57 protein-coding genes and 1 tRNA gene (1 of these 58 cut by a window edge) are annotated in these 57671 nt (G+C 46.9%); 29 read left to right on the top strand and 29 right to left on the bottom strand.

The features are described from left to right. Positions 1–25: 25 nt before the first annotated feature. Both H6A12_RS00610 and H6A12_RS00605 read right to left on the bottom strand, forming a co-directional pair. Positions 26–1186, bottom strand: coding sequence for a tyrosine-type recombinase/integrase (locus tag H6A12_RS00610; RefSeq protein ID WP_204443660.1), 1161 nt, complete (start codon positions 1184–1186; stop codon positions 26–28). Between the two features lie 24 nt (positions 1187–1210). Then, positions 1211–1741: a helix-turn-helix domain-containing protein gene (locus H6A12_RS00605; protein WP_204443658.1), complete on the bottom strand. Its 531-nt coding sequence runs from the start codon at positions 1739–1741 to the stop codon at positions 1211–1213. Between the two features lie 126 nt (positions 1742–1867). Between H6A12_RS00605 and H6A12_RS00600 the strand changes: the two genes are divergently transcribed. The 7 genes from H6A12_RS00600 to H6A12_RS00575 all read left to right on the top strand — a co-directional run bounded on the left by H6A12_RS00600 (position 1868) and on the right by H6A12_RS00575 (position 4135). Continuing rightward, positions 1868–2065, top strand: coding sequence for a helix-turn-helix domain-containing protein (locus H6A12_RS00600; protein WP_204443656.1), 198 nt, complete (start codon positions 1868–1870; stop codon positions 2063–2065). A gap of 20 nt (positions 2066–2085) precedes the next feature. Next, on the top strand, positions 2086–2220 hold the full coding sequence (locus H6A12_RS13545; protein WP_275955270.1) for a hypothetical protein: 135 nt from the start codon (positions 2086–2088) through the stop codon (positions 2218–2220). Then, the gene (locus H6A12_RS00595) at positions 2217–2387 is read left to right on the top strand and encodes a hypothetical protein (RefSeq protein WP_204443653.1); all 171 of its coding nucleotides are present in this window, start codon (positions 2217–2219) and stop codon (positions 2385–2387) included. The genes H6A12_RS13545 and H6A12_RS00595 overlap by 4 nt, the downstream gene beginning before the upstream one ends. A 3-nt stretch (positions 2388–2390) precedes the next feature. After that, positions 2391–2654, top strand: a complete 264-nt coding sequence (locus tag H6A12_RS00590; RefSeq protein ID WP_204443651.1) for a hypothetical protein — start codon at positions 2391–2393, stop codon at positions 2652–2654. A 52-nt stretch (positions 2655–2706) separates the two neighbouring features. Next, positions 2707–2919: a hypothetical protein gene (locus tag H6A12_RS00585; RefSeq protein ID WP_204443649.1), complete on the top strand. Its 213-nt coding sequence runs from the start codon at positions 2707–2709 to the stop codon at positions 2917–2919. A gap of 17 nt (positions 2920–2936) precedes the next feature. Continuing rightward, the gene (locus tag H6A12_RS00580; RefSeq protein ID WP_204443647.1) at positions 2937–3143 is read left to right on the top strand and encodes a hypothetical protein; all 207 of its coding nucleotides are present in this window, start codon (positions 2937–2939) and stop codon (positions 3141–3143) included. A gap of 236 nt (positions 3144–3379) precedes the next feature. Further along, the gene (locus H6A12_RS00575; RefSeq protein ID WP_204443645.1) at positions 3380–4135 is read left to right on the top strand and encodes a rolling circle replication-associated protein; all 756 of its coding nucleotides are present in this window, start codon (positions 3380–3382) and stop codon (positions 4133–4135) included. Positions 4136–4335: 200 nt separating this feature from the next. Here the strand turns inward: H6A12_RS00575 and H6A12_RS00570 are convergent. From H6A12_RS00570 to H6A12_RS00530, 9 genes are all read right to left on the bottom strand, one after another. Beyond that, positions 4336–4409, bottom strand: a tRNA-Gly gene (locus tag H6A12_RS00570). Between the two features lie 406 nt (positions 4410–4815). Further along, positions 4816–6336, bottom strand: a complete 1521-nt coding sequence (locus H6A12_RS00565; protein ID WP_204443643.1) for a DUF4127 family protein — start codon at positions 6334–6336, stop codon at positions 4816–4818. Positions 6337–6352: 16 nt separating this feature from the next. Next, entirely contained in the window at positions 6353–6943 is a 591-nt protein-coding gene (locus tag H6A12_RS00560) for an HD domain-containing protein (protein ID WP_204443641.1), read from the bottom strand. Between the two features lie 24 nt (positions 6944–6967). Further along, positions 6968–7654 (bottom strand): N-acetylmannosamine-6-phosphate 2-epimerase, encoded by a 687-nt coding sequence (locus H6A12_RS00555; RefSeq protein WP_204443639.1) that lies wholly within the window; start codon positions 7652–7654, stop codon positions 6968–6970. 144 nt (positions 7655–7798) lie between these two features. Then, positions 7799–8857, bottom strand: a complete 1059-nt coding sequence (locus H6A12_RS00550; protein ID WP_204443637.1) for an NAD-dependent epimerase/dehydratase family protein — start codon at positions 8855–8857, stop codon at positions 7799–7801. 155 nt (positions 8858–9012) lie between these two features. Further along, the gene (locus tag H6A12_RS00545) at positions 9013–10503 is read right to left on the bottom strand and encodes an ABC transporter permease (RefSeq protein WP_204443635.1); all 1491 of its coding nucleotides are present in this window, start codon (positions 10501–10503) and stop codon (positions 9013–9015) included. A 36-nt stretch (positions 10504–10539) separates the two neighbouring features. Further along, positions 10540–11202, bottom strand: coding sequence for an ATP-binding cassette domain-containing protein (locus H6A12_RS00540; protein WP_204443632.1), 663 nt, complete (start codon positions 11200–11202; stop codon positions 10540–10542). Positions 11203–11217: 15 nt separating this feature from the next. Further along, complete coding sequence (locus H6A12_RS00535; RefSeq protein ID WP_204443624.1) at positions 11218–12708, bottom strand: ABC transporter permease; 1491 nt, start codon at positions 12706–12708, stop codon at positions 11218–11220. Positions 12709–12827: 119 nt separating this feature from the next. Beyond that, a complete protein-coding gene (locus H6A12_RS00530) occupies positions 12828–14321 on the bottom strand; it encodes an ABC transporter permease (RefSeq protein ID WP_204443622.1) in 1494 nt (497 codons plus the stop codon). Between the two features lie 243 nt (positions 14322–14564). Here H6A12_RS00530 and H6A12_RS00525 point away from each other — a divergent pair, with 243 nt between their 5' ends. After that, entirely contained in the window at positions 14565–16118 is a 1554-nt protein-coding gene (locus H6A12_RS00525; RefSeq protein ID WP_204443620.1) for a sulfatase-like hydrolase/transferase, read from the top strand. A gap of 60 nt (positions 16119–16178) precedes the next feature. Here the strand turns inward: H6A12_RS00525 and H6A12_RS00520 are convergent, their stop codons facing one another. From H6A12_RS00520 to H6A12_RS00495, 6 genes are all read right to left on the bottom strand, one after another. Next, positions 16179–17024 (bottom strand): DUF3737 family protein, encoded by an 846-nt coding sequence (locus tag H6A12_RS00520; protein ID WP_204443617.1) that lies wholly within the window; start codon positions 17022–17024, stop codon positions 16179–16181. Between the two features lie 71 nt (positions 17025–17095). Beyond that, positions 17096–17632: an ATPase gene (locus tag H6A12_RS00515; protein ID WP_204443615.1), complete on the bottom strand. Its 537-nt coding sequence runs from the start codon at positions 17630–17632 to the stop codon at positions 17096–17098. After that, positions 17619–18137 carry a pantetheine-phosphate adenylyltransferase gene (gene coaD, locus H6A12_RS00510; protein ID WP_204443613.1) on the bottom strand — a complete coding sequence of 173 codons (519 nt, stop codon included), beginning with the start codon at positions 18135–18137 and terminating at the stop codon, positions 17619–17621. Before coaD ends, H6A12_RS00515 begins: the two co-directional genes overlap by 14 nt. Further along, positions 18134–18694: a 16S rRNA (guanine(966)-N(2))-methyltransferase RsmD gene (gene rsmD, locus H6A12_RS00505; RefSeq protein WP_204443610.1), complete on the bottom strand. Its 561-nt coding sequence runs from the start codon at positions 18692–18694 to the stop codon at positions 18134–18136. Before rsmD ends, coaD begins: the two co-directional genes overlap by 4 nt. An 18-nt stretch (positions 18695–18712) precedes the next feature. Further along, on the bottom strand, positions 18713–19933 hold the full coding sequence (locus H6A12_RS00500) for an FtsW/RodA/SpoVE family cell cycle protein (protein WP_204443608.1): 1221 nt from the start codon (positions 19931–19933) through the stop codon (positions 18713–18715). Between the two features lie 242 nt (positions 19934–20175). Further along, on the bottom strand, positions 20176–21852 hold the full coding sequence (locus tag H6A12_RS00495; RefSeq protein ID WP_204443606.1) for a formate--tetrahydrofolate ligase: 1677 nt from the start codon (positions 21850–21852) through the stop codon (positions 20176–20178). 202 nt (positions 21853–22054) lie between these two features. On the opposite strand from H6A12_RS00495, the gene tsaE reads away from it, so the two are divergent. The 6 genes from tsaE to H6A12_RS00465 all read left to right on the top strand — a co-directional run bounded on the left by tsaE (position 22055) and on the right by H6A12_RS00465 (position 26258). Continuing rightward, on the top strand, positions 22055–22483 hold the full coding sequence (gene tsaE, locus H6A12_RS00490; RefSeq protein ID WP_204443604.1) for a tRNA (adenosine(37)-N6)-threonylcarbamoyltransferase complex ATPase subunit type 1 TsaE: 429 nt from the start codon (positions 22055–22057) through the stop codon (positions 22481–22483). Beyond that, positions 22480–23196: a tRNA (adenosine(37)-N6)-threonylcarbamoyltransferase complex dimerization subunit type 1 TsaB gene (gene tsaB / locus H6A12_RS00485; protein WP_207753171.1), complete on the top strand. Its 717-nt coding sequence runs from the start codon at positions 22480–22482 to the stop codon at positions 23194–23196. The genes tsaE and tsaB overlap by 4 nt, the downstream gene beginning before the upstream one ends. Further along, positions 23193–23654, top strand: a complete 462-nt coding sequence (rpiB, locus tag H6A12_RS00480) for a ribose 5-phosphate isomerase B (RefSeq protein WP_204443595.1) — start codon at positions 23193–23195, stop codon at positions 23652–23654. Before tsaB ends, rpiB begins: the two co-directional genes overlap by 4 nt. A 21-nt stretch (positions 23655–23675) precedes the next feature. Beyond that, positions 23676–24305 carry a uracil phosphoribosyltransferase gene (upp, locus tag H6A12_RS00475; RefSeq protein ID WP_204443593.1) on the top strand — a complete coding sequence of 210 codons (630 nt, stop codon included), beginning with the start codon at positions 23676–23678 and terminating at the stop codon, positions 24303–24305. Between the two features lie 383 nt (positions 24306–24688). Continuing rightward, a complete protein-coding gene (dinB, locus tag H6A12_RS00470; protein WP_204443590.1) occupies positions 24689–25897 on the top strand; it encodes a DNA polymerase IV in 1209 nt (402 codons plus the stop codon). A gap of 43 nt (positions 25898–25940) precedes the next feature. Beyond that, entirely contained in the window at positions 25941–26258 is a 318-nt protein-coding gene (locus H6A12_RS00465; RefSeq protein WP_204443580.1) for a TfoX/Sxy family protein, read from the top strand. 33 nt (positions 26259–26291) lie between these two features. Here H6A12_RS00465 and mscL read toward each other — a convergent pair whose 3' ends face one another. Continuing rightward, a complete protein-coding gene (gene mscL / locus H6A12_RS00460) occupies positions 26292–26825 on the bottom strand; it encodes a large-conductance mechanosensitive channel protein MscL (RefSeq protein WP_345941203.1) in 534 nt (177 codons plus the stop codon). 215 nt (positions 26826–27040) lie between these two features. Between mscL and H6A12_RS00455 the strand changes: the two genes are divergently transcribed. Together H6A12_RS00455 and H6A12_RS00450 are read left to right on the top strand one after the other, a co-directional pair. After that, entirely contained in the window at positions 27041–28420 is a 1380-nt protein-coding gene (locus H6A12_RS00455; RefSeq protein WP_204443578.1) for a TldD/PmbA family protein, read from the top strand. A gap of 12 nt (positions 28421–28432) precedes the next feature. Then, positions 28433–29782: a TldD/PmbA family protein gene (locus H6A12_RS00450; RefSeq protein WP_204443576.1), complete on the top strand. Its 1350-nt coding sequence runs from the start codon at positions 28433–28435 to the stop codon at positions 29780–29782. A 66-nt stretch (positions 29783–29848) separates the two neighbouring features. Here H6A12_RS00450 and clpB read toward each other — a convergent pair whose 3' ends face one another. Together clpB and H6A12_RS00440 are read right to left on the bottom strand one after the other, a co-directional pair. After that, positions 29849–32461, bottom strand: a complete 2613-nt coding sequence (gene clpB / locus H6A12_RS00445) for an ATP-dependent chaperone ClpB (protein ID WP_204443992.1) — start codon at positions 32459–32461, stop codon at positions 29849–29851. Between the two features lie 157 nt (positions 32462–32618). Further along, a complete protein-coding gene (locus H6A12_RS00440; RefSeq protein ID WP_204443574.1) occupies positions 32619–33818 on the bottom strand; it encodes a glycosyltransferase 87 family protein in 1200 nt (399 codons plus the stop codon). A gap of 285 nt (positions 33819–34103) precedes the next feature. Between H6A12_RS00440 and H6A12_RS00435 the strand changes: the two genes are divergently transcribed. The 9 genes from H6A12_RS00435 (at position 34104) to H6A12_RS00395 (ending at position 43719) form a co-directional block, all read left to right on the top strand. Then, positions 34104–34808, top strand: a complete 705-nt coding sequence (locus H6A12_RS00435; RefSeq protein ID WP_204443572.1) for an ABC transporter ATP-binding protein — start codon at positions 34104–34106, stop codon at positions 34806–34808. Positions 34809–34811: 3 nt separating this feature from the next. Further along, entirely contained in the window at positions 34812–38168 is a 3357-nt protein-coding gene (locus H6A12_RS00430; protein WP_204443569.1) for an FtsX-like permease family protein, read from the top strand. A 23-nt stretch (positions 38169–38191) separates the two neighbouring features. Continuing rightward, a complete protein-coding gene (locus H6A12_RS00425) occupies positions 38192–38770 on the top strand; it encodes a TetR/AcrR family transcriptional regulator (RefSeq protein WP_204443567.1) in 579 nt (192 codons plus the stop codon). A 41-nt stretch (positions 38771–38811) separates the two neighbouring features. Then, positions 38812–38982, top strand: a complete 171-nt coding sequence (locus H6A12_RS00420) for a hypothetical protein (protein WP_204443565.1) — start codon at positions 38812–38814, stop codon at positions 38980–38982. A 139-nt stretch (positions 38983–39121) separates the two neighbouring features. Next, on the top strand, positions 39122–40396 hold the full coding sequence (locus H6A12_RS00415; protein WP_204443563.1) for a dihydroorotase: 1275 nt from the start codon (positions 39122–39124) through the stop codon (positions 40394–40396). Between the two features lie 20 nt (positions 40397–40416). After that, on the top strand, positions 40417–41340 hold the full coding sequence (gene pyrF / locus H6A12_RS00410) for an orotidine-5'-phosphate decarboxylase (protein WP_204443562.1): 924 nt from the start codon (positions 40417–40419) through the stop codon (positions 41338–41340). Between the two features lie 308 nt (positions 41341–41648). Beyond that, the gene (locus H6A12_RS00405) at positions 41649–42773 is read left to right on the top strand and encodes a sodium ion-translocating decarboxylase subunit beta (protein WP_204443559.1); all 1125 of its coding nucleotides are present in this window, start codon (positions 41649–41651) and stop codon (positions 42771–42773) included. A 13-nt stretch (positions 42774–42786) separates the two neighbouring features. Further along, on the top strand, positions 42787–42930 hold the full coding sequence (locus H6A12_RS00400) for a hypothetical protein (RefSeq protein ID WP_204443557.1): 144 nt from the start codon (positions 42787–42789) through the stop codon (positions 42928–42930). A gap of 21 nt (positions 42931–42951) precedes the next feature. Next, positions 42952–43719 carry an SDR family NAD(P)-dependent oxidoreductase gene (locus tag H6A12_RS00395; protein WP_204443555.1) on the top strand — a complete coding sequence of 256 codons (768 nt, stop codon included), beginning with the start codon at positions 42952–42954 and terminating at the stop codon, positions 43717–43719. A gap of 62 nt (positions 43720–43781) precedes the next feature. Here H6A12_RS00395 and H6A12_RS00390 read toward each other — a convergent pair whose 3' ends face one another. Together H6A12_RS00390 and H6A12_RS00385 are read right to left on the bottom strand one after the other, a co-directional pair. Beyond that, entirely contained in the window at positions 43782–44312 is a 531-nt protein-coding gene (locus tag H6A12_RS00390; RefSeq protein WP_204443552.1) for a hypothetical protein, read from the bottom strand. A gap of 142 nt (positions 44313–44454) precedes the next feature. After that, positions 44455–46308 carry an MGH1-like glycoside hydrolase domain-containing protein gene (locus H6A12_RS00385; protein ID WP_204443550.1) on the bottom strand — a complete coding sequence of 618 codons (1854 nt, stop codon included), beginning with the start codon at positions 46306–46308 and terminating at the stop codon, positions 44455–44457. Positions 46309–46510: 202 nt separating this feature from the next. On the opposite strand from H6A12_RS00385, the gene H6A12_RS00380 reads away from it, so the two are divergent. Then, complete coding sequence (locus H6A12_RS00380) at positions 46511–48901, top strand: glycosyl hydrolase-related protein (protein WP_204443548.1); 2391 nt, start codon at positions 46511–46513, stop codon at positions 48899–48901. A 60-nt stretch (positions 48902–48961) separates the two neighbouring features. Here the strand turns inward: H6A12_RS00380 and H6A12_RS00375 are convergent, their stop codons facing one another. From H6A12_RS00375 to H6A12_RS00350, 5 genes are all read right to left on the bottom strand, one after another. Then, positions 48962–49447: a DUF2798 domain-containing protein gene (locus H6A12_RS00375; RefSeq protein ID WP_204443545.1), complete on the bottom strand. Its 486-nt coding sequence runs from the start codon at positions 49445–49447 to the stop codon at positions 48962–48964. 288 nt (positions 49448–49735) lie between these two features. Beyond that, on the bottom strand, positions 49736–50506 hold the full coding sequence (locus tag H6A12_RS13320) for a peptidoglycan recognition protein family protein (protein WP_243415240.1): 771 nt from the start codon (positions 50504–50506) through the stop codon (positions 49736–49738). Positions 50507–50815: 309 nt separating this feature from the next. Continuing rightward, positions 50816–51418 carry a manganese catalase family protein gene (locus tag H6A12_RS00360; protein WP_204443543.1) on the bottom strand — a complete coding sequence of 201 codons (603 nt, stop codon included), beginning with the start codon at positions 51416–51418 and terminating at the stop codon, positions 50816–50818. 34 nt (positions 51419–51452) lie between these two features. Next, a complete protein-coding gene (locus H6A12_RS00355) occupies positions 51453–51713 on the bottom strand; it encodes a spore coat protein CotJB (protein WP_204443541.1) in 261 nt (86 codons plus the stop codon). Next, the gene (locus H6A12_RS00350; RefSeq protein WP_204443538.1) at positions 51700–51888 is read right to left on the bottom strand and encodes a spore coat associated protein CotJA; all 189 of its coding nucleotides are present in this window, start codon (positions 51886–51888) and stop codon (positions 51700–51702) included. Before H6A12_RS00350 ends, H6A12_RS00355 begins: the two co-directional genes overlap by 14 nt. Before the next feature lie 191 nt (positions 51889–52079). On the opposite strand from H6A12_RS00350, the gene H6A12_RS00345 reads away from it, so the two are divergent. Genes H6A12_RS00345 through H6A12_RS00335 form a run of 3 tightly spaced genes read left to right on the top strand, consistent with a single transcriptional unit; the run spans position 52080 to position 56010 of the window. Beyond that, positions 52080–54914, top strand: coding sequence for a glycoside hydrolase family 38 C-terminal domain-containing protein (locus tag H6A12_RS00345; RefSeq protein ID WP_204443536.1), 2835 nt, complete (start codon positions 52080–52082; stop codon positions 54912–54914). A 30-nt stretch (positions 54915–54944) separates the two neighbouring features. Further along, complete coding sequence (locus H6A12_RS00340; protein ID WP_204443534.1) at positions 54945–55826, top strand: hypothetical protein; 882 nt, start codon at positions 54945–54947, stop codon at positions 55824–55826. A gap of 13 nt (positions 55827–55839) precedes the next feature. After that, positions 55840–56010: a hypothetical protein gene (locus tag H6A12_RS00335; protein WP_204443531.1), complete on the top strand. Its 171-nt coding sequence runs from the start codon at positions 55840–55842 to the stop codon at positions 56008–56010. Between the two features lie 82 nt (positions 56011–56092). On the opposite strand, the gene ispD is transcribed toward H6A12_RS00335, so the two are convergent. Further along, on the bottom strand, positions 56093–56782 hold the full coding sequence (ispD, locus tag H6A12_RS00330; RefSeq protein ID WP_204443529.1) for a 2-C-methyl-D-erythritol 4-phosphate cytidylyltransferase: 690 nt from the start codon (positions 56780–56782) through the stop codon (positions 56093–56095). Positions 56783–56786: 4 nt separating this feature from the next. Then, positions 56787–57671 carry the 3' portion of a glutamine synthetase III gene (locus H6A12_RS00325; RefSeq protein WP_204443527.1) on the bottom strand. Its footprint extends 1200 nt past the window's final position, so 885 of the gene's 2085 nt are visible here — the last part of the coding sequence; its start codon lies off the right edge, out of view; it ends in the stop codon at positions 56787–56789.

Genomic DNA, 57671 nt, shown 5'->3' with positions numbered 1-57671 from the left:
CCGCTCTTTTCTTTTTGTCCTGTAATTATGAAAGCTTGTGCCCGAGTTCCTTAGCAAATTGGCTTGACACCATCTGAGCGCGAGAAAATGCGTGTGCGTAAATGTTCATTGTCGTGCTCACCTGTGAATGCCCGAGCTGAAGCGAGATCGTTTTTGGATCGATGCCGGCCATAGCCAAAACCGTTGCGTGAAAATGCCGGAACATATGCACGCCGTAATACGGGAGATCATACCGCTCACAGAACCGTTTCAGCCAGTTGTTAATAGCTGTTGCCTGAAGCGGCTCACCCAGATCGTTGACGAATACCAGACCGGCTTCACGCGTGCCTTTTCTCTCCTGTTCCGCTTCCAGTACGGAGAGAACCGTGAAAACATCCTCACTGCACATGACGGTTCGTTTTGACTGATCTGTTTTCGGATCATCAAAGAATTTTCCTGTTTCCGGCGTGTAGGAAAGCGCCTGTTCAACCGAGATCAGATGCCGGGCATAGTCAACGTCACACCACCGAAGCCCGAGCATTTCCCCGCTGCGGAATCCGGTGTAAACCGCAACATAGAAAAACGCGCGGTATTTTGCGGAAACTTTCGGATCAGTGTCGAGTGCCGAAAGAAACCGTTGCATTTCATCCTGTGTATAGATTTTCTTTTCTGACTGTTTGATTTTCGGCTTTATCACGCTGTCACACGGGTTTGACTGTATGATTCCCTGCTGAACGGCATAGGAAAGCACCTCAGACAAAAACGAAATATAGTTGCGGATGGTTTTGTTTGTGAACGCTTCCCCGGTTCGCGGATTCGCCCCCGGCTGTGCCATAGCTGTGACAAACTGCTGAATCTTCCGCGCCGTCAGCTTCCCAAGCGGCACATGGCCGAGCGCCGGAAAAATGCGTTTTGTGAAGTCGCGGTAACTCTTGACCGTCCTCGTTTTCAGCTTGATGGGCGCGATTTCGTGTAAATAGGTTTCGCAGAACGCTTGAAACTTGACGTTTTTTACCGGTGTTTTGCCTTTACACTGGGATTCAAACAAAACCTTTTCCCTCTGCAGATCCTTTTCGTTCTGGGCTTTGGTCTTGTTCGGGTCAGGATGCCATGTTTTGGCGTGTACAATCTGCTTGCCGTTCGCGTCCAGACCGTCAGAAACACAAATGCGCACATTCCCGTTCTTATAAGGTTTAGTCCATGCCATTACAAGCACCCCGCTTTTTTAGTTTTAATCACGCGAAAAATATCTTTCTATCAAGTCACCGTTAAAACAATCATTAGAAAGTTTGAAGCTGTCTATATTCTCTAAAAACCAGTCGCAGCGGTTCATACATCGTTTGACCTCATGCAATATATAATCTTTTGCATATGGATGAAGCGGCGATAAATCTTCACTAAACATATCGAAATAAATCCCTTTTTGCTCCGCTTTCATTGAGATTGCATTTAACTGCTTTGAAAAATCTCTTATCATAAATGAAATTTCGGGAAATGATAAATATTTTTCATCGGGAGCAGGTTCAGAAGCGCGTTCCATTCGATTCGATATACCCAAAAGCCAATCAAGAGAAATATTAAAATATGATGCAATAGAAACTAACGTGCGGATGTCCGGTTCTCTCGTTCCTGTTTCATATCCGCTGACTGTGCGAGTAGAAATGTTCACACCCGTTATTTCAGATAATTTATGCGCAAGCTGTTCTTGCGTCATAGATGAATTTTGTCGAAGCTCTCGAAGTCTTGTTCCTACAACATTCATAATATCACCACCAAATTTATAATAGCGGAATGGAACAAAATGCGCAATAGATATTGACAAATAGAGCGAAATGAGCTATACTCCAATTAAACAATAGCTCATTTTGAGCCAAAAGGAGCGAAAAGCATGAAACTTGATGTATTAAAGTTTGAGTTGTTCCTTGCGAAAAGAGGAAAAACACAAAAGGAATTAGAGAAAAACATTTCAATGTCCTCATTGCGTAAAGCAAAGCGCGGAAATGACGTGACACCAAAAACAATCGGAAAGATTGCGGCCGCTCTGGGAGTTGAGCCGGAAGAAATCATAAAACCCGCCGTATCATAACCGGAAAGCGAGGGAGCACAATGAACAGCAGTATGAGCAGTATTCTTGTATGGATCGGCATTGCCGCCGCAGTCCTGCTTGAAACCTATCTTGCAAACGAGATCAGACACGAACTCAGACGCAGGAAGAAACAGAAAGGAGCGAAAGCACGATGAACGAAGCGGAAATTTCGGTGAAGCCGCGCCGGACACACCGGCACGCGCTGACCGAGCAGGAAAAAGCGTACATAAAAAGCTTTGCAGACCCGGAAACCGGCACAATCCCGTTTTTCCTCTATCTCAAGGCGTTAACCGATATCGCAAACCAGAAAGCCGAGGTGTAAAACATGATTATGCAGACAGCCCCCAAAATTCGCGGAATCAAAGAAGCAATTCAGGAATTGCGGATCATCGACCCGCACACAGCCGTAACGGAACATTCTTTGCGGATGGCCGTGAAGTCCGGCGCGCTTCCCTGCCGCTATGCAGGAAGAAAGGTTCTCATTTCCATGGAAACGCTGTTCGCCTACCTAAACGGCGTGGACAACCGCGCCGATCTGGAAGAAACCGACCGGCAAACGATCATACATCACATCAGAAATGCACGATAAAAAAACAAACCCGCATTCGAGCGGGTTCGTCAAAATAGAAAGGATGAAATACATGAAAAGAACGGAATGTAAATGTGTAGGAATCGAAAAGCTGTTCACACCGTTGGAGCAGCTGCGCTTCATTGCGGCGGCGCTGTCCGGCACGGCCGCGAACATTCAAGCGGGAAACATGCAGGGACGAGAAGCGGCCGACAGCGTCAGAATTTTGGTGCACATGCTTTCGCAGCAGTCGGAAATCCTTGAAGAATTACTTTTGCCATACTGAGAAAAGAGGTGCTTTTCATGCTATATAGAATCTGTCCAAACTGCGGCGCTGCGCTCGATCCGGGCGAAACGTGCGACTGCACAAAAGAAAAACAGCAATCAAGGCCGCAGACAAGCAACATTGAAAAGCTTGTCCACACGCTGAACAACAAGCAGCTTGATACACTATACCAAGTTGCAAAGGCGTTGTGCGAAGAACAAAGACGCTATCAAAAATACACTTGAAACATAGCCCCTTGCTTTCCGGAGCAAGGAAACGACCGGGCGGGTGACCGCCCTTTTTTGCACCTTTTTTTCTGCGCTTCCCGCCCGCAGGGCTTAAACGTGTTGAAAAATGTTAATATTCCCGCGCGCGCGTAAGGAGCGCAGCCGTCATATATTTTTGATTTTTCAAGGCTTCACGGCCTTTTGTGGTCTTGATAAATCAATTAAAACAAGAACGAAACGGAAGTGAAAAAGCTATGCCGCTGTATAAAAAAATAATCAAAGCCGGTGACGTTTTAGAACATGAAACATATTTTTCTGTTCGGGAACGTGGAAAGACAGTGCCCAGAGAGCCACGCAGAGCACCCACAACAGAAGCGCAAGCAAAGCTGAATGAAATAAACCGCATCAAACACTTTCGCCGCAAAATCAATGCGAATTTTGTTCCCGGCGATCTGTATTTGACGTTACCATATGCAGACGAACCGACCCCGGAAGAAGCAATGCGGTATCTGTCAAACTTCATTCGCCGAATCAATTACAGCAGGAAAAAAGCCAATCTTGAAAACGTGAAGTTTATAGCCGTCACGGAATACCAGGGAAAACGGCTGCATCATCATGTTATCATGTCGCGGATCAGCGCGGAAGAAGTAATAGCACAATGGGAAAAGACACCCGGAGCGGGTAACGTGGAAATTCAGACGCTTTACTCTCATGACACGGACTACAGCAATCTGGCCGACTATCTCATGAAAGAAACGCGCAGCCGCACCGGCAAACGATGGACGGAAAGCCGGAATCTTAAACAGCCGACTATTATTTATACGAACGCAAGCAAGCAGGACAAAAAAGCACTGCAAGGAGGCAAGCCATATATACCGAAAGGCTATACCCTCATCGAAGAAAACCGGGTTGCTAACGATATAACGGGCATTTCGTGCTATTTCAAGTACATAAAAAATGCCCGACTGTCAAACAGCCGGACACAAAATAAAAAGGGTAAAATACGATAAATATTATACCATGCTGAACCTGTTTTGTAAATAGACAAAATCCGAAAGGCATGATATAATATTTACAACGATAACGGTTTACAATGTGCCTTTACACTGAAAATGCAAAAACTACGGTAAAACTACGGTAAATCCGGAAAAACGGCAAAAACAAAGAACCGAAAAAGCCCGTATTTACTGGGTTTTCCGGCTCTAAATGATGGAGCGAATAGCGGGAATCGAACCCGTAACGCCAGCTTGGGAAGCTGGAGTTTTACCGTTAAACTATATTCGCAGGTACTGTGATATAATATAGCACAGCACCTTTGTTTTGTCAAGAAGTGGGAGAAACTCTCCTGCATATGCGATAAGGATATCGCAATGAATGTTACAATGAAATGATACCAAACGTGTTCAACACGGAGAAAATCAAAATTGCAACAATACACAGCGGTGCAACATATTTGATAATGACAACAAACATTAAAGATTGAAATGACTGTTTCAAACAATGATGATCGGAATAATCGAAGAAAGAACACCGACAAAAGAATACTTCCAGATATTTCTGAGTCCACCTGCGCTTCCGGCTGCCGCCAAAACGAACCCGGCGCGACCTGAAAATGTACTTCTCTTTGATAAAGATGCCTTAAGCATCCTCCTTTTAAAAATATCAATACTGACAGATCGTCGGTATTTTCTTACTCAAAACACACGTGGATCTCTGTTTCAAACATGCGGTTCCATGGCATTCTGCACGTCTTAAGCACCACATGATGTGTATCATCGCACAGCATTTGATCTGCAAATGCCTGCAATTTCTCTTTGACGATAGATGCAATCTGCCCTTCCTCGCCGTCCACCAAGAAATAATTAAGTCCTCGCTTTTGGAGTTCTTCTGTACAGACTTCACGCCGTACAAATGCCATATATCCGATATCCTCGAGATACCGTGCCGCAAGAAATTCTTCGTGCGCACGGCGCGGACCGTAGATGCAAAAAATCATTGCCATCGGAATCGTGGTTCCAAGCGTATTGGATGAGGTATTCCAACCTGCATACCCTGCAACAGAATAAAGAATTCCTTTTTCTTTCAGCAGTGAAAGCAGTTCCGGATCGCCGCCGTTTCCATATGCCACATCCGCAAAGCACACCGGTTTATGCAGTGTTTCCATTGCATATGCTGCATATTCCACCTGCTCGATCTGATTGCGGTATGCATCATATTCAATGCTGGGCGGAATCGGCTTGTCAATTCCGTGTTCTTTCGGATTACCGCCCGGCGTGTTGATCATCAGCACCAGATCTGCTTCCTGCACACTGGATGCAACCAGTCCGCCGGCTGCAAGAATCTGATATTTGATTGTTTCATTCACAAGCCGGTCTTCATAAAGCGGAATTACACTGCTGCCGAGCGCACTTGCATATTTGACATATACAAGCGGACGCACACCGTTTGCTTCATTGATCATACGCGCAATCAATGTATTCTCTACCGCGTCTGCATCCGGATACATGTAAACCGAAAGCTGTGTATGCGTGCTTCGAATATAGCTGCGCACAACCTGCTGATCTTTCGCTGTCAATCCATAAGGACTCGAATCATCCTGCGGCACAATCATAAAATCCAAAATGCCGTCCCGCACAAGATCAATCGCCATTTTGTTGATCTCGATGTTCTTTTCACGCCGGGAAAGATAGTCGTTTAAGTATTCCTGCGGCAAGCGGCGGCAAATATCGTCATACTCTTCCCGCTCTTCCTGCGTTTCAATCGAAAGCTCCATTTTGTGGCGGATCACGCCGTACCGATGAATTTCACGACCCCAATATTCATAGTAATCAGGCTCTTCATCGCCGCTTGAATAGCGCGGATTCCGCATAATCAGTGTAAAGCCAAACAGCTTTAATGACGGAAACGCTGCTTTTAAATCACGCAGACGTGCAATGCGGGCAGAAAGCACCGAAAGCGGGTCTTGATGAAGTCTGGACGCCAGAATACTCGAATAAACAAGCGCGTCAATCGAAATGACTGCACCATCGCAATCTGCCGCATTTTCATACAGCCAGTCAAAAATCCGATCAGGATCGCCGGGTGTCTTTTTCTTTCCGAGAATCGAAAGCGGCGGCAGTTTTACGGTGAAGTCCGTATCTTTCACCATCAAGGACTGATACTGATAATTACATGGACGCTCGTCCAGCGGAACAAGCAGAATCGTTTTCATTTGTCGTGCGCTCCTTTCATTCTTCTAAGGCGCCGATTTCAATACCATGCGCAACAATACGTTCTACAAGCGGCCAAAGTTCAGGGGTGGCTTGCTTCACCGGCGCCATTCGTTCATACACCTGTACGCTTTTTACATGCCCTTTGCGCCAGGTATGGCCGTTTGTCAAATGATTGTTGATGATTGGCTGCAATCGATCCAATGCAGCAGCAAAGCGTGAATCCGGTGTATCCATACGGTCAAATTCTTCAAACAATCCGCGGATTTCGTCCCGCTGATCGTCCGGAAGCATAGAAAACAGCCGGTCAGCCGCTTCCTGCTCACGTTTTTGCTTGTCGAGATTTCCCTGCACATCATAACAAAATGTATCGCCGGCATATACCTCAACCAAGTCGTGCACAAGCAGCATACGAACCACACGATCGACATCAATCGTTTCTGCTGCATATTCTTTTAATAACAGCGCCATCACTGCAATATGCCAGGAATGTTCTGCATCTGTTTCCCGGCGGGAACCATCTGCAATCAGTGTCTGCCGCTCAATGTTTTTCATTTTGTCGATCAAAATCAGGAAGTCAAGCTGTTTTTCAAATCGTTCCTGCGCCATCAAACTCTTTCCTTTCATCAAGCATTATTTGAGCGCTTCCACATACCGTTTTGTAATATCCATCGGACGGGTGATTGCCGTTCCGACAACAGCAGCCAGTACGCCGCAGTCAATCGCTCTGCGAAGCTGTTCAGGCGACCAGATTCCGCCTTCTGCGATAATACCGACATGAAGTTCAGCTGTCAATTTTTTGAGCAGATCAAAGTCGGGAATCTGCATACCTTTTGTGTTTTCCGTATATCCGCGAAGCGTTGTGCCCACCAAGTCAAACCCGATTTCCTGTGCATGAAGCGCTTCTTCAAACGTTGCACAGTCTGCCATAAACAGCTGATCCGGATATTTTTCCCGAACTTCTTTGAAAAACGCGTCAAGTGTTACGCCTTTTGTGCGAATTCGATCGGTTGCATCAGTTGCAATAATATCAACGCCGCATGCCACAAGTGCATCCACTTGTTCGATTGTCGGCGTAATCCGCACAGGGCTGTCGTCACAATCGTGCTTGATGATACCGATAATCGGAAGATCCACAAGCTTTTTCATCTCCGTGATATCTTCAACGGAATTTGCACGAATGCCAACAGCACCGCCCAGCATTGCCGCATATGCCATTCTTCCCATGATAAACGAACTGTGAAGCGGCTCTTCCGGAAGCGCCTGGCACGAAACGATCAATCCACCGCGAATTTTGTCAAATACTTCTGTCTTTTTCATTACACACACCCTTTAATGTATTAAAGAATTCAGATAACTATAGAATATCATGTTTTTTCATCGAATACAATCAATTTGGAAACTTTTTTTCCTAAGAAAAAACCACGCGAAGAATCACCTTTTTTCTCCGCGCGGTGGGTTTGTTTATCGCTGATATTGGAGTTTCTTTTGTTTTCGCTTGACAAGTGCTTTTTCTTTGATTCGATCCGTTTGCTTTAAAAATGAGGTCATGTCACGCAATGTATTTTCGAGCGGCCTTGGATGATAAAACAATGCATCATCTGCCTTCTTATGAGAAAACAGGCCGTTGCTTTCGAGTGTTTTCAAGGAATAAAGCGTATAGAGCGGCGGTTGTTTTAAACGGCGGTAGTACCATTCAGAAAGCGGTGCGGTCGCTTTTGCAAGCCACATCGGCAAAACTGTTTTGATTTTTTTGCCCTGTGACACCGATTGCAGCACATCCAAAAACGAACGGATTTCATAAAACCGATTCGACAGAATATAAGAACCGCCGTTTTCTCCGCGGTCAACGCACGAGATGATTCCTTTGGCTACATCACGCACATCGACAAAATCATAACCGCCTTTCACACAGGCATACAGCCTTCCGCTCAAATAATCAATCACAAGCTGTGTCAAATGCGCGTTTCCGTGATCTCCCGGACCAATGATTCCGGACGGATGCACAACGGAAACGGAAAATCCCGTTCCGCTTTGGCTCAGCACATATTTGGTTGCGATTGCTTTTGATTTTGCATACTGTCCGCGTACCAGATCAGGATCAAACACGTCAGATTCCGTGATTACTTCTCCGCGTTTTTTCTCGGGAATTGCATGAACAGAACTGACATAAATCATGCGCGGAACCTGATACTGCTTGCACATATGGACAATGTTCTGTGTTCCTTCTACATTCACCCGAAACAGCGCCGCATTGCTCTTAGACGAAATCGACACAATGCCGGCGGCATGAATCAGCACAGGAATTTGTGTTTGCGGATCATATGCAAAAAACGGAATCAGTGTACGCGGAATACAGACATCCCCTTCAATCAACTCAATATCTGTATGCAAAAAACGCGCATTTTGATCATTCGGCAGCACAAGTCCGCGAACCCGCTCGCCTTTTTGTGCAAGCATATTTGCAATTACACTGCCAAGGTGCCCTGCTGCTCCAGTAATCAGCCAAACACGTTCTTTCATTTTTGGCACCTCCAATCTTTCTGTCTTTATTATAGACTTCGATTGTGATGAAAACATCGTTTTCTTTAAAACAAAATGTAACGAATCCGCTCTCTTTTGATGTACAAAACACAAAGGCTGCATGCAACATGCAGCCTTTGTATCAAACAAAACAATCAACTCATTTTTGATAAGATCTCTCGCGGCTTCAGCCTAAACAGTGACACGGATGCCGCTATAACAGCAACCCAGGATAACAGCAGCCCTGCACCATACAAAATGAAAATATGGATGGGTTCCATTGTCACCGAAATCTCAGTGAGCGATTTCTCTTGCTGTGTATTTCCGACAATCGTTGGTGCAGCAGGTGTATTTATTGTATTATCCGGCTGTATAACAGTGGATGTTTCCTGTTGTTGCTGCTGTATTGTCGTTGTGAGTGTGCTATGCAGAAAATCTTCTGTCATATTGGAAATCAGCATATTGCTGAATATCGCCACCGTACATGCAAGCAGTGTCACCACTGTGATTTCCACGAGATACTGTGCAAGAATATTCACTTTTCGCAGTCCGACAGAAAGGAGAATGCCGGTTTCATGAATCCGATCTTTAATCCGCGATGAAAGCACCAGCCATAGTATGATCACGCCGATTGCAAACACCAGCAAAATTAAAAAATCAACCAGACGATTGATGCTCGAAAGCGGTCCTTCCACCGCAATAACACGTTCATTATTGGCATACGCGATAAAATCAATCGTTCGATAAAAATCATCACGTCGTTCAACAATTTTCATCATCGATTCAATATCAGCCGGGTCTTCTGCAAAAAAGTGAATCTGATCGTATTTTTCAAGTTCTTCATCCGATGCAACAGTAAAGGATTTCACTGTATTCTGTGTAGTAATAATCAGATTTTCCGCAGAAGTATATCCCGATTCCGATTCGGATGTTCCGTTAATCGAAAACAACCCGGCAATGGTTGCGGACGCATATGTCGGCTGTTCTATTTTATTTTCTTTCAGCACACTGTTTTGATCTCGCAAATAAACGGTATCGCCCACTGCTAATCCATTTTTTTGCGCCAAATCTTCACTGATTAAAATAAAACCGTTATCTTCTTCCGTTATATGGCGGCCTTGCGACAGTAAAATCGATTGATTCATAAAAAACGGATGAAACGCAGAATCAGTGCAAATGTCAACACCAAGCGTAATATAAATATCAGTCTGACTATCCTCCTGCTTGGCCTGTTCCTGCATCAGCAGATCGAGCGGGCCCGCAGTTCCCGGAACCAAATCAACATCTTTTCCGCCCTCTTCCTTGCTCATCCGCGCACGCCAAGTACGCGTTAAACAATAACCAGACAAACCGTCCAACTGACTCGAGATGGATTCTGCCAGTTCCTTTGTCGGCATCTTTCCAACAAAAATACGTTTTCCGGCTTCTTCATCGTAGTCGTATTTGTTATAGTTTTTCGTATTGGCTTCCACATAAAAGCTGCCGCCCAATGATTCCCGCACATTCAGCTGCGCAGTCTGAACGGCACCTTTTAATGAAATAGCGGAAAGTGCCAGCGTGGCAATCACCAAAATAATCAAAAACAACAGGATTGTTTTCCCGCGCTTTCGTGTGAGATATAAAAATGCTCTATGCAGCGGTGACATGTGCGTCACATCCTTTCTTGACCGACACCCATTCGATCAATTTGATTCTGTTTCAAGTTCAGCCGGGCGCTGCTTTTGAAGAACACCGTTTTTCAAGACCAAAACAGTATCCGCTTCTTTAGCCAGATCAATCGAATGCGTAACAATAATGACGCATTTGCCGGTTTCCTTCGCGCTTTCTTTTAAAATGTTTGTAATCTCAACAGACATTGCATCATCGACGTTTCCGGTCGGTTCATCTGCTAAAATAACCCGTGTATTTGCAACAAGTGCTCTCGCAATGGCAACACGCTGCTGCTGGCCGCCTGATAGTTTTAACACATTTCGCTTGATCTCACTTTCCGTCAGTCCCAAACGTTTCAGCGCTGCCATTGCAGTTTCTTTCGTTGCAGACAGCGCCGCATTTTCAAGCGGTGTCATATAGTCAATTAAATTGTAATTTTGAAAAATAAACGATACATGTTCACTTCTGTGTGCTCCTAAACCCGTTTGCCGGATATCTGTTCCATCAAACAAAATGGTCCCTTTTGTCGGCACATCCAGTCCGCCGAGCAAAGACAGCAATGTCGTTTTTCCACATCCGGACGGACCTAAAATTGCATATACTTTTCCTTCCTCAAATGAAACGGAAATATCATCCAACACATTCTTTGTTCCGTCATAGGAATATGTAACAGAGCGAACTTCCATAATTGACATAACAGATCTCTCCTTCTAACTCATTTTCGAAAGAATTTCCCGCGGCTTTAACCGGAACAGCGAAACAGACGCGGCGATGACCGCAATCCACGCCATCAGCAAACCGCCAACATACAAAATAACAATCTCTCCGGCTTGAATGGAAACAGTGAGTTTTGTCAGATTTTGTGTTTCTTCTGCTTCTACATTCTCATTGTTTATCCGCTCTTCCACTTCAAGCTGTTGGGTATAGCTTTCGATTCCACTGTTAACAGTGTCCCGAAGCATTGCTGTTCCGACATTTTGGGCAATCAGTCTGCTGGTAAAAATCGATAGCGTACACGCAAGAAGCACAATTACTGTCGTTTCCGCAAGATACTGCATCAAAATATTTGCCTTTTTCACACCCATAGAGAGCAAAATGCCGGTTTCACGCACACGCTCTTTGATCCGTGCAGAGAGCACAAGGCCCAAAATAATCACGCCCACAATCAGTATCAGCACGATCAAAACGGTAACAATCTGTGTGATGCTTTGAAGCGGCCCTTTGATCGCATGAAGTGCTTCGTTGCGAACTGTCACCACATAGTCGCTGTCTTCTTCAAATGCAGGAAGCGACTGTACCTGCCTGATCATATGATCAAGACTGTCGGGACGATTCGCATAAAAGTGAATGTGCGTAAACGGACTTGCGATTTGGCTGTATTTGACATCATAGATCGCACGTGTGCCTTCTGTGATAAACATCATGTTTTCAAGTGCATCGCAGGAAAACTCAACAGTCTCTTCTTTGATCACCTCAAACAAACCGACAATTTCTACCGGTGCAAAAACAGCCTCGGTCTTCCCTTCTTCATACAGATCAAGGTTTCTGTCTCGAATATAAATCATATCCCCGATTTGCAGACCGTTAAATTCAGCGAGTTCCTCATTGATGATCACAACGCCTGTTTCACTGTCGTTGATATGGCGGCCTTTCACAAGCCGCACGTCGTTTTCCATAAAGCGATAATCCAGCGAGGAATCGGTGCAGACATGCACGTTAAAGGATGTAAGAGTATCGGTATGTACAAACCCGCTCGCTTTTGCTTCGGCCATAAGCTTTGCATCATACGAATTAATTCCCACTGCAATGTGAGAAAGATCATAGCCATTCTGCGGATTACCGTCCAGCGCCTTGAACACGCGCACACGATCATCGCCCGACAGATTGTATCCGCGCAGATCGTCAAACTCCTGCGCCATCGTTTCTGCCAACTCTTTCGTGGGACCGTCGCCAATAAACCGTGTGTACATCCCCGCTTCATTGGATATCACTGTCCAGTTGCTTATTTTATCATAATTTGATGTTACGATCAGACACCCGTTCAACGCTTCCTGTACATTGAGCTGTGCGATTTCCAGCGCACTATTCAGTGCAACCGACGAAAGTGCCAGTGTTGCAATCACTAAAACAATGAAAAATAAGCTGATTGTCTTCACACGTTTCCGTGTAAGGTACAAAAAAGTTCTGTGAAACAACGACATAATCCCACATCCTTCTGCTTGTTTGATTCAATCGTATCAAAAACATACAGAAAAATCAAGTATAATTATAGTAATTATATATATATTTTTATCACTGCAGTATTAAAGTAATTGTATAGTCAGCTCATTTTTGAAAGAATTTCCCTCGGCTTTAACCGGAACAGCGAAACAGACGCGGCAATGACCGCAATCCATGCAAGCAGCAAACCGCCAACGTACAAAATAACAATCTCTCCGGCTTGAATGGAAACGGTGAGTTTTGTCAGGTTTTGCGTTTCTTCTGCTTCTACATTCTCATTGTTTATCCGCTCTTCCTCATCAAGCTGCTGCGTATAACTTTCGATTCCACTGTTGACCGTGTCCTGCAGCATTGCTGTTCCGACATTCTTTGCAACGAGCATACTGCTGAAAATCGAAACTGTGCATGCAAGAAGTACAACCACTGTCGTTTCCACAAGATACTGCATCAAAATATTCGTTTTATTCGTGCCTACGGAAAGCAAGATACCCGTTTCACGCACACGTTCTTTGATACGCGCCGAGAGTACAAGACTTAAAATAATCATACCGACAATCAAAATCAGCACAATTAGAATGGTGATGATCTGATCGATATTCTGAAGCGGCCCTTTGATTGCACGAAGTGCTTCGTTGCGAACCGTCACCACAAAGTCGCTGTTCTCTTCGAAGCCGGGAAGTGCCTGCACCTGCTCGATCATACGCTCCAGATTATCGGGTTCTTGTGCATAAAAGTAAATACGGTTAAACGGACTTGTTGTTTCTTCATATCTGACATCATAGATCTCACGCGTACCCGCCGTGATAAATATCATGTTTTCCGGCGCTATGTAAGAAAACTCAACAGGATATTCCTTGACAATTTCAAACAAGCCCACAATCTCAACCGGTGCAAAAACAGCCTCGGTCATTCCTTTTTCACGCAAATACATGTTGGAATCGCGCATATAGATCGTATCGCCAACTTGCAGATCATTAAATTCCGCAAGTTCTTCACTGATTATCGCAACGCCTGTTTCGTCCTCATTGATATGACGTCCTTCCACAAGCCGCACTTCGTTATTCATAAAGTAATAGTCAAGGGAAGAATCCGTGCAGACACTCACATTATAGGTAGCGGCGTAATCTAAATGTGCAAATCCGCTTTCTTTGGCTTCCACTATATTTTCTGCATCATACGTGTTGGTTCCGACTGCAATATGAGAAAGATCATACCCATTTTGCGGGTTACCGTCCGGCGCCTTGAACACGCGCGCAAAATCACGACCGGATAAGTTATATCCCTGCAAGCCGCCAAGCTCCTGCGCAATCGTTTCCGCCAAATCTTTGGTAGGAAGTGTGCCGGTAAAATGCATTCCTAACACCACTCCATCCACTGTAACAGCTTCCCAGTTGCTCGATTGATCATAATTTGGCTCTACAATCAGGCATCCGCCCAGCGACTGCCGCACATTCAGCTGTGCTGTTTGCAGTGCTCCTTTTAACGAAACAGCCGAAAGCGCCAGTGTTGCAATCACCAAAATGATAAAAAACAAGCTGATTGTTTTCACATATTTTCTCGTAAGATACAAAAAGGCTCTGCGAAGCAACGACATAATCTCACATCCTTTTATTTCTTTGATTTAATTATATCAAAGAATACACAAAAGTCAAGTATAATTACAATTATTTTATATATATTTGTCTTTTAATTCTTTGAAAATCAGAAAACAGAAAGATGAAAGGCGATTGTATATATCACTGCAAACAATTTCATTTTCTTCATTGCACTCAATTTTGTATTGTGATATAATAAATATGTTATTACAAATCAAAATCCAACGAGGGGATTTTTTACAATGAAACGGAAGAATATCATTTTCATCTGCACAGACCAACATCGCAAAGATACGCTGTCTGCATATCGGAGCAATACCATCTGCAAAACGCCTGTGCTCGACCAATTGGCAAAAGAGAGTGTTGTATTCGACAATACATACACCACCTGTCCGGTTTGTACGCCTGCACGCGGTTCCATGCAGACAGGACTGTATCCGTCCAAAACCGGTATGGAAACGAACTCGTTCCAGACAGGCTGCCGTACACACGAGCTGTCCGATGTACCGTTTTTATTAAACCGCCGCTTAGAATCGGTCGGTTACCGCTGTGGGTACACCGGCAAGTGGCATTTAGGTGTCGGAAAAGACAAAACCGCAACCGGAGAAGGAAAAGCATTGCTCGGTATTTTGGAAAAAGGCTTTTTGGAGGTTGCGCCATATATCGGACGCGGCTGTGTTCCGACTGAAATCGGCTATATCGGCGATGACTTCCCCGGCCACGGAAACGGCGGCTGGCGTTTTCCGCAGTTTGAGCAATATTTAAAAGATAACAATCTTTCCCTTTCGATCATCAATCAGACCACCGGAAAACTGCCGGGTGACCATTCGACAGTCGGCGAGGTCACTTCTCCGATTGAGTCGACGATCGAATATTACTTGGTTGAGCGTGCAAAAGCGATTGTTGACGAGCTGTCGCAGGATGATCAGCCGTTTTACTTCCAGCTGAATTTCTGGGGACCGCATGAACCGTTCTTTGCACCGACAAAATATCTTGACATGTATCGTGACGTCGAGATTCCGGAAAATCCCTCCTTCTCCGAGGACGTATCCGACGGACCGCGTATTTACAACCTGATTCGCCGTCCGGAAGTGTCGTGGGACTTCTTTCAGGATACACTGCGCCATTATTATGCTTGTACCACTCATATTGACGCACAGATCGGCCGTTTCCTTGATTATTTGAAAGAAAAAGGACTGTATGAGGATACCATGATTATTTTCTCGGCGGACCACGGCGACAACCAAGGATGCCATGGCGGACTGGAAAACAAATCGTACAGCATGTATGACGATACCACGCAAATTCCGCTGTTTATCAAGCCGGCACGTGCACAATACGAAGGCTATCATCAGGATGCTTTTGTCGGAACCTGTGACATCTATGCAACGATTTTAAAAGAAGCCGGTTATGAGCCGACTGATGCGTTTGGATATGGTGACGGACGTCCGCTCAATGATTTTATCGATCAGCCTGACCTTCCTTGGAGCGACGAAATCATGTGCGAAGGCATGGGTGCATTCTCCGTGATTGTGACACAGCGCATGTTCCGAAAAGGAAGATACAAATATGTATTCAACGGTGCTGACAAAGATCAGTTCTTTGACATGGAAGCCGATCCGAATGAGATGCACAACTTGATTGACGATCCATCCTATGCGGATGATTTGTATCGTGTAAAAAATGTATGTGCAGATTGGATGCAGGAACACGGCGATATTATTCGCGATGCGTTCTGCAAACTCAATCACTTAAAAGAATGGGAAACACTTTATAAAGAGATAGACACAAAATAATCACAAAAGCCGGCGCTTCCAATGAAGCGCCGGCGTTTTCGTTTCCGGATTTTTTCACTTTTATTGATGCGTGCATGTAATCACACATGTTGAACCGTTCGCAGACTCATCCATGATGATTTCACCGATATTGTCTGCTGTAACATATCCGCTCATCGGATTTTTTACGCTGACAATTTCGCCGCGCACCGTTGCCTGAACATCACTTCTTTCAAACGAAAGATCCGTTTCTTCCATTTCGCAATCTTCAAGAACAAGCCCTTTTGCATAACAAAGCGGCTGTGTACCGATGATTTTGCACCGGATCAAATGCAGATTTTCCGAATACCATCCAAGATATTCTCCGCGCACAATACTGTCTTTTACCGTGACATTTTTACTGTGCCAAAATGCATCTTTTGTATTGAGCACGCTGTTTTCAATCAGCACATCTTCCGTATACTGAAACGAGTATTTCCCGTTCAGTGTAAAATCAGAAAGCTTCATCTTCGATGTTTTCAAAAAAGCATATTCAGCAGTCAGCGACGTATGTACCAATGTGAGGTCCTGCGAAAACCAGCCGAATTCCGGCGAAACAATCTCTGAATCAGAAATCGAAACACGTTTGCATTCACGTACTGCTTTAATGCCGTTCAGCTTCGAATTTAAAATCGAAATATCCTCATCATACCAAAGTGCTGCACGACAAGTATCTGTCATTGTGCAGCGTTCAATGGTAGCATGGTGTGTATGCCAAAACGGATAACGCAAACGAAAATCGCAGTCTGAAACAACCAGATCGCTTGTTTCCTTTAATGCAGATTCCCCGTCCGCTGGTCCGTCAAACAGACAGTTTGAAACCGTCGCGTGGCTGATGCCGTACAGCGCGCGTTCCTCATCTAATGTTAAATGTTCATAGACGGTCATTTTCAAAAATCCCCTCTCTGCTATAATCACCTGCAGAATATCTGCAGGTGATCTTTTTCATCTTTTGTTTTTTATTTTGTTTTTTCGGTGTGTTCCGAATCCCTAACATCGTGTTTTGTCTCAGGAGATTTAATCTCAGGAGACGGGACAGCAGGTGCAGCTGCAGGTTTCCGTACTGCCTGACGGGTTGTCTTAATCTCCTGCAGCGAATTGATCAAAAGCTCTTCCGCATTCTTCAAAATATTCTCGACATATTCATTTGCGGCACGTTTGATCTCGCGGCTCTGCGTATTCGCCTGTGCCAGAATCTCTTTTGCACGCTGTTGGCTTTGTTTGACGATCTCGCTGGTATCCACAAGTTTTTTGGCACGTTCTTCTGCAATTTTAAGCTTTGATTCCGCTTCTTTCCGTGCATCGTCAATGATGATTTTACGATCATCCACAATCGTGCGCGCCTGTTTTAATTCGCTCGGCATATTCAAACGGATATCATCAAGTGCTTCACGGATTTTTTCAATATCAACCACGCATCGGCCGCCGGACAGCGGTACAGTCCATGCCGCATCCAAGATATCATCAATTAAATCGAGATTTTCACGTATTGTCATAGTGGATTTCCTCCTTCATTTGTCTTTGACGAAGCAGTCTTGCTTTCACAATGTCATGAATCTCAGGCGGAACACAGTCGCTGATATCACCGCCGAACCAAGCAATTTGTTTGACAAGACTTGAGCTTAAATACATGTTTTGATGACGGGTTGTTAAAAAGACGGTTTCCGCCTGCGGATATAGTTTTTTATTTGCAAGCGCCATCTGAAATTCATATTCAAAATCGGAAACTGCGCGAAGACCTTTGACAATCGCACAAGCGCCTACGCGTTTTACATAGTTCGCCAAAAGCTCATCCATCACATCCACCTGCACATTATGCAGATCGGAAATGCATTTTTCAATGAGTTCCACACGCTCAGAAAGCGAAAAACAAGGCGATTTTTCCGCATTCACACTGACCGTTACAATCACTTTGTCAAATAACCCTGCAGCACGTGTGATAATATCCAAATGGCCTCTTGTCACCGGGTCAAAGCTACCCGGACACACTGCAATTCTCATTCCTGCGCCTCCTCTTTTTGATCCTGTCTGCGAAACGCCGAAATCGAAATTCTGCCATAACGATATTCCTTTGTCCGAACAAAACCACCAAACGACAGCGGCGGCTGATCACTGCGCTCGTGCTCACACAGAATAACGCCGTTCGCAGAAACAAGCGGTGCGATCAGCGGCAGTGCTTCCTGCACAAATCCTTTTGAATACGGCGGATCCAAAAACACAAGATCAAACGTATCTTTTGAGGATTTTAAAAACATCTGATAATCCATCGCGGCAACACGCGCCTGTTTCATCAGACCTGTTGTTGTGAGATTTTTTTTCGTCACATCCTGAGACGCACGCGAAGAATCCACAAACACACAGGATTGTGCGCCGCGGGACAGTGCTTCGATTCCCATTTGACCGGAGCCGCAGAACAGATCAAGCACTCGCGCGCCCTCCACTTCAAATTGAATCGCACTGAACACGGCTTCTTTCACTTTATCGGTTGTCGGACGGACATCCATTCCGGCAACCGGCAAAAGCACACGTCCGCGTGCGCTTCCGGTAATCACTCGCATAGCGTTCTCCTTTCTATATTAAAATACAGTCGTTGTCTTTTTATTTTTTCGGTACACACTCAATACCAATCCGATCGCCATATAGTTGACGACAGCGGATGTGCCGCCGGCGCTGAAAAACGGAAGCGTTACGCCGACAACCGGAACAATACACAATACCATGCCGATGTTCACGACAATCTGGAAAAACAGCATTGCAAACACGCCGCAGCAAATGAGTGTTCCCTCTGTATCTTTTGATGCACGTGCTGTCAGCAATATTTTAACACATAATGCCGTCAGAAGCAACAGCGCAGCGAGACAGCCGATAAATCCCATTGTTTGCCCGATATAAGAAAAGATAAAATCGTTGTGTGCCTCGGGTACATAGTAGAGGCTGTCCTGTTTAAACAATCCGCGGCCTGAAAGCTGTCCCGAACCAAGCGCAATTCGTCCAAGATATTGCTGCCATCCTTTTCCGTCGCCGGACAGATAGAGTTCCGGATTCTGTGCCGCCAAAAAGCGCGATTTTAAAAAGTCGGGCAGATACATCCATGCAACCGGCACAACCGCAGCAGCGCCGATGAGTCCCACGGCAATCAGCCGCCAGGAAAGTCCTGCTGTAAACATCATAACGACAAAAATCATCATAAATACCATCGCGGTACCGATATCACTTTGCAGGACAATCAATCCAAACGGTGCCATCGCATGCAGACACAGCAAAAGAAAATTCTTCGGCCGGTTGATTTCGCCGCCCACATGTGACAAATGAAGCGAAAACGTTAAAATGAATGACAGCTTTAAAAGCTCCGACGGCTGAAATGTCGTGACGCCAAGATCGAGCCACGCTTTATCGGTCGGTGCATTTGGGTTTGGTGCAACACCGATCACAAATGTGAGCAATACAAGCCCAACGGCAAGCGGCGCATGCATTTTCCAAAGCTTTGTCATGATATTATAATCGATCTTTGACAGAAACAGCGCAACGACCAATCCGATCAGAATTGCCGCCGCCTGTACAATGACAACTTTCGCGGTTCGCTGTCCATATGAATAAAATGAGAGCAGACACGCCATGCTGATTCCGGAACAAGCAAGGCATATAAAAACAGTAATCAAATCGAGTGTTTTTAAAAATTCACCCACCCGATTCAAAATTCCTTTCATAAATTCCTCCCCCGCTAAGCGGTATTGATTCGCCGCGCCTTGCGGCGTTCCTTCGCATTGGGCGGGCTCCGCCTGTTTCTTGCTGCCCAATGCGGAAGTGCTCCTTAAGAAAGCATCCATGCAAAGATATAGCAAACACTTCCCGGAAACTGTGCGAAGCGACTGCCGCGCCTTGCGGCGTTCCTTCGCATTGGGCAGGCTCTGCCTGTTTCTTGCTGCCCAATGCGGAAGCGCTCTTCAAGAAAGCACCTATAACAAAGGCTTTTCTCTCGATAGAATCCACGCCGTTAGGCGTGAACTGCCGCACTGCAAGTGCCCGCACCGCAGGTGCCTTAGAAGAGGCCTTCGATGACGCCGTCCTCAGTGACATCAATACGCTCTGCCGCCGGAACTTTCGGCAAACCGGGCATTGTCACAATCGTTCCGGTATATGCCACAATAAAGCGCGCACCTGCGTTGACGCGGACGTCGCGTACATTCAGTGTAAAGCCTTCCGGTGCACCGAGCAGCGTCGGATCATCCGACAGTGAATACTGTGTCTTTGCAACGCAGACCGGATAATTGCCCATTCCAAGCGACTCAATCTCACGGATCGCACGTTTTGCCGCCGGTGTATAAGAAACATCACCCGCATGATAAATCTTTTTCGCAATCGCATCCATTTTCTCATAGACGGTGGTGTCATCTTCGTAAATCGGTGCAAAGTGTGTTGTTTCCGCATTTTCTTCAATAACACGGCAAACGGTCTCAGCAAGTTCGATGCCGCCCTCTCCGCCTTTTGCAAACACTTCGGAATATGCACATTCCACCTGTTTTTCTGCACAGTACGAAGAAACAAACCGGACTTCCTCGTCGGTATCGGTCAAGAAACGGTTGATCGCCACCACAACCGGCACGCCGTACAGCCGCATATTGTCGATATGCGCACCGAGATTTTTGATGCCTGCTTTGAGCGCATCCATGTTTTCCTCTGCTACATGCGCTTTGTCCACACCGCCGTTGTATTTCAGTGCACGAATTGTCGCAACAACAACGATGCAGTCCGGATGCAGATTGCCGAACCGGCATTTGATATCCAGGAATTTCTCCGCACCAAGGTCAGAGCCGAAGCCCGCTTCGGTAATTGTGTAATCTGCGAGTTTCAATGCAAGCTTTGTTGCGGTGATCGAGTTGCATCCGTGCGCAATGTTTGCAAACGGGCCGCCGTGCATAATCGCCGGCGTGTTCTCGAGCGTCTGCACAAGGTTTGGCTTGAGCGCGTCTTTTAACAGTGCAGTCATTGCACCCTCTGCTTTGAAATCGCGCGCAAACAGCGGACGATTATCGTACGTATAGCCCACAAGAATCGATGCAAGCCGCTCTTTTAAATCCGCAAGATCGGTTGCAAGGCACAAAATTGCCATAATCTCGCTTGCAACTGTGATCTGGAAGCCGTCTTCACGCGGAATACCATTGAGTTTTCCGCCCAGACCAATCGTGACATTACGCAGTGCACGGTCATTCATATCAAGACAGCGTTTAAACAAAATGCGTCTTGGATCGAGCGAAAGTGCATTGCCCTGCTGCAAATGGTTGTCAACCAGTGCGGAAAGCAGGTTGTTTGCCGCGGTAATCGCGTGCATATCGCCGGTAAAATGCAGGTTGATATCCTCCATCGGTACAACCTGCGCATAGCCGCCGCCAGCCGCGCCGCCTTTGATGCCGAACACCGGTCCTAAGGACGGCTCACGCAGCGCAATGATTGCATTTTTGCCGATCTTCTTCATTGCCTGACCAAGACCTACTGTTGTTGTGGTTTTTCCCTCACCGGCAGGCGTTGGGTTAATTGCCGTCACCAAAATAAGCTTTCCGTCCGCCTTGTCTTTGAGCGAATCAAACAGCGCATGATCGAGTTTGCATTTATACCGTCCGTACGGCTCAACATACTGCTCGTTAATCTGCAAGTCCTCTGCAATTTGCATGATCGGCTTCATTTTTGCCTGTTGTGCGATTTTGATGTCCGAAAGCATAGATCGTTTCTCCTTTAACATGATTTCAAGAATTGGTTTTAGTATACCATACCTTTTTCTTTTTTTCTACAGAATACTTGAATTTGTCTTTGTGAAATACTATAATAGAAGCGAAAAAACTGTCGGTTTGCGCTTTTTTCAGAAAAAACGCATGGTCGCCGACAGTTGTTTTGTGAGGAAAACCCTTTTTATAGGAGGAATTATGCAACAATACACTTCGCATTCTGTAAACGAAACAGAATCGATTGCAAAAGAAATTGCCGCAAAGCTTTCTCCGGGCGATGTGATTGCTTTTTTAGGTGGTCTTGGCGCGGGAAAAACAGCATTTGTCCGCGGACTGTTTGAAGGGCTTGGCTGTAAAGGCGAAGCGGCTAGTCCCACCTTTGCGATTGTGCATGAATATCCGGGTCCCATCCCGTTATATCATTTTGACATGTACCGGGTACACACACTTGACGATCTTTACTCCACCGGCTTTTTCGACTACATGGAGCAAGGCGGCATTTTAGCGATTGAATGGAGCGAAAACATCGCCGGTGTGCTTGACGAGGAACAAACCATTTTTATTGATATTGAGAAAACCGATGAAACCACGCGGTCAATTCGAATTTACGGAGGCGGAAAATTTTGAAAATTCTTGCGCTTGACACTTCTGCAAAAACCACATCGGTCAGCTTTTGTGATGACACTCATGTCATTGCGGAATTTTCCGTGAATACGATGCGCACACATTCACAGACATTGATGCCAATGATCGAATCGGCACTCTCCTGCTGCGGCGCTGCACTCTCCGAAACCGAGCTGTTTGCAGTCAGCAGCGGTCCCGGTTCGTTTACAGGACTTCGCATCGGCATCGGTGCGGTCAAAGGCTTGGCACTCGGACTTTCAAAGCCGTGCATCGGTGTTTCGACACTGGAAGCACTCGCGTATAATATGATCGATCAAAACGGTATCATCCTAGCGGCAATGGACGCGCGCTGCAAACAGGTATATTGTGCGCTGTTTGAAGCAGAAAACCAAACAATGACACGTCTGACACCGGATACAGCATGTTCGATTGCATCACTCAGGGAAACGATTGCATCCTTTGCGGATGCACCGATTACACTCGTCGGAGACGGTGCACATCTGTGCTTTAAAGAACTTTCCGATGAATTTCCGACACTCGTTTTGGCATCCGAACCAAACCGGATGCAGCGCGCATCAAGCGTTGCACGCTGTGCACTCAGCCATTTCCCGCAAGACTGTACCGATGCCGCTGATTTAATGCCATTTTATTTACGTTTGCCGCAGGCACAGCGTGAACTGCTGCGTAAACAATCAACAGGAGGACAATCTTTATGACAAACGAATTTGTATTTTCCCGCATTGCCGTTGGCAGCGACCACGCTGGTTTCCAGCTTAAAAATCAGCTGATTCAGTGGCTTTCCGACCAGGGACTCACACCGATCGACTGCGGTTGCTACTCGGAGGAAAGCGTTGACTACCCGAATATTGCAGAGGCGACCTGCGAAAAGGTTCTTTCAAAAGAAGCAGACTGCGCGCTTTTAATCTGCGGTACCGGTATCGGTATTTCGATCGCAGCAAACAAGATTGACGGTATTCGTGCTGCACTTTGCACCGACTGTTTCTCCACAAAATACACCCGTCTGCACAATGATGCAAACGTGATCTGCTTCGGCGCACGTGTCATTGCGGGCGGTTTGGCAGAAGAATTGCTGTCTATTTTCTTGAAAACACCGTTCGAAGGCGGCAGACATCAGCGCCGCGTTGATTTAATCACTGCACTGGAACAAAAATAATCATAAAAAAGGAGTCATGTTATGAAACAGCCGTTTATCATGAATCATCCGCTCATCGACCACAAAGTCACGCTCCTTCGCGACAAACGGACAGGCTCGAAAGAATTCCGGGCGCTGATTTCCGAAATTGCGATGTTTATGTGCTACGAGGCAACCCGCAATTTGTCTACCACAGAAATCGAAGTTGAAACACCGATCTGCAAAACAACGGCAAAGACGCTTGCTGGCAAAAAGCTCGCATTTGTTCCGATTCTGCGTGCCGGACTTGGCATGGTGGACGGTGTGCTGAACATGATTCCGGCGGCAAAAGTCGGACACATCGGTTTATATCGTGATCCGGTGACGAAAGAGCCGCACGAATATTACTGCAAGCTGCCGGCAGACGTTGAAAACCGCGATGTCATTCTGCTTGATCCGATGCTGGCAACCGGTGGTTCGGCGGTGGATGCTGTTCGTCTGCTCAAAAACCATGGTGTCAAATCAATCAAATTCATGTGCATCATTGCGGCACCGGAAGGTCTGGACGCACTGACAAAAGCACATCCGGACGTCGAGGTATACTGCGCAGCGCTTGACGAGAAGTTAAACGATCACGCATACATTGTACCGGGACTGGGTGACGCAGGCGACCGCATTTTCGGCACCCTCTAACCGGGCTAAGCCCGGCGTTAATCGTTGCGGCTGAGGCCGCAACGGTGGGGGCAGTCGCATTGGACAGGATTGCCTAATGCGGAATTTCTTCCACGAAAAATATCAATATTAAAAGAAACAAAAGCAGGGTCTTTCCCTGCTTTTTCCTTTTAAAAAACCAGTGCAAAGGCTTCGCACCCGCTCCCTATAGAGTGTGCGAAGCGACCGCCGCACCGCAGGTGCCCGCTAAGCGGGATTGATTCGCCTGCGGCAAGCACTGGCGGAAAGATATAGCATCCACTCCCTATAGAGTGCGCGAAGCGATTGCTCGCCGCAGGCGTGAACGATTGTTCTTGAATAAAATATGCGGGTGTGGTATACTGAAAAAAAGGCAGGTGAACCATATGGACCGCGTGATTCTGCACAGCGACTGCAACAATTTTTATGCGTCGGTAGAGTGCATTCTTCGTCCTGAATATAAAGAGATTCCGATGGCAGTCTGCGGCAATCCGGACAGCCGTCATGGCATTATTTTAGCGAAAAACGAGCTTGCCAAAGCATGCGGCGTCAAAACAGCGGAAACAATCTGGCAGGCAAAGCAAAAATGCCCCGATCTGTTCTTAACACCGCCGCATCACAAGCTTTATCATGAATATTCCAAACGACTAAACGCGATCTACTGTTCGTTTACCGATTTGGTCGAGCCGTTCGGGATCGATGAAAGCTGGCTTGACGTCACAGGCAGCCGGATGCTGTTCGGAACGGGCGAAGAAATCGCAGAAGCCATTCATGAGCGCGTCAAAAACGAATTGGGACTCACCGTATCGGTCGGCGTTTCATTTAATAAGATTTTTGCAAAGCTTGGCAGTGACTATAAAAAGCCGGACGCTACAACCGTCATCACGCGTGAAAATTTCCGCTCACTGCTCTACCCTCTCCCCGTTTCTGACCTGCTCTTTGTGGGCAAACGCACCACTGCTTTTTTTGAAAAATATGCGATTCATACAATCGGCGATTTAGCCGCTTGCGATCGTGATTTTCTAAACCGCCATCTGCAAAAAGCAGGCGAAATGCTCTGGCTGTATGCAAACGGTATGGAACATGCACCTGTTTCACGCTATGAGGATGCAGTCAATCGCTTCCCGAAATCGGTGAGCAATCAGATTACCTACCCCGCCGACCTGTGCGGCACAGCGGAAATTTTGCCTGCCGCGCTCGCGCTGTGTGATCAGGTAGCTGCCCGGCTGCGGCAGGCAGGTGCAAAATGCCAGACGGTTCAGCTGCAAATCAAAACGCCTGCATTTACGTCCATTCAGCGGCAGTGCACGCTTGCGGCACCGACACACTCCGCTAAAACAATGTATCGCTGTGCACGGGAGCTGATCGAAAGCTGCACCAATGATTCCACACGTGTGCGAATGCTCGGTATTGGCGGTGCAAATCTCGTACCCGATTCACTCGGCACGCAAACCTCATTTTTCTCTTTTGACGATACAAGCCGGGAAGAGAAAAACCAAAAAATCGATGCGGCTATGGATCGTGTACGCCAAAAATTCGGCACAGACGCCATTTCGTTTGCTTCATTGATTGAACACACGGATTCCAAACCATAACCGATCTCTTTCTGATGACAACGATTTAAAAGGAGGTTATCTTGTGTCAACGAGCAAAGACTATATGGATTTTTTATTAGATCAGCTATCCTCTCTTGATGGGATCACCTGTCGCAGAATGATGGGCGAATATTTACTGTACTATCGCGGAAAAGTTGCAGCATACATTTGTGATGATCGTTTTTTAGTAAGACCTGTACCGTCTGCAATCAGATTGCTCCCCGATGCGCCCTATGATTCCATCAATACAGACGGCAGAAAAAAATATCTGCGTGTCGACTGCGTTGATGATCGCGATTTTTTAACACAGCTGCTCGAGGAAATGTACGATGAACTGCCGTTTCCAAAATCGAAACAATAAAAAAGCTGCTCTTTTAAGAGCAGCTTTTTTATTTTATTCCGGATTATGTACAGAAGCAGCATCATACTCATCCGATTCTGACACGGCGGACGCGTCCGCTGCGGGCGTGTTCTCCCGCTTTAACAAATCGCGGATTTCCGTGAGCAGCAGCACCTCATCCGACGGCTTCGGCGGCTCTTTTTTCTCTTCTTGTTTCGTGCGTTTTCTGCGCAGCATGTTGAGCACCTTTACAAGGATGAAAACCGACAGTGAGATGATTAAAAATTCGACAATTTTTTGAATGAACATCCCGTAGTTGAGCGAAACTGCCGCTGTTTCCTCTGTCGCAGGAGCAATCACCCATTTTAAATCCTCAAAATTGACACCACCCATCAAAAATCCGACGACCGGCGTCAAAATATCTTTTACCATCGAATTGACAATCGCAGTAAACGCAGTACCGACAATGATACCGACGGCCATATCAATTACGTTTCCGCGCGAAATAAACTCACGAAATTCTTTTACAACCTTGACTTCCTTTACTTTTGAAAGCTTCAGCTGTTCTTTGTCAAGCTTTTTCATCATACGACCTCCCGTTTTCATTTTCTTTATTATACTACAAATTCGTACGATTTTCAAATTTCATGTTTGTATGTCCTGTCTGTAAATACGATGCGATACAGTTGAATTTATTATCAAAATGGTATACAATAAACACCAAAGCGGTTTGTTTTGCAAGTACATGTACAGCAAAGCATGCCGAAACATTCCCTGCACCTTGTGTGCGGAAAGGAGATTTTATGATCCAGAGAGAACTTTTAACGGAAGCACTTCATACCGCAATGTCTTCCGGTGCGGATTTCGCTGAAATCTATGCGGAGCGCACAAAAACCAATCAGGTTTCCATGATCGACCGCCGTGTCGAGCAGGTCACTGACGCGCTGTTGAGCGGTGTCGGCATCCGTGTCTTTAAAGGACTGCGCTGCGTCAATGCGTCAACGACCGATTTAACCCGCAGCGGTCTGATCGCCTGCGCAAAACGTGTGGCAGACGCACTCGGCGAAGGAAAAGAAGAGGTTTCCATCCACTTAAATGAGCGCCGGTTCGGTGATATCCATCCGATTCGCATTGTTCCGGCAACCGCGTTAAAGCAAGTGAAAATTGACCTTGTCAAAGAGGCGTCCGACGCAGCGTTTGCACAGGGTGACCGCATTTCTCAGGTAGCAGCAACACTGCTTGACGTCGACCACGAAATCCTTATCGCAAACAGCGACGGACTTTTGACCTCCGACCGGCAGATCCGCACCCGCATGGCGGTACAGGCTGTCGCAAGCAAACCGGGCGAAAACCAGACCGGTTCCTGCTCACCGGGCAGACGGATGGGTCTTGAATTGTTCGAGATGATCCCGCCGCGCTCGATCGGTGAGAAGGCTGCGTGTCAGGCGCTTACAATGCTCGATGCCGAATACTGCAAAGCAGGCACAAAAACAGTTGCGATTGAAAATGGCTTCGGCGGCGTTATTTTCCACGAGGCGTGCGGCCATTCTCTCGAGGCAACATCCGTGGCGATCAACGCATCACAGTTTGCCGGCAAACTCGGTCAGCAGATCGCAAATGAAAAGGTCACCGCAGTCGATGACGGTACGATCCCGAATGCTTGGGGTTCCATCAATATCGACGACGAAGGCACCCCGTCTGCACGCAACGTGCTGATTGAAAACGGTATTTTGAAATCGTATATGATCGACAAATTAAACGGCAGACGTATGGGCATGGCGCCGACCGGCAACAGCCGCCGCCAGGGCTATTCGTTTGCACCGACCTCTCGTATGACGAACACATTTATCGAAAACGGTCCCGACAAAAACGAGGACATCATCGCTTCGATCGAAGACGGCTTATATGCAAAACAGATGGGTGGCGGCTCAGTCAACCCGCTCACCGGTGCGTTTAACTTTGCCGTCACCGAGGGTTATATCATCAGAAACGGTAAAATCTGCGAGCCGGTCCGCGGCGCAAGCCTCGTCGGAAACGGCAAAGAGATTCTCATGAACATCGACATGGTTGGACAAAACCTTGAAACGGCACAGGGTATGTGCGGCTCCTCGAGCGGCAGCATCCCGACAGACGTTGGTCAGCCGCTCATCCGCGTTTCGTCCATCACCGTCGGCGGCAGATAAGGAGGATGCGTTATGAATCAAAATGAAATGAAACAGATCATCTCGGATGCCGCAGCCAAAGCAGGAATCAACGAGTACGAGCTCTATTTTGAAGAGGCACAGGGCACCGACGTCACAATCTTTGAACGCGAAGTCAAAGAATTCAGCAGTGAAGAAGTCGCAGGCGTTTGCTTTCGGTGTTTAACCGGCAATAACATCGGCTATGCGTCGACCGAACTGTTTACGGAAGATGAACTTGCCGCGCTCCCCGCACGTGCACTCGAAAATGCAAAACTCATCGAAAGCGGCGACGCACAGCCGTTTTACAAGGCAGGCGATACCTATCGCCCGGTGGTGCTGCAGAGCCGTTCCCCGCTTGCTTCGAGCAGTGATTATATCCACACGGCAATGGAGGCACAGGAAGCGGCATATGCGGCAGATGACCGCATCACGACCGGCACAGAAACCTCCTGCGGCGGCGTGCGTAAAAAAATCTGGCTGTTTAACTCAAACGGACTTGATTTTTCCGCTGACTATGGCTACGATGTATTGGTAAGTGGTCCGGTTGCACGCGACGGCGAAGAATCGACCGACGGCATGACGTTCGCTTATGGCAAGCTGTCCGAGCTTGATGCGAAAAACATTGCAAAAACCGCAGTTTCTCGTGCAGTTTCAAAACTCCATGCAAAACAGCAGACATCCGGACAGATGCCGGTTGTATTCAGCGGCGAGCAGATGTGCACGATTCTGTCGGCGTTTTTATCGGTATTCTCGGCAGACGCGGCACAGAAAGGTCTTTCGCTGTTGTCCGGCAAAGAGAATGAAACGATTGCATCACCGTGTGTCACACTCATCGATGATCCGTTTTACAAGGACAGTCCGGTACAGATGTCGTTTGACGCGGAAGGTGTCGCGACCTTCACAAAGCCAGTCATTGAAAACGGTGTACTGAAAACACTCTTGCACAACCGCAAAACAGCGCAGAAAGCAGGCGTTGCTTCCACCGCAAACGGTGCAAAACACAGCTATGCAGATGCAGTTTCGATCAGTCCATACTGCTTCTATTTACAGCCGGGCGATGCTTCGTTCGACACACTCATCGACGGTATCGAATCGGGTGTTTATATCACGGCGCTCAAAGGTTTGCACGCAGGCGCAAACGCGATCACCGGCGACTTTTCAATTGACAGCGAAGGCTTTACGATTGAAAACGGCAAGCTTGGCGGCGCGGTTCGTTCGTTTACGGTAGCAGGCAACTTCTTTGACCTGTTAAAAAACATCCGCGGCTTTGACAACGCATTTTACCTCGACTACCCGTCGGGCGTAACAGTGCTCGGCAGTGCAGATGCACTGGTAGACGGCTTAACAATTGCGGGTAAATAACCCCGAACAAATAAAAAAATCCTGACCAACTGGTCAGGATTTTTTTCATATCAGGCATATTGCCTTTTATTCCGGTTTAGAAACCGATACAGTCAGTTCCCCGTTTTGCAGTCCGACAGTCAGTACGCTGTTCATCTGCATATCCTGTGACAAAATCGCCTTTGCAATCAGCGTTTCGACATTCCGCTGGATAAACCGGCGAAGCGGACGTGCACCATACATCGGATCATATCCGTTTTCGATGATATATGCCTTTGCCTCCGGTGTGACGACACACGAAAGCTGCTGTGCTTCCAGGCGGCGGTTGACATCTTTGAGCATCAAATCGATGATCTTTGTCATATCGTCGCGTGTGAGCGGTTTGTACATGACAATCTCATCTAAACGGTTTAAGAATTCCGGACGGAACGAACGCTTGAGCAACGCTTCCACCTGCTCCTCAGCTTCCGGTGTGATTTCACCCGACGCATCAATACCGTCAAGCAGGAAGTTGGAACCAAGGTTCGAAGTCAAAATCAGAATTGTGTTCTTAAAGTCAACCGTTCTGCCCTGCGAATCGGTAATCCGGCCGTCATCCAGCACTTGAAGCAGGACGTTAAACACATCCGGATGCGCTTTCTCAACCTCATCGAACAAAACAACCGAATAAGGTTTGCGGCGAACCGCTTCAGTCAGCTGACCGCCCTCCTCATAGCCGACATATCCGGGAGGAGCACCGATCAAACGGGACACAGAGTATTTCTCCATGTATTCGCTCATATCGATTCGCACAATGTTGTGTTCATCGTCAAACAACAGTTCTGCAAGTGCTTTTGCAAGCTCTGTCTTGCCGACACCGGTCGGACCTAAGAACAAAAACGAACCGATCGGGCGGTTCGGCGCCTGAATGCCTGCACGCGAACGAAGAATTGCTTCGCTGACTTTGGTGACAGCCTCATTCTGGCCGACCACACGCTCGTGTAGTTTCTCATCCAAATGCAGAAGCTTCTCGCGCTCACCTTCCATCAGTTTTGCAACCGGAATACCCGTCCACCGCTCGATAATCCGTGCGATTTCCTCTTCCGTAACCTTATCACGCAGAAGCGACTGATTGCCCGGAAGCTCTTCCGCTTTTTTCTCCTCTGCTTCGAGCTCTTTGGTCAGTGCAGGCAGTTTGCCGTATTTTAACTCAGCTGCTTTGTTTAAGTCATACTCCTGCTCGGCACGCTCGATCTGTTTGTTCAAATCTTCAATCTGCGCACGGAGTGTCTGCACCTTGCCGATTGCCGATTTCTCATTTTCCCATTTTGCCTTCATTTCATTGAATTGGCTGCGCATTTCGGCAAGTTCTTTGCGAATTTCCTCCAAATGCTCTTTCGAAAGCGTATCGTTTTCTTTCGACAGTGCAGCTTCTTCAATCTCATGCTGAATGATGCGGCGCTGGATGACATCGAGTTCTGTCGGCATCGAGTCGATCTCGGTACGAATCATTGCACATGCTTCATCGATCAGGTCGATTGCTTTATCCGGCAAGAACCGGTCGGAAATATAACGGTTCGACAGCGTTGCCGCCGCAATGATTGCCTGGTCTTGAATTTTTACGCCGTGGTAAACCTCATAGCGTTCTTTCAAGCCACGCAGAATTGCGATTGTATCCTCGACGGTCGGCTCATTGACCAAAACCGGTTGGAATCGGCGTTCAAGTGCCGCGTCTTTTTCGATGTACTGCCGGTATTCATCGAGCGTTGTTGCACCAATACAGTGCAGCTCACCGCGTGCAAGCATCGGTTTTAACAGGTTGCCGGCATCCATTGCGCCGTCTGTTTTGCCTGCGCCGACAATTGTGTGCAGCTCGTCGATGAACAGAATGATCTGTCCGTCTGACTTTTTGACTTCAGCGAGTACGGCTTTTAACCGCTCTTCAAACTCGCCGCGGAATTTTGCACCGGCAATGAGCGAACCCATATCAAGTGAGAAAATCGTCTTATTCTGCAAGCTGTTCGGCACATCACCGCGGACAATACGCTGTGCAAGTCCTTCTGCGATTGCCGTTTTACCGACACCCGGTTCACCGATAAGCACCGGGTTGTTTTTCGTTTTACGCGAGAGAATCCGGATCACATTCCGAATCTCATCGTCACGGCCGATGACCGGATCGAGTTTCTGACTGCGCGCACGTTCCACCAAATCGGTGCCGTACTTTTTCAGCGCATCATACGTTGCTTCCGGTGAATCGGTTGTCACACGCTGACTGCCACGCACGGACATCAGCGTATTCAAAAATGCATTCTTTTCAATATGATAGTCGGAGAAAAGCTGTTTGACCGCACGGTTCGGCACATCGAGCATTGCCAAAAACAAGTGCTCCACCGAAACAAAATCATCTTTCATGCTGTCAGCCGTTTTTTCCGCCGTGGTAAGCATTCGGTCAAGATCCTGTGTTACATAAATCTTTCCGGCTTCCCGTCCGGGACCCGAAACAGACGGAAGCGCATTCACCTTCGCCTGTGTATCCGCAGTCAAACGAGCCGTATCCACATTCATGGAAGAAAGCAACTGTGGGATAAGCCCCTGATCCTGCGTTAAAAGCGCAAGCAGTACATGCTCCTCGTCCAGCTGCGGCGTCTGCCGTTCGATTGCCAGTTCCTGTGCGGACTGAATCGCCTCGAGCGAACGCTGTGTAAATTTTTGAGCATTCATCATGATACCGCCTTTCTGTTTGCGTCTTATTTGCTCGTACCTCTTCGGTACGATTTTTATTTTAGCGGTTAATTATGATCTATGCTTATCAAAATTATGTCTAAACCATGAATTTTAGCACTCTTTTGATGCGAGTGCTAAAATTTCAGTCCAACATTCAGATCTTGTCGTACCGAACACTGACCAAGCGGTTTTCAGCCGCCTTCGCGTCCGTATAAAGCTGTTTTGCCATCAACACAAGCGCACTTCCCATCATCGCAGCACAGACAACAAGCGGCACCGGTTCTTCTCCGAACAAAAACGGCAGATATGTGAGAAACGACGCACCCACCACAAGAATCGGCACATAAAAACGTTTCGGCCGACGAATTGCATACAGCAACGCAAACACATCTGCCGGGAAGAAATACCGCTCGTGCATGTGCGGCAGCAAAAACGGTACAAGAATCAAGAGCAGAAGCGATACTTGAAGCAAAAAGTCCGGTGTTATCGGCAATTTCTTTTCCCAAATCCACCACAGCAAAAACAGCACCGCTGTACCGCATAAGAGAATCATCGCCGTACTCATGCCGCTGCTTTGGGAATCTGCCAATACCGCGCAGAAGCTCGCGGCGTTTTTCGACAGATTCCGGTATGTGCCTGCCTGATTTAAATAGACAAGCAGCATTTCAAAGAAATTCCGCCCTGCCAAAGCCGCCGGCAAAATCCCTGCAACATAAACCGCCGGAATCAAAAACAGATGGCGGAATTTCATTTTCCCGCGCAAAACAAGTACAAGCAGAAGCGGCGCAAAAAAGATCGCCTGCAATTTAAACGAAAAGGAAAGTCCAAAAAACACACACGTCAAAATCGGGCGGTTTTTCACCGCTGCAAAAAAGGATGCAAGGAGAAAAAACGTGAAAATCGAATCACACTGTGCCCATGCGGCACTGTTCAACCACACCGTCGGACACAAAAGCACCGCCGTATATGCAAGAATTGCACCGGTACGATTGTTGTACACCGACAAAAACAGTTTTGCTGCCAAAATCGCCGCCAAAATATCAAATACACACGACACAATCTTAATCGCAAACAAACTATTGATCGGCAGATATGTCAACAGGGCCAAAATATAAAGATACTGCGGCGTATAGTTGCCGATTGAAAGGCCGATTCCCGGAATTCCACCTGCTGATTGCAGCGATTCATACCAGTCCTTTAAAAAGTAAACATAGTCGCCTGACTGCATCGGAAAAAATGCCAAGCGAATCACCAGCGCAAAAAAAGTCGCCATGATCAGCAAAATGATGTCGATCAGCCGAAACATCTGCCGTTTTCCAATCGGCTCGGATAATAACTCATCTAAATGTATCATTGAATTTCTCCTGTTCTCATTTCATTGGATTTCTATCCCATAACGGCAGACCGGCATGGGATTTCTTATGTTTTTGACCGCCTGCAAAGAGAAACGGAAAACGGCAGTTAACATCAAAAGAATAATCACCGCTTTGCAAGTTATTATACCACAAATCTGCTGGTAAAAAAACATGAAAAGAATGTCGATTGTTCACAGGTTTGTTACGAATCTGCGTATCACACATGCTATAATAAAGAAAAGCAAAACCGACTGGCGGTCGGTTTTTATTCGGGAGGGTATGCTATGGAACCTTTCATTACGTTTAAAAATGTAACAAAAACATACCGCATGGGTGAAGTCGACATTCATGCACTGAGCGGTGTGAATTTCTGTGTGGAAAAAGGAGAGTTTGCGATTGTCGTCGGTCCGAGCGGCGCCGGCAAATCCACCATATTGAATGTTTTAGGCGGCATGGACAGCTGTGACGGCGGCACAATCACAGTCGACGGCAATCTCATCAGCGACTATAACCGCAAACAGCTGACTGCATATCGCCGTTCGGATATCGGATTTGTATTTCAGTTTTACAATCTTGTGCAGAATCTCACGGCGCTCGAAAACGTGGAGCTTGCAAGCGAAATCTGCAAAAACCCGCTCGACGCCGCAAAAACGCTCGACATGGTGGGACTTTCCGAACGAAAAGGAAACTTCCCTGCTCAGCTTTCCGGCGGCGAGCAGCAGCGTGTTGCAATCGCCCGGGCACTTGCAAAAAATCCAAAGCTTTTGCTCTGTGACGAACCGACCGGTGCACTCGACTATCAAACCGGTAAAACGATCTTAAAACTGTTACAGGACACCTGCAAAGAAACCGGCATGACCGTCATTGTTATCACGCATAACCAAGCCATCACCGGAATGGCTGACCGCGTGATCGAGGTCAAAAACGGATTGGTGTCTTCCATGCATATAAACGAACACCCTGTTCCTGTCCAAACATTGGAGTGGTGATCTATGAAGCATTCATTTATAAAAGAAATTCTGCGTGATTTCTTGCGGAATAAAAGCCGTTTCTTTTCGATTGTTGCGATCGTTGCACTGGGCGCCGGATTTTTCGGCGGTATTAAAGCAACCAGTATCGATATGAAACAGTCAATCGATGCTTATTATAAAGAAAACAATCTGATGGACATGCGTGTGATGTCAACGCTCGGACTGACTGACGATGATGTGCAGACGCTTTCATCACTCGACGGCGTAGAAAAAGCAGCCGGCGCATATCAATATGACACCATCATCTTTCCGCCGAATCCGGAAGATGCCGGCGAAGCGGGCGAACACGTTGTGCGAATCCGCTCGATCACAGAAGGAATCAACAACTCTGTGTTGGTCGAAGGACGAATGCCGACTGCTGCAAATGAAGCGGTACTCGTGTTAAACGACAGCGTTCCGCCAAGCTGTGAGATCGGCGACACATTAGAAGTCAATGTGCAAAGTGATCCGGACGCAGAAAATTCTCTTGCCGAAACCTCGTTTCGGATTGTCGGCTATGTAAAAAATCCTCTGTATCTTTCGAGTCTCAGCAATTCCACAACAAAAGGAAGCGGCAAGGTATCAAGTTTCCTCTTTACACTTCCGGAAGCATTTTCGATGGAAGCATATACGGAAGTGTACCTGACGACCGATTTTTCAGAAGAACTGTTCACATTCGGCTCCTCTTACGAACAAGAAATGGATTCGATTGAAAGCGAAGTGGAATCCGTCAGCACCGATGCCTGTGAACGGCGTCGTGATGAATTGATTGGTCCTGCAGAGGAAGAGCTCGATGAAGCAACAAAACAATACGAAGAAGGAAAGAAACAGGCAGAAGAAGAGCTTTCCAAAGGTGAGCAAGCACTTGCCGAGGCTGAAAAAAAGCTCACAGACGGAAAAAATGAATGGGAACTCGGAAAAACAGAACTGGATTTCAAAATCTCCGAAGGCGAATTGCAGTTAAGCAAAACCCGTACGCTTTTGGATGAATCTAAAAAAACGCTCGAAGAATCAAAAGTGCAGCTTGATGCGGCAAAACAGCAGCTTGATGACGGAAAGGCACAGCTTGAACAAGGCGAACAGCTTTTTCAGGCGGCGCTCACCGGATGGGAAACATCCAAAAAGCTGCTTGATGACGTATATGAAAGCGAAAGCACTGCCAAAATCCGCTTAGAAGAAGCACAGGCGGAATATGATCGTGTCATGGCAGAATCTCCCGAGGATACCGCACTGGTTGCACAGGCAAAACGGGATTTGCTGTTTGCACAGGCAGGTGTGAAAGGTTACGAAGAGCTTTCCAAAGCCAAAACAGAGCTCAATGAACAGGAGCAAACACTTCATGAAAAACGCGCCGAATGGGAAGCCGGAAACGCACAGTATTTAGCGGGACTTTCCGAATATCAAAACGGTGTGCAAAAGCTTGCCGACGGCGAGCGCCAATACACCGAAGGAATGAACACCCTCCTTCAGCAAAAAACAGAGGGACTGCGCGTTTTAAATGATTCGCTGGCTGAGATTCAGCAGGGTGAAAAAGAACTCGAAGAAAATAAAGCACTGTTTACACAGAAAAAAGCTGAAACCGAGCAAAAGCTTTCGGATGCACATGAACAGCTTTTGGACGCACAGACGAAGATTGACGATGTACAGACACCAACCTGGTACACACAAACGCGTGCAACCGACACGGTAATGTCCGGATTCGAACAGGATGCCGACCGCGTAGACGCAGTTGCTGCCGTATTCCCTGTCTTTTTCTTCTTGGTGGCGGCGCTTGTTTGTCTGACCACCATGACGCGCATGATCGAAGAACAGCGTACACAGATCGGCGTTTTGAAAGCACTCGGCTACACAAGCAAAGCAATCATTGCGAAATACCTGATTTTTGCGACAGTCACATCATTCATCGGCTGTGTGGTTGGACTGAGCGTCGGATTCGTCGTATTTCCCCGTGTCATCTGGAAAGCGTACAGTATCATGTACACCACGCCGCCGATTCAAACACCGTTCAACTGGCCGCTTGCACTGCTTGCTTCCGCTGTTTTCTTTGCGGCGACAATTCTTGCAGCCGTTGCAGCGTGCTATAAAGAACTAAAAGAGGTACCGGCAGGACTGATTCGTCCGAAACCGCCGAAAAACGGCAAGCGTGTGTTCTTAGAACGCATTCCGTTTATCTGGGGACACCTTTCGTTCACACAGAAACTCACCATGCGCAATATCCTGCGGGACAAAAAGCGCTTTTTCATGACGCTCATCGGTGTTGCGGGATGTACAGCACTGATGCTCACGGGCTTCGGATTAAAAGACTCCATCACCGGCATTGTTTCCTCACAGTTTAACGATCTGTATCACTATGATCTGAATGTTGTATTGAATCATGTCTATTCACCGGAGGAACCGACCGAACGGCAGCAGCAGATTCTCGATTTGCTTCACGATTCAAGCGAAGTAAAAAATACAATGATTGCCGCACAGGAGCAGGTCACTGCAACCGCTTCGAATGACGAATCGGTGGATGCGTATTTGTTTGTTCCGGAAAACGATCAGGTCATCGAAGATTTCATCACCTTCAGAGATCGCCGGACAAAAGAATCATGTTCGTCCCCCTCTTCCGGTGCACTGATCACCGAAAAGATGGCCGATACACTGGATTTATCAGTCGGCGATACGATTTCCTGCAAGACTTCGGATGGCCGGACGGTTTCCATTCCGGTGGAAGGCATTACAGAAAACTATGTTTACCATTACATCTACCTCTCGAAAGATCAGTATGCGCAGGTATTTGGCGGACAGGCACCGGAATACCGGACAATTTTTGTCCAAACAGAGGAAGGCGCCGATTTGAGTGCTCTTTCCGAACAGATTCTTGAAAACAAGGAGATTTTGAGCGTCACACAAATCGAAACAATGACGCAGACATTCAACGATATGTTTGACCGGCTGAATCTGATTATCGTTGTACTGATCCTTTCGGCAAGCTTGCTGGCATTTGTAGTGCTCTATAATCTGACCAACATCAACATCACAGAACGTATTCGCGAAATTGCAACCATCAAGGTGCTCGGTTTCTTTGATAAGGAAGTCGATCTGTATGTTTTCCGCGAAAACATGATTCTTTCCTTGCTCGGCATGATTTTGGGCTGCGGACTCGGTGTTCTTCTGCATCAGTTTGTTGTCACAGTTGCAGAAGTGGACATGGTGATGTTCCATCGAACGATTGCGCCGCTTTCTTATGTCTATGCGCTGCTGCTGACGCTTGTATTCACCTTGGCTGTGCAGGCGGCAATGCATCCGCGTCTTACACATGTTTCCATGGTCGAATCACTCAAATCGGTTGAATAACGGCGCACAAAGGAGGCATAACCATGAAAAAAGGAGAACGCTCCAAAGAAAAAATCATTCAAACAGCACAACAAGTTTTATTCTGCGAAGAAAACAGCGCGTTTTCCGTTTCCGAAATCGCCGCACGCGCCGGCATTGCAAAAGGAACGTTTTATCATCATTTCAAACACAAAGAAGACCTCATTAAAGAAGTTGCAGTCCGCCGGATGCAGGTGCATTTAGCGGAACTCACATCGCTTGTGAATGATGAGCAAACGCCTTATCTTACACGGTTTTCCCGCTGTATTCTCCGTGCCACCGAGCTTTCGGAATATTATGACCGACTGCAAAAGCAAAGCGGACTTTCCTACGAACAATATGAACAGTATCTCGACCAGTTCATTTTGCAGACAGCCGATGCATTTGCGCCGTTCTTAGAAGAAGGCGTGCAGATCGGTTGTCTACGGGTCAAAAATGTGCGGATTTCTTATCTGATTTTTGCGTTCGGTCTGCGCATTTTAAGAAATCACTTAAAAGACGAGGAAACCGGCAGCCTCTCCGCCATTATTTATGACTCGGCACAGGAAGTATTTCACATCCACGAACCGTTCGAATGTGTATAATGCCGGGATTGACGGACATACTTTTTTCGAGGTGATTTTTGATGAAACAGTTTTCATTTCAGGCATCCAGCCAAGCACAGGCAAAAGAGATGACCGCTTACTTTCATTCTCTCCCCGCCTATATTCAAGAATCCATCCTGCAATCAGGTGCATCGTTTTCTTCCAAAGAGGAAATGATGCAGTGTGTATCCGCGCTGACAGAACTTCGCTGACCTTTTTGAAAAGAGCAAGTCATGTGATTGACTTGCTCTTTTTCATTGTCTTTTTCTTCATACAAGGTGTTTTGATTGACATTATCCGACAAACCCCGTATACTTAAAGGAAGAAACAATCTGCAAGGAGGCGTTTTCTATGGCAAATATGCTCATCCGCAATGGATTTGTGGTCGATCCTTCACAATCCATCTGCAAACCCGCGGATGTTTTGATTGAAGACGGAAAAATCGTTAAAGTGGAAGAAAAAATTACCGATCATGTAGACCGTGTGCTCGAAGCAAAAGGACTTACGGTACTTCCCGGTCTTATCGACATGCACGTACATCTGCGTGATCCCGGATTTACCGATAAAGAAGATATCCATACCGGCTGCGGCGCAGCAGTCACCGGCGGTGTGACTTCCCTTTTGTGTATGCCGAACACCAAACCGGCAACCGACAGTGAAGAAGTCATCGACTATATTAACGACAAAGCAAAAAGCGCACGTGCAAAGGTGTATATCTGCGGTGCCATCACCAAAGGGCTTTCGGGCGAATCGCTTTCTGATTTTTCGATGTATGCAAAAAAAGGCGTGCGTGCCGTTTCCGATGACGGCCGTCCGGTTCAAAACGAATCTATGATGGAACAGGCCATGATCGAAGCAGACAAACAGGGACTTCTGGTCACTTCTCACTGTGAAGATCTTTCGATCATCAAAAACGGCATCATCAATAAAGGAAAAGTCAGCGAGGAACTCTGCATTCCGGGCATGGATCGCCTGAGTGAAGATTCGATCACAGAGCGCGAAATCAACATCGCAGAGCGCACCGGCACACACATTCACATTGCGCACGTGAGCACAAAAGGTTCGGTTGAGCTGATTCGTGCAGCAAAAAAACGCGGCGTAAAGGTTACTGCCGAAACCTGTCCGCACTATTTTGCATACACAGACGAAAAGCTCCGCGCAAAAGATGCAGATTTCCGCATGAATCCCCCACTGCGTGAAGCGGAGGACGTGCAGGCGATCATCGAAGGCATCAAAGACGGCACGATCGACTGCATTGTTACTGACCATGCACCGCACACCAAACGTGATAAAGCCGACTTTATGAAAGCGCCGAACGGCACAGTCGGGCTCGAAACGTCGCTTGCAGCGGGCATCCGCTTTTTGGTGGAACCGGGCATCATTTCGTTTGAAAAGCTGATCGAGCTGATGAGCACCAATCCGGCAAAAATTTTGGGTATTGAAGCAGGAAGCTTAAAACCGGGCATGCCGGCAGATATCGCAATCATCGACCCGAACATCAAATGGACGGTACTGCCGGAGCGGCTTGCCTCCAAATCGAAAAACACGGTATTCAAATTCGAACGGATGCAGGGACGCGTCCGCTATACATTCGTAGACGGCGAGATCGTCTATGTCATGCGCTGATACAGAAAGGAACGAAAAACATGGGAATGGACAGACTGATTGACAAAATTATCGAATACAAAAACCCGACCGTTGCAGGGCTTGACCCGAAGCTCGCATATGTGCCGGAATATATCCGCAAAGAGTGCTTTGCCAAATATTCCGATCCGCTGGAGGCTTCCGCAGAAGCACTGCTCTGCTTTAACCGTGCACTGATCGATGCACTGTATGATATTGTTCCGGCAATCAAACCGCAGGCTGCTTATTATGAAATGTACGGCTGGCAGGGTGTGCGTGCACTGACTGAAACGATCCGCTATGCAAAAGAAAAAGGCATGATCGTCATGACCGACGGCAAACGCAACGATATCGGTGCAACAATGGAAGCATACGCAACCGCACACTTGGGTGTCACCGCAACTGACGCCGGCGAAGTCAGCGCATTTGACGCAGACATGCTGACTGTAAACGGCTATCTGGGCACAGACGGCATCACCCCGCTGTTAAACGTCTGCAAAGAACGTGACCGCGGCATTTTTGTGCTGGTCAAAACCTCAAACCGCTCGAGCGGCGAATTGCAGGACAAAATGATCGGCAGCAAACGTGTGTACGAAGTCATGGGCGATATGTGCGAAGCATGGGGCGCAGATACCATCGGCAAATACGGTTACAGTGCAGTCGGCGCAGTTGTCGGCGCAACCTATCCGGAACAGCTCACCGAACTGCGTGAAAAACTGCCGCACACCTTCTTCCTGGTTCCGGGCTACGGCGCACAGGGCGGCGGTGCAAAAGATGTCTGCGGTGGCTTTGACAAAAACGGTATCGGTGCAATCATCAACTCTTCCCGCGGCATCATGTGCGCATACCAAAAAGAAGGCTGTGATGAAGCTGATTTTGCAGGTGCTGCACGCAGAGAAGCAATCCGGATGCGTGACGACATCATGAACGCAATCGCTTCCCGTTAATATTCATTATTTTTTAAAAAATATAGGGCAGGAACGAAGAAAACACGTTTCCTGCCTTGCTTTTTTTCAAAAAACATGGTATCCTAAACGACGGAACGGACGAAGCCCGCCCGTGATTTTTAAACAGTTTTCGAATAAAAGGGAGTAGCTTGCAGCCTTATGCTGTAACAAGTGGCGTCAATACACGGTGATGTTCTCACCCGCTCTTTGTTTTCAATAGCGAGACTTTTGTTCCACACATCAAAGGCGTGGGCAAAAGTCTTTTTTCTATTTCATTTATTTTTTTAAAAAAGAAAGGATTTGGTACAATGGAGGCCTTGTTCGGAAACGTTCTGAACATTCAATGGCAGCAGATTGTCATGTGGGCAATCGGCGGACTGCTCATCTGGCTGGCAATCAAAAAAGACATGGAGCCAACGCTCCTTCTGCCGATGGGATTCGGTGCGATTTTGGTAAACCTGCCGCTTTCGGGTGCAGTCACACAGATTTACGAAGGCGCAGAGGAAGTCGGTGTCATTGACCTGCTCTTTAACAACGGTATTGCAAACGAGCTGTTCCCGCTCTTGCTGTTTGTCGGTATCGGTGCAATGATCGACTTCGGTCCGCTTCTTACAAACCCGAAACTGATGATCTTCGGTGCAGCTGCACAGTTCGGTATCTTCTTTACATTGAGTCTTGCCGCATTCTTTGGCTTTGACTTGAAAGATGCTGCATCTGTTGCAATCATCGGCGCAGCAGACGGCCCGACATCCATCTTTGTGGCAAACTACTTCCAGTCGAGCTATATCGGCCCGATCATCGTTGCTGCATATTCCTATATGGCGCTCGTTCCGATCGTTCAGCCGCCGGTTATCAAACTGCTTACCACCAAAAAAGAGCGTTTGATCCGTATGCCGTATGAACAGAAAACCGTTTCCAAAACAACACGCATTCTGTTCCCGATCATTATCACAATTATCACCGGTATTGTTTCGCCGCGTTCCGTTGCACTCATCGGCTTCTTGATGTTCGGCAACCTTCTGCGTGAGTGCGGTGTGCTCAATTCCCTCTCTGAAACAGCACAGAAAGTGCTCGCAAACCTGGTTACCCTGTTCCTTGGCTTGACCATTGCAACCAAAATGCAGGCTGAGGCATTTTTGAATCTGCAGACACTCATGATCATCGGCCTTGGCCTTGTGGCATTCATCTTTGATACCGCAGGCGGCGTGCTGTTTGCAAAAATCCTCAATCTGTTCTTAAAGAAAAAGATCAACCCGATGATCGGTGCTGCCGGTATTTCTGCATTCCCGATGTCGGCGCGTGTTGTCCACAAAATGGGACTCGCAGAAGATCCGCAGAACTTCTTGCTCATGCATTCGACCGGTGTCAACGTTTCCGGTCAGATTGCTTCGGTCATCGCCGGCGGTCTTATTTTAAACCTCATTGCACGATAAGGGAGGCTCTTTCATGTTTAACGTTTCACTGTTTCTTCAAACGCTTCCGATTATGGGAATGGGCATGTTCGGCATCTTCTGTGTCATTGCAGTCATCATGATCAGTGTCATGGTTTTAAACAAAGTGACCGGAAAGAAAAAGAACGACGATCAGTAATCGCCGCAGGAGGTTTTTTACATGATTTCGATTGATCTTTCAGGAAAAACGGCACTCATCACCGGTGCGACAGGCCAGCTTGGCCGCGTGATGGCGAAAACACTCGCCAAAGCCGGTGCAGACATTATTCTGCACTATCACAAAAACGAGGAAAAGGCAAACGCGCTGGCGGAAGAAATTCGTGCGCTCGGTGTCCGCTGTTTTGCAGTGTCATGCGACGTCGGAGAGCTTAATTCTGTATTCGCAATGCGCGATCAGATTGCCGCATCGTTTTCGATGCCGGATATTATTGTCGACAACGCCGTGGTGCAGTATGTGCCATGGACCAGTGTGTTAGAACAAAATCCTGCCGACTATGAGAGCCAGTTTAGAAGCTGTGTGATGCAGAATGTCAACATGGCAAAGGCGTTTTTACCGTTTATGAAAGAGCGCGGATACGGCCGTATGATCGGAATCAACACCGAATGCGCAATGCAGAACTTCCCCGGCCAGTCGGCGTATGTGTCCGGCAAACGCGGTATGGACGGTGTCATGCGCGTACTCGCAAAGGAAGTCGGTCCGTTCGGTATTACGGTCAACCAAGTAGCGCCCGGCTGGACGATTTCTGACCGTGACCGTGAAAACCACACGGAAGTACAGCCGCAGAGCGATGCACTCATTCCGTTAAGACGTCGCGGCACCGACCAAGAGGTTGCAAACGCTGTATTGTTTTTGGCTTCCGATCTGGCAAGCTATATCACGGGAACATATCTTCCCGTCTGCGGCGGCAACGTGATGCCCTGCATTTAAAATCTATTTGTATATAAAAAAACCTGAGGAACCGATATGGTCCTCAGGTTTTTTTATTTTGATCAATATTCGCCGGATTTCATCGTTTCGATTGCATTTTGTACCTGTGCAACATCAACAATGTTTTCAAGTACACAGGAACAGCTATATACAGCACCTCTTCTTGTATAGTATTGTTCACCAAACCGGATGGTGCCTGTTCCGTTTTTATGAAGCTGAATATGCATTGCCGGAAGGTCTTTTCCGTCATACATCTGAATCCGATTTCCCGTTTTCACAAGAATCTTGCGCGTTGTGATCACATAATACGTCTTACCGCGCATGTTCGCCCGTCTGATAAACTGTCCGAACAGCAGATACAAGCCCACCAGAATAAACGGAATTCCCCACAATACGAGAATCGGTGACGCATTACTTTGCAGTGCAGTGAATTCCCAAAAGCCGCAAAATGAAAGCCATGCTATGCCAAACAATATTAGAAATATATCGCGTCCCGAAAATAGATTTCCTCTCTCCGGTTTTCCCTGCCACAGCACATATTCATCGTCGTTTATATAACTCGCAGCAAAATTTTCTGTTTCCATTGAATCCATATACGTTCCTCTCCCCTAGTCATAGATTATCTTCAGTATAATCTTTTTCTTTCTTAAAATCAATTGATATAAAATGAAAAAACGTCCTCTATGTAATGGGGATTCTTTTGGATTCTGCTAAAAATCAAGAAAATTGATGCTTTTACTGATGAAATACGGCGCCTGACTCTTTCTCTTTTCCGTCTTTCTTTTCTGCTTCGATCAGTGCGATATACGAGAGCAGTCCGCCCCAATGATAAAACTTATCACTGTTTTTCACACCGCAGCCCATGCCGGTATCACCGTCGTAATTTTCATGTACATGGCCATGCAGCGTCCATTCCTGCATCAAAAGCGCCAACGACTTTGATGCAAGATCTTTGCAGGCAGTTTTCTCCCCTGCTGTTTCAAGCGCACGATACACAAGATAATTCATAGGTGCCCAGATGCGTCCCCGCCAGTAATCCTGATCAGGATATGCCGGATCGTTTCGCGCAATCGAAGGAAGAATATAGTCGCCCCAGAATTCCTGCGCATTATAAAAATGCTCTTTCACACACCGATTCGCCTGTTCTGCTGCCACAGCGGCATCAAACAGTGCATAAAAATTCGTCGGCGAAACCCGATAAGAAAACGCGCCGTTGTCTGTTCTGCGATTCAAGAAAAATCCGTATTCATCTTCCCAGAGCGTCGACAGCGCGCGGCTCACGGCTTCTCTGCGTTCACGAAACACTGAACCGTCACGCCCTAAAATATCCGAAAGGGCTTCCATACAGTCACAGTCATGGATAAACAGTCCGCACAATCCGACGTCCGACAGCTGCATCAAATGCGTATTCCTGTCAAACGGAATGTCGTCGTACATCGGCGAGTTATCAAGCCCCGATTCAAGCGCAGCGCCAAACCGCTCACACGCCCCATGTGTCTCCCAATAGGCGCCAATCCGTGGTGTAACCGGATCAGATCCCCAGCACATCGTACCATCCGCCGCTCTCCGGTGCTCAAAAAACCATTTGTTCCAAACGCACAGATGATCGTACGTTTTTTCGACAAACCATTTTTCCTTCCAGCGATTGTAAATATTCAAAACTGTCATTGCACCAACAGGCGGCTGTGAACGATCCCGGCTTTTATAATCATTGGCCGCGCCGAAGTTTGGTATAAATCCGTTTTCCGTCATTTCATTGAGAATCGCAAACACGTTTGAATAGGCAAGCTCTTTGTTTTCAAGCGAAATCATTTCCGCTGCAAACAAGGTATCCCAGCAAAACAGCACATAGCCGCCCCATCCAAGATTCCAAAGACGGCTGACCGGCGAACAGACCTGACGGTGCTCCGGCTCGTAGATGGTATCCCATGCAAGACAGCTCCGCATTGCCTGATACGCCTGTGCCAGTTCGCCGTATTGTTCGCCGCTTGCATAAACAGATGCTTTTGCCTGCGCGATGATGTCTGTAACCTCTTCTACTGTCACCGCACAATCGGTGGAAACGGCAATCGGTTCATCAAGTATTACACCGATACTGGGAGATTCCAGCTGCAAATGTGCTTCTTCACACCGTTTTCCGGTGATATAAACAGAAAACTGACGATTCGGTGTCACACCGATCAAATGATCATTTTCGCAATAGGTATATCCCGGCTGACGGAACAAAATAGACGCTCTGACCGCAAGAACCGGCGGGCGCAAACTTGTTTTCATCGGTGTCACCAAAAGACACTGCCGATCATGTTGCACGGCAGTCTGTACCATGAATTGGACACTTTCCCCGATCGTAATCGTAAGTTCTGTATATGTTCCGTCATAGCTGCGCACGCCGGGATGAATGTGTTCCTCATTTTCACCAAACCGTCCGATCAGAAACCGATCAAATACCTGACAGGTCGCATCGTTTTTTAACGCCAAACTGACGGCAAACCCCTCCGGCATATGAACATATGAAAGCACATTTGCGGTATTCCAGGTATTCCAGCCCTGCACTTTGTATGGATTTTCTATTTTTCTCTGCTGTGTCATCCAAATCCCATCTTGCCTTTTTCTGTTTGTTTATGATTGATTGCGTTGGATTGATTTACCCGTAGTATAGCAATACCATTCAAAAATTTCAATACAAAACAGCAATCATTTCATTAAAACTGAATGAAAAAATGTCATGTTTTATTGCAAACAACAGACAAATATGCTACAGTAGCATTAAAAAAGAAAGAGGATGAGGATATTGAGCGAAAAACAAATGTATTTATTAAGCTATGACCATGGCGGATATATCTTGTGGGGTCCCGATTTTGCATCGTCAATGGAAAGTGCAGTGAATTGGATGACCTCATATCCAAAATTCAAAATCGGTCTCGACAACGAAGCGTATTGCTACGATCGATATGCAATCGAAAATCCGGAAATTATCGAAATCGTCCGGGACACATTAAAACGATTCCCCGGCCGGTTCTCGATCGGTTCGTCTTCCTACGGACAGCCGCTTGCCGTTTTCATCAGCGAAGAAAGCAACGTGCGGCAGATCACCTATGCCATCGAAGCAGATTTAAAACATTTCGGCGTGCGTCCGCATGTATATGCAATCAGCGAACACGCTTATCACAGTCAAATTCCACAGCTGATTTTACAGGCCGGCTACAAAATGGCGCTGATGCGGACACATTTTCAGATGTATGGCTATAATCCGACCTATGATTCTTCGTTCGGCACATGGTACGGCGAAGATGGCTCCGGTATTCCCACTATCCCAACTTACAAAGGACAAGGCGCGCAGTTTGGTGCAACCACAATGGACAACTATATTATGACACGCTGGCCGCGGGAATGGGATGAACCGATTGAGCTGTTTGAAGAGAAATTCAAGCAATATGAACCGCTGCTTGCTTCCCGCTATGACGACGTTGTTCAGCGATGTGAAGAACTGACACAGCATGTGGAAACCGTTGACCGCTATCACTGGGTCACACTCGAAGATCTGCTCGATATTTATCCGCTTGAATCGGCGAAAAACGATGCGTATCGTCCGTCGGCAGATGAATTTCGTGTGAGAATGCCATGGGGATACTGCGGAAACCGCATTTTTTCCGATTGCCGTGCCGCAGAAACACTGGTCGCACATGCAGAGCGTTTAAACGCCATGACTGCACTGTGTACCGGCGAATCCGATCAGGAAAATGTCACAAATGCATGGAAACACCTGCTCATCTCGCAGCATCATGACATTCAAATCTGCGGTTTGCTCGATGAAGCACAGGAATTTCTCTCCGCATGCAATCAATACGGAAAACAGGCATATGACACCGCTCGCTCTCGTCTTGCAAAGCGCATATCTGCGACAGCAGGACGATCGATCCTTGTGATCAACGATTCCAGTATGGAAATGGATCAGATGGTTGAGGCGGAAACAGGCTTTTTCCGTAATACACCCGAGGCGTTTGCCGCCGTATGCGGCGAAGAAGTCATTCCGTGCGGATATGATGTCACCGAACGCGATGCATCAGGAAACCCATGTCGTTTCCGTGTACGCTTTATCGCTCACATGAAACCGATGAGTATAAAAGTATACACCATCACCGAAACAACCGGCAGTGCGCCTGTTTCGTCTTTTACCTATGAAAATCAGGTGCTGACAACGCCGTTTTATGAAGTTACATTCAGCGAACACGGAATCTGCCGGATCAAAGACCGGAAAACCGGAACCATTCTGATTGACAACGGAGAATCCGGTGCATTGTTCGCAGGAATTGTAAACGATACTCCTGCCGTAAGCTGCGGTACATGGCATGTTACATGCCGGCCGATGGTTGCGGAAGCTTGCTTTTATGGACAAGTGGGACCGATTCCCTGCAAATGCACCCTGCGGTTTGAAGAAAATTCTTTGCAGATTGGGTGCCGTGCACAATTCGATCACCGCGGTGAAACGATTGGATACGGACGCGAATTTGCTGCATTCCGCCAGAATACAAACGGATTTGTCCACGAAGAGAAACTGCGTTTTTGCTTCTCTGTTCCGTTTGATAAACCATGCGATGCCGTCCGTGATCTGCCGTTTTTGATTGCGCCGACGAAAGAACCATACATTCAAGGAAACTACTGGACAGCAGTCGGTACAGATGTGCAGGGCGTGGCCGTATTCAACCGCGGTTCAATGTGTTTGACAAAAGAAAACGCACAGACATTTTCTGTTCCGCTGGCATATAATAACCGCTATGTTTGGGGTGAAAAATGCTTGTGGAGAACATATACACACGAATTTTCCCTTCGCCCGGTTGTTGGTTCGCTCGACCCGCTTTCCCTGCACCGTGAGGCGCTCGCTTACACATATCCGTTCGTTTCCTGCACAATCAAATCCGATCAGTCCGGTGCTGAATCCGAAGTGATCCTGCCGATTTCTATGCCCGAAAACATTGTAATGAGTGCGTGCTATGCGAAAAATGATCACATCTACCTGCGTGTTTACGAAGCTGCCGGAAAAGACGGCACGGTACAGATTGCAGGCTACACATTGACAGAATGTGATCTGCTTGAAAACGAAGTCGGCACAGCGGTTTCCTCTGTAACGCTCACACCTCATCAGGTGAAAACATATCGATTGACACCGATTGCCGTTTCATAATCTCAGCAGCAAAACAGCTCCCTTGTAAAAAACAAGGGAGCTGTTTTTATTCTTCCAACGTTATTGTGCTGCAGCAGCCTCCTGCGTTTTTTTTGCAAGCTGTTTGCGGAATAATGTACGGAAAATCAAACGAGTGAGCGGACCACAATAAAGCATCTGCCACAGCAGCGCCATCGGCAGATTACATCCGAACGTGTGAATCCATGTGCCGAAACTGATTGGCTTAAACAGAAGTGTTGCAATCAAGCTCATCACCGGGCACATAATGCATACGATCATCAGTGAAATCGCATAAGTAATAAACTGCGGGCGATCCGTCGGACGCATAAACGTAAATGCAAGACGTGTTGCCAATTTTTCAACGACAAAAAATTCTAAAATGAATGCAATCGGGAACATGATCGGCATTTCGTGAAGTGCTAGAAGAAACGTTTGATTCGATACGCCGCCTGTATTTAACGCCACGTTATAGACGATCATTCCATATACCATAATTGCGGCCATAATCAGTGTGAAGATAACATTTTGAAATTTTGTTTTTGGCATTTTTACTTCCTCTTTCCTATCATTTTTTAAACAGCTGCAAACGCAAAAAATAAGCAGCAAAACTTACGTCTCGCTACTTATTTTTCACTGCGACTGTTATTTATCAATTGCATTATAACACATCAAAAAACGTCTTCGTAAGTGTTTTTTTCGCCGTCGGCAGTAGAATTTATTCTCAAATCAGCACAAAAAATAGCGAAAATATGCATACAAACAATTTTTTCATTAAAATTCATCCATATTCTTTTACGAAAAAAGCGCCCAAGCAAACCTGAGCGCTTTTCCTTTTTACGGCAGTTTCAGCACATCCCCTGAATGAATAACACTTTTTTCTGTCATACCGTTTGCCTCCGCCAATTCTTTATATCGATTGCCGTCACCCAGCTGTTCCGTTGCGATTTTCCAGAAGCTGTCGCCATCTTTTACCGTATACGTTTTTGCCGTCGGCTTTACCGGGGTGCTCCCTGTTCCGCTTGGCAGTTTCAGAACATCTCCCGGATGAATCATGCTGTTTGCATTCATACCGTTTGCTGCTGCTAATTCTCTCCATCGCTCGCCGTCACCCAGCTGTTCCATTGCGATTTTCCAGAAGCTGTCGCCATTTTTGACCGTATACGTTTTTGCCGTCGGCTTTACTACAGCAGGAATTTCCGCCGCAGGCTTTAATCGTTTATTGACTTCGCTCGCAATATACGAAAATTTGCCTGCGAGATATGGTCCCGGACATGCGGTTGCCTGAAAATAGTTGTGCATTGTCAGATTTCCGTTTTGATCGCCGGTAAAATTCAGCCGGCTGATTCCATTTCGTTTGCAGATATCTGTGCACAAGTCAATCAGTTTTGCAAGTGCCTTATCACTGACATGCCAATCCGGTGCACCGCCATCATTTGCAACCTCAATCGTAATTGCCTGATGGTCGTTGTCACTGTTTCCGCTGCACCAGGAACGATTTTTTTCTTCCACATACATTGCAACACGGCCGTCAGAACCGATTGCGTAATTGGAACTTGCGCGCCGCTCAGGCCGTGCAAACATTGCGCCGCATGATTCTACACTCATATTGCCTGCCATGTGGTGAATCGTAATTTTTTGATTTTATTTGTTCGAGGATTACTGCTGTTAGGGGATATTTTGGTATAGTCCACTAATTTACTGTTGCTCATTTTCATTCACACTCCTTTTCTCTTCGGTATATTATATGCAAGCACACCTTTGTTGGGTGATTTATAAAAGATACACAACCTGCGCTTTCCTAAAGCGCAGGTTGTGTGTGAATGAAATTGGATTTTCCTTTTAGAAAACATAAAATTGCCCGGAATTCTTTGCACCACCGACGTCAAACGGAGATAAAAAAAGCATACTGTATGCTTATTTTCGCTTATCAAATGCCGGATTATATGCATAAAAGTTTTTCGAATCTAAGCTTTCCTGTGTAATCCGCAATGCTTCACCAAACCGCTGAAAATGCACCAATTCCCTGGCACGCAGAAATTTGATCGGCTCGCGCACATCAGGGTCATCTGCCAAGCGCAAAATATTGTCGTAGGTAAGCCGTGCTTTTTGCTCTGCTGCAAGGTCTTCATGCAGATCTGCAATCGGATCGCCTGTTGACTGAAATGTTGCTGCGGTAAACGGATTTCCCGTTGCATCAACCGGATAGACTCCTGTTGTATGATCAACGTAATAGGCGTCAAATCCGCCTTTTGCAAGATCTTCTACTTTTAAATTCCGGGTAAGCTGCGATACAATCGCAGACACCATTTCAATATGCGCCAGCTCCTCTGTACCAATATCAGTCAGTACGGCTTTTACTTTTGCATTCGGCATGCTGTAGCGCTGGCTTAAATATCGAAGCGCAGCACCCGCTTCACCATCCGGTCCGCCTAATTGCGTGATGATCAGTTTTGCAAGTGCGGGGTTTGTGCATTTTATTTTTACAGGGAACGCTAATTTCTTATCATATTGCCACATGTTCTCTCCTCCTGAATAACGCCCGTCTTATTTTTTATACATTTGCCTCATACTCCCAGGGCCAAGGACCATCGGCCCATTCCCAGCGTGTTTTTGACCGATTATCAAACGCACGCAGCGGACCGAATTTTTCCGTATATTCTCGATACAGCGCATCATATCCTTCACGCTGCTTGTGAAAATATGCGAGCGCTTGTTCATCCGATGGATGTGTATCCAAAAAAAGAACTGCTTCCGAAAGCGCAAAATCTGCAACCTGAAGTTTGCGCAGCAGTTTTTGTTTATCGCTGCTCATTCGACACAGCCTCCTCTCCGATAAACGGTTTATCCAGTTGCGCAAAGATGGTTCCGCGATCAAAACCAACCGCAGCATCATACACCTTTTGCCACGGCTGAAGCGGAACATACGCCATTGCAAATGAAACCGGCTGTGCGGTAAACAGCGTGCAGTTGTCATTCATCTCATTCATTTTTTCTCCTCCTTGTATTTGTGTTACAAATGAAACAATTCATTCGCATTATTCTACGTGCTCCGTCTTTTCGCTGTGCATAAAGGTCATAAGAAAAAAGATTTGTATAAAAAAGCAAGAGAAAAGTCGTTGATTTTTACGTTTTCTCTTGCTACAATGTGTTTGATTTGATCTAGAAGGAGGGGTTTCCCTTGACGAGATATGAAAAAATTGCACAAATGAAACCAGAACAAAAAAATCATTGGATTGACATGCGCGAGCTGTCTGCTTGGGGTGAACGAATCTTTGCAGAAATTGCAGTCTGTGAAGAAATCAACAAGCATGAAAACGGCCGCTATGATGCGCTGATCGACCAGGCAGTCGATTGTCTGTTCGAAACATTCACTGCAGAGCATGCATTGCCCGATTCTGTTTGCCAAAAAGCAGAATCGATTTTGTTTCCGTTCTCTGATACCGCAAAATCACTGACCATGCACTGCGTTGCACATGCACATATTGACATGGACTGGATGTGGGGATTTCACGAGACGGTTGATGTTGCACTCAACACTTTCCGCACAATGCTTGATTTGATGGACGAATACCATGATTTCACGTTCTCACAGTCCCAGGCAGCAGTCTACCGAATTGCAGAATATTACGATCCGGAACTGTTTGCGCGCATGTCCAAACGAATCAAAGAAGGCCGCTTTGAATTTGCAGGCTCCACTTTTGTTGAGCTTGATAAGAACATGCCGAACCTTGAAAGTATGGCACGTCATATTCTGTACACCAAACGTTACTTAAACGAGCGTTTCGGCATTCCGTTTGCGCAAATCAATATGGATTTTCATCCGGATTCGTTCGGTCACTCCGCTTGTGTGCCGGAGATTTTGTCCGAAGGCGGTATTCGTTATTTCTACCATTGCAGAGGACTTGACGGCGAACAGCTGTATCGCTGGCAGTCCGACAGTGGCGCTGAGATCCTTGCGCTCAACGAACCGCTTTGGTACAACGACTCAATTCTCCCCATGTATCTGCATATCGTACCGCAGTTCTGCTATAAATACGGTGTGCTGGACATGATGAAGATTTACGGTGTCGGCGATCACGGCGGCGGACCAACACGAAAAGACATCGAAATGATTCTTGAAATGCAGAAATGGCCGCTTGCTCCGACCATCCGCTTCTCCACCTATGACGCATTCTTCCGTTCGATTGAACCGTTTGCGTCGAATTTCCCGGTTCGCCGCGGTGAGCTCGGTCCGACATTCACCGGCTGTTATACATCGCAATCCCAGATGAAACTGATCAACCGGATCGGTGAAGATCGGCTGTACGAAGCAGAAATGATCTCGACGTTTGCAAACGCAAAAGCAAACGGCACATCCTTTAACAAACAGTACCGTGATGCTTGGGAAAAGGTGCTGTTTAATCAATTCCATGATATTCTCCCCGGCTCGAACACACCGGAATCACGTAACCACGCAATGGGTGCGTTTGAAGAAGCGATGGGCGCTGTCATGGCAGGTTCCGGTTCTTCCCTGCGCGCATTTGCTGCAAATATTGATACCTCCATGTTCGAAACGCCGTTTGACCCGCTCACTTCACGTTCAGAAGGCGGCGGTGTCGGCTTAAACACCGATGAAAAGAGCCGATTCCGTTTACCGGGCACGGAGCGCGGACGCGGAAAAACACGTCTGCTTCATGTATTTAATCCCACACGCTTTGACCGCGATTCTGTGGTGGAAGCAACGCTTTGGGATTGGCCGGGCGATCCTGACCGCATCAAAGCAACAGACCAGGAAGGCAATGTGTTAGACTGCCGTGTGGTCAAACAACAGCCGAACGACTGGAATCATCTGCGCACTGACATTTTGGTCCACGCACATGTTCCTGCATTCGGATATGCCACAATCAAAATCGAAGAAGCTGTGAAAGAGGCGTTCTGCTTTGCCGCAATGCCGCCTGATCCGCGTGTAACCTATTACTACAACAATATTTTGGAAAATGATTTGGTGCGAATTACATTCGACGATCATGATTTCTCTGTCATCTCTTATTTTGACAAGGTTTCCGGACAGGAACTGCTCAAAACACCTGCACATTTTGTACTTGCACATGAGCTGACTTCTTCTGTCTTTGCAGGTCATGGCAGCGCTTGGGTCGAAGGTGTTCATTCCCGTATCGAAAATCTTCATCAGACAAGCATTGTCACTGTTTCCACACAGGACATATCCAGTTCGTTGTGCAAACAACTCGCGTTCCGCTTGAAAAAAGGAGACATGACCATCGACGTGACAGCGCAGTTGTTCGATCACTCGCCGATTCTTGATCTCTCCGTTTGTGTTGCGCATCTTCCGATTGCAACACCGGACGGAATTCCGCAGCTCAGCTTCTGTGCACCGCTCGCTTATTCTTCCAAAGCTGTTCGCTGTGACATGCAGATCGGTACACTCGATCGGCCGCTCAATATGACACACGACGGCTTTACACGCAATTTCTGTTTCGGTGTACCGCAGCAAGGCACACGCGGACTCTCCCTGCTCAGCGATTCGAAATACGGCTGCCGCGGCGACGAACACAGTCTTAACATTTCGCTTCTGCGCGCATCCTCCGGTCCGGACAAATATCCGGAAATCGGCGAACGGCGCTTTAGAATCGGTCTTTCCGCCTGCGATGATGCGCCAATGGCACTTAAAGAACTGGGTGAACAGTTTGCACACCGCGACTTGCCGTATGTTTCAAACACAGCACATACCGGTACACTGCCGCTCACCGATCGGTTCTTTACCGTAAACGGTGATGTTACCGTTTCGTGTGTAAAACAAGCAGAATATGCCGATGACGCATTTGTCATTCGTTTGGCTTCTGTGTACAATGATCGCCCGGTTGATGCTTCGATCTGCTTTACAGCCGATGTCACCACAGTAGAAGCCGTTGATTTGGCTGAACAGCCGATTTCTTCCGATGTCACGCTGAATGATCACACTGCTTCTGTTTCTCTGAAACCGGGACAGTCTGTAACACTTCTTGTTCGTCGCTGATATCTGTCTGTTTGATAAGGAGTGACTGCTATGGACTTTCATCAACAACTCGCGCACACGAAAAAATACGCAGAAGCATTCTGGCAAAAAGAAATGATTGACAGACCATATGTCTGTGTTACCGCACCCATCAAACCGGTTGCATTTTCGTGGTCGCCTGCCAAGAGTTTTGATGTCTGTATGCGTGAAGCATATGATGAAATCCTGATTCCGTATCAAAATTTGATTGATCATACGTTTTTCGGCGGTGAAGCGCTTCCAAACTTGGAACTGACGTTAGGTCCCGATCAATATGCTGCCTTTTTGGGTGGAACGATCGAGGCATCCAGCGAAAATGTTACCACTTGGGTGCATCCGTTTATTGATGACTGGAGCGATTTTCATGCACAGATTGACCGGTCGCCGGACGGATATTTTGAAAAACTCAAACGCTTTTTTGAATATGCGGCCAAACAGGCATCCGGGCGATTTTTGCTCAATATGCTTGATCTGCACAGCAACATGGACGCACTCAGTGCCATGCGCGGCGCACAAAATCTCTGTTTCGATCTGATCGACTCCGACGAAGAAATTCACCGCGTACTAAAAGAAGTCAATGATACCTATGAATCCGTATTTCAAATGGTATATGAAGCCGGCGGCATGAAAGAAGCCGGTACCATTGGATGGTCACCGATTTACTGCAGTCAAAAATCTGCAGTGCTCCAATGCGATTTTTCCTGTTTGATCGGTCCGGAACATGCAAATGAGTTTGTGTTCCCCGCCATTGAATACAAAGCATCGTTTACTGGATCACAACATCTATCACTTAGATGGAAAAGATGCACTGCGCCATTTGGATACAATTCTTTCGCTCGACTGTATCGACTGTATTCAATGGGTGTCCGGTGCAGGACAGCCGCGTACGCTTGAATGGATGGATCTTTTGAAAAAAATCCAAAGCGCAGGAAAATCTCTTTGGATTTATGATTGGACCGCAGAAGAAATCAAAGCGTATCACAAGGAATTAAACCCTGCACTTGTTGCATTTTCATTGCAGACAGATACACCCGACCAAGCACAGTCACTGCTTGAAACATTGAAAAAAACTGTATAATTCTCGAAAAGTCAAAAACATTCCCCCGATAGAATCAGGCGATCGCCTATTCAGTCGGGGGAATATTTCTTTTACATGTATTCTATTCGTGTGCCAAAAACGCTTCTGCGATCCAAAAATCCTCAGGTGTTGTAAGCTTGATGTTTTTCTTATCTCCCTGTGTCAGATACACCGGGTAACCTGCCAGGCGCATGACAGAAGTATCATCCGTCACAACTGCATCAGCCGGCAAATTACGATGTGCTGCCAAAATCTCCGCAAAGGCAAATGCCTGCGGTGTCTGCACTGCAAACAGCGTTGCACGATCCGGAACAGTCTGCAACAACGGAGGTGCATCACTTGATATGATCGTATCCTGTACCGGAATAGACGCTGTACACGCACCGCATGAAACGACGGTTTCAATGCATCGGCTGATGACTTCCTTTGACACAAGCGGACGTGCCGCATCGTGAATAAGGACATAATCAGGAGCAGCTGCTTCCCGTGCAAGCGCACAAAGTCCCAGATAAGAAGATTCCTGCCGTGTGCTTCCGCCGCAAACAGTTGGCAGCAGTTTTTCCGATGCAATCGTTTTTAAAATTTCATTTGTTTCATTTAAAAACGATGCACCTGATACAACAAGCACACGCGAAATATCAGGATGCGAACAAAACGCCTCTACCGTACGTTTTAACACACAGGTACCTGCAAGCGGCAAAAATTGCTTTGGACAATCCGCACCCATCCGCGTTCCTGTTCCGCCTGATAAAATCAATGCATCAATCTGCATGTCCTCACACCCTGTGCAGAAGATCTGTATAGTTCGGAATCGGCCAGCAATCTTTTGACACCAATTCTTCTGCGCTGTCGACTGCTTCACGCAAAGAAGCCATCAGCGGTTTAATGGTATCACGTGCATACACAGCACACGAATAGGTGCACTGCTCCTCATGAACGTGTGTCAGTGCTTCACGCAGCTGATCAGCCGCAGTGAACACAGCATCAGCACATTCCGAAAGTCTCTGTGCAAGTCCGGAAATACGTGCACCGGCAATACCGCATGCGGAAAGCGAAGATGCACTCTGCGCTGTTTCTCCTGCCGCTCTGATGATTGCGGGAAGCAGTTCGCGCTGCGTCATTTCCAGCATTGTGTTGGCTTCAATTGTTACGATTTTTGCATAATTCTCAAGCAGAATATCATAACGCGCTTCGCACTCCACCGGTGTAAGTACATGATATTTGCTGAGCACTTCAACGCTTTTCGGATCAATATAAGCAGATGCCGCTTCGATGGTATCTCTCAGATGAACAATACCGAGGCTTTCTGCAGTTTTCACCCATTCCTCTGTATAGTTATTGCCGTTGAAGATGATTCTGCCATGCTGTTCCATTGTATCACGAATGATCGCCTGTACTTCTGTGTCAAAATCACTCGATTTTTCAAGGCGTGTGCAGATTTCGTCAAGGCTTTCCGCCACGATTGTGTTGAGCACATAGTTTGCACAGGCAATCGATGCCGATGAACCAACCATACGGAATTCAAATTTATTTCCTGTAAACGCAAACGGCGATGTGCGGTTGCGGTCACTGTCGTCGCGGGTAAATGCCGGCAACGTCGGTACACCTGTGTCGAGCGACGACATTTTCTGACACATCGGGCTGTGACCTTTTGCAATTTC

It is taken from the genome of Merdimmobilis hominis, from assembly GCF_016901855.1.
Classification (GTDB): Bacteria; Bacillota; Clostridia; order Oscillospirales; family Ruminococcaceae; genus Paludihabitans.
This window is presented reverse-complemented; position numbering and strand designations above follow the sequence as displayed.

Bases quoted from the DNA above. Each gene is read 5' to 3' on its own strand.
- H6A12_RS00610 (WP_204443660.1), bottom strand. From the start codon at position 1,186: ATGGCATGGACTAAACCTTATAAGAACGGGAATGTGCGCATTTGTGTT.
- H6A12_RS00415 (WP_204443563.1), top strand. From the start codon at position 39,122: ATGGCAAATATGCTCATCCGCAATGGATTTGTGGTCGATCCTTCACAA.
- H6A12_RS00590 (WP_204443651.1), top strand. From the start codon at position 2,391: ATGATTATGCAGACAGCCCCCAAAATTCGCGGAATCAAAGAAGCAATT.
- H6A12_RS00360 (WP_204443543.1), bottom strand. From the start codon at position 51,418: ATGTGGCAATATGATAAGAAATTAGCGTTCCCTGTAAAAATAAAATGC.
- rsmD (WP_204443610.1), bottom strand. From the start codon at position 18,694: ATGCGAGTGATTACCGGAAGCGCACGCGGACGTGTGCTTTTGCCGGTT.
- H6A12_RS00560 (WP_204443641.1), bottom strand. From the start codon at position 6,943: ATGGCGCAGGAACGATTTGAAAAACAGCTTGACTTCCTGATTTTGATC.
- H6A12_RS00530 (WP_204443622.1), bottom strand. From the start codon at position 14,321: ATGTCGTTGCTTCGCAGAGCCTTTTTGTATCTTACGAGAAAATATGTG.
- mscL (WP_345941203.1), bottom strand. From the start codon at position 26,825: ATGATGAAAAAGCTTGACAAAGAACAGCTGAAGCTTTCAAAAGTAAAG.
- H6A12_RS00375 (WP_204443545.1), bottom strand. From the start codon at position 49,447: ATGCCAAAAACAAAATTTCAAAATGTTATCTTCACACTGATTATGGCC.
- pyrF (WP_204443562.1), top strand. From the start codon at position 40,417: ATGGGAATGGACAGACTGATTGACAAAATTATCGAATACAAAAACCCG.
- H6A12_RS00425 (WP_204443567.1), top strand. From the start codon at position 38,192: ATGAAAAAAGGAGAACGCTCCAAAGAAAAAATCATTCAAACAGCACAA.
- H6A12_RS00585 (WP_204443649.1), top strand. From the start codon at position 2,707: ATGAAAAGAACGGAATGTAAATGTGTAGGAATCGAAAAGCTGTTCACA.
- clpB (WP_204443992.1), bottom strand. From the start codon at position 32,461: ATGAATGCTCAAAAATTTACACAGCGTTCGCTCGAGGCGATTCAGTCC.
- H6A12_RS00525 (WP_204443620.1), top strand. From the start codon at position 14,565: ATGAAACGGAAGAATATCATTTTCATCTGCACAGACCAACATCGCAAA.
- ispD (WP_204443529.1), bottom strand. From the start codon at position 56,782: ATGCAGATTGATGCATTGATTTTATCAGGCGGAACAGGAACGCGGATG.
- H6A12_RS13320 (WP_243415240.1), bottom strand. From the start codon at position 50,506: ATGAGTGTAGAATCATGCGGCGCAATGTTTGCACGGCCTGAGCGGCGC.
- H6A12_RS00355 (WP_204443541.1), bottom strand. From the start codon at position 51,713: ATGAGCAGCGATAAACAAAAACTGCTGCGCAAACTTCAGGTTGCAGAT.
- H6A12_RS00595 (WP_204443653.1), top strand. From the start codon at position 2,217: ATGAACGAAGCGGAAATTTCGGTGAAGCCGCGCCGGACACACCGGCAC.
- H6A12_RS00450 (WP_204443576.1), top strand. From the start codon at position 28,433: ATGAATCAAAATGAAATGAAACAGATCATCTCGGATGCCGCAGCCAAA.
- H6A12_RS00435 (WP_204443572.1), top strand. From the start codon at position 34,104: ATGGAACCTTTCATTACGTTTAAAAATGTAACAAAAACATACCGCATG.
- H6A12_RS00555 (WP_204443639.1), bottom strand. From the start codon at position 7,654: ATGAAAAAGACAGAAGTATTTGACAAAATTCGCGGTGGATTGATCGTT.
- H6A12_RS00395 (WP_204443555.1), top strand. From the start codon at position 42,952: ATGATTTCGATTGATCTTTCAGGAAAAACGGCACTCATCACCGGTGCG.
- H6A12_RS00340 (WP_204443534.1), top strand. From the start codon at position 54,945: ATGGACTTTCATCAACAACTCGCGCACACGAAAAAATACGCAGAAGCA.
- H6A12_RS00580 (WP_204443647.1), top strand. From the start codon at position 2,937: ATGCTATATAGAATCTGTCCAAACTGCGGCGCTGCGCTCGATCCGGGC.
- H6A12_RS00420 (WP_204443565.1), top strand. From the start codon at position 38,812: ATGAAACAGTTTTCATTTCAGGCATCCAGCCAAGCACAGGCAAAAGAG.
- H6A12_RS00600 (WP_204443656.1), top strand. From the start codon at position 1,868: ATGAAACTTGATGTATTAAAGTTTGAGTTGTTCCTTGCGAAAAGAGGA.
- H6A12_RS00440 (WP_204443574.1), bottom strand. From the start codon at position 33,818: ATGATACATTTAGATGAGTTATTATCCGAGCCGATTGGAAAACGGCAG.
- H6A12_RS00350 (WP_204443538.1), bottom strand. From the start codon at position 51,888: ATGAATGAGATGAATGACAACTGCACGCTGTTTACCGCACAGCCGGTT.
- H6A12_RS00545 (WP_204443635.1), bottom strand. From the start codon at position 10,503: ATGTCACCGCTGCATAGAGCATTTTTATATCTCACACGAAAGCGCGGG.
- H6A12_RS00430 (WP_204443569.1), top strand. From the start codon at position 34,812: ATGAAGCATTCATTTATAAAAGAAATTCTGCGTGATTTCTTGCGGAAT.
- H6A12_RS00575 (WP_204443645.1), top strand. From the start codon at position 3,380: ATGCCGCTGTATAAAAAAATAATCAAAGCCGGTGACGTTTTAGAACAT.
- H6A12_RS00385 (WP_204443550.1), bottom strand. From the start codon at position 46,308: ATGACACAGCAGAGAAAAATAGAAAATCCATACAAAGTGCAGGGCTGG.
- H6A12_RS00540 (WP_204443632.1), bottom strand. From the start codon at position 11,202: ATGTCAATTATGGAAGTTCGCTCTGTTACATATTCCTATGACGGAACA.
- upp (WP_204443593.1), top strand. From the start codon at position 23,676: ATGAAACAGCCGTTTATCATGAATCATCCGCTCATCGACCACAAAGTC.
- tsaE (WP_204443604.1), top strand. From the start codon at position 22,055: ATGCAACAATACACTTCGCATTCTGTAAACGAAACAGAATCGATTGCA.
- H6A12_RS00535 (WP_204443624.1), bottom strand. From the start codon at position 12,708: ATGTCGTTGTTTCACAGAACTTTTTTGTACCTTACACGGAAACGTGTG.
- H6A12_RS00455 (WP_204443578.1), top strand. From the start codon at position 27,041: ATGATCCAGAGAGAACTTTTAACGGAAGCACTTCATACCGCAATGTCT.
- H6A12_RS13545 (WP_275955270.1), top strand. From the start codon at position 2,086: ATGAACAGCAGTATGAGCAGTATTCTTGTATGGATCGGCATTGCCGCC.
- H6A12_RS00515 (WP_204443615.1), bottom strand. From the start codon at position 17,632: ATGACAATACGTGAAAATCTCGATTTAATTGATGATATCTTGGATGCG.
- H6A12_RS00390 (WP_204443552.1), bottom strand. From the start codon at position 44,312: ATGGATTCAATGGAAACAGAAAATTTTGCTGCGAGTTATATAAACGAC.
- dinB (WP_204443590.1), top strand. From the start codon at position 24,689: ATGGACCGCGTGATTCTGCACAGCGACTGCAACAATTTTTATGCGTCG.
- H6A12_RS00405 (WP_204443559.1), top strand. From the start codon at position 41,649: ATGGAGGCCTTGTTCGGAAACGTTCTGAACATTCAATGGCAGCAGATT.
- coaD (WP_204443613.1), bottom strand. From the start codon at position 18,137: ATGAGAATTGCAGTGTGTCCGGGTAGCTTTGACCCGGTGACAAGAGGC.
- H6A12_RS00400 (WP_204443557.1), top strand. From the start codon at position 42,787: ATGTTTAACGTTTCACTGTTTCTTCAAACGCTTCCGATTATGGGAATG.
- H6A12_RS00495 (WP_204443606.1), bottom strand. From the start codon at position 21,852: ATGCTTTCGGACATCAAAATCGCACAACAGGCAAAAATGAAGCCGATC.
- H6A12_RS00565 (WP_204443643.1), bottom strand. From the start codon at position 6,336: ATGAAAACGATTCTGCTTGTTCCGCTGGACGAGCGTCCATGTAATTAT.
- H6A12_RS00520 (WP_204443617.1), bottom strand. From the start codon at position 17,024: ATGACCGTCTATGAACATTTAACATTAGATGAGGAACGCGCGCTGTAC.
- rpiB (WP_204443595.1), top strand. From the start codon at position 23,193: ATGACAAACGAATTTGTATTTTCCCGCATTGCCGTTGGCAGCGACCAC.
- H6A12_RS00605 (WP_204443658.1), bottom strand. From the start codon at position 1,741: ATGAATGTTGTAGGAACAAGACTTCGAGAGCTTCGACAAAATTCATCT.
- H6A12_RS00550 (WP_204443637.1), bottom strand. From the start codon at position 8,857: ATGAAAGAACGTGTTTGGCTGATTACTGGAGCAGCAGGGCACCTTGGC.